The sequence below is a fragment of the Ursidibacter maritimus genome (assembly GCF_009761395.1).
Lineage (GTDB): Bacteria > Pseudomonadota > Gammaproteobacteria > Enterobacterales > Pasteurellaceae > Ursidibacter > Ursidibacter maritimus.
The window spans coordinates 57,672-115,342 of sequence record NZ_LEKN01000035.1 but is presented as its reverse complement, the minus strand read 5'-3'; the positions used below and the strand labels follow the sequence as shown (position 1 = coordinate 115,342).

At 38.2% G+C, this 57,671-nt stretch carries 57 protein-coding genes, 1 pseudogene and 2 riboswitches (2 of these 60 cut by a window edge); of the genes and pseudogenes, 13 read left to right on the top strand and 45 right to left on the bottom strand.

What is annotated here, in order from left to right:
• Both zapB and A1D26_RS07790 read left to right on the top strand, forming a co-directional pair.
• Positions 1–118, top strand: partial view of a cell division protein ZapB gene (gene zapB, locus A1D26_RS07795; RefSeq protein WP_157403486.1) — the 3' portion only. 101 nt of this gene lie to the left of the window's left edge; the window shows 118 of its 219 coding nt (coding positions 102–219); the start codon falls outside the window, past its left edge; it ends in the stop codon at positions 116–118.
• Positions 119–171: 53 nt separating this feature from the next.
• Positions 172–750, top strand: coding sequence for a thymidine kinase (locus A1D26_RS07790; RefSeq protein ID WP_157403485.1), 579 nt, complete (start codon positions 172–174; stop codon positions 748–750).
• 175 nt (positions 751–925) lie between these two features.
• Here the strand turns inward: A1D26_RS07790 and tyrA are convergent, their stop codons facing one another.
• From tyrA to A1D26_RS07730, 12 genes are all read right to left on the bottom strand, one after another.
• Positions 926–2,047, bottom strand: coding sequence for a bifunctional chorismate mutase/prephenate dehydrogenase (tyrA, locus tag A1D26_RS07785; protein ID WP_157403484.1), 1,122 nt, complete (start codon positions 2,045–2,047; stop codon positions 926–928).
• Between the two features lie 2 nt (positions 2,048–2,049).
• The gene (locus tag A1D26_RS07780; RefSeq protein WP_157403483.1) at positions 2,050–3,111 is read right to left on the bottom strand and encodes a 3-deoxy-7-phosphoheptulonate synthase; all 1,062 of its coding nucleotides are present in this window, start codon (positions 3,109–3,111) and stop codon (positions 2,050–2,052) included.
• 39 nt (positions 3,112–3,150) lie between these two features.
• A complete protein-coding gene (locus tag A1D26_RS07775; protein ID WP_157403482.1) occupies positions 3,151–4,185 on the bottom strand; it encodes a glycosyltransferase family 9 protein in 1,035 nt (344 codons plus the stop codon).
• Between the two features lie 26 nt (positions 4,186–4,211).
• A complete protein-coding gene (locus A1D26_RS07770) occupies positions 4,212–4,550 on the bottom strand; it encodes a TusE/DsrC/DsvC family sulfur relay protein (RefSeq protein ID WP_157403481.1) in 339 nt (112 codons plus the stop codon).
• Positions 4,551–4,609: 59 nt separating this feature from the next.
• Entirely contained in the window at positions 4,610–5,272 is a 663-nt protein-coding gene (locus A1D26_RS07765; protein WP_157403480.1) for a Bax inhibitor-1 family protein, read from the bottom strand.
• 309 nt (positions 5,273–5,581) lie between these two features.
• Complete coding sequence (locus A1D26_RS07760) at positions 5,582–6,388, bottom strand: ABC transporter ATP-binding protein (RefSeq protein WP_157403479.1); 807 nt, start codon at positions 6,386–6,388, stop codon at positions 5,582–5,584.
• Complete coding sequence (locus A1D26_RS07755; protein WP_157403478.1) at positions 6,388–8,346, bottom strand: dipeptide/oligopeptide/nickel ABC transporter permease/ATP-binding protein; 1,959 nt, start codon at positions 8,344–8,346, stop codon at positions 6,388–6,390. Before A1D26_RS07755 ends, A1D26_RS07760 begins: the two co-directional genes overlap by 1 nt.
• Positions 8,346–9,299, bottom strand: coding sequence for an ABC transporter permease (locus A1D26_RS07750; RefSeq protein WP_157403477.1), 954 nt, complete (start codon positions 9,297–9,299; stop codon positions 8,346–8,348). The genes A1D26_RS07755 and A1D26_RS07750 overlap by 1 nt, the downstream gene beginning before the upstream one ends.
• 166 nt (positions 9,300–9,465) lie before the next feature.
• Entirely contained in the window at positions 9,466–11,055 is a 1,590-nt protein-coding gene (locus A1D26_RS07745; RefSeq protein WP_157403476.1) for an ABC transporter substrate-binding protein, read from the bottom strand.
• Between the two features lie 230 nt (positions 11,056–11,285).
• Complete coding sequence (gene rnhA / locus A1D26_RS07740; RefSeq protein WP_157403475.1) at positions 11,286–11,747, bottom strand: ribonuclease HI; 462 nt, start codon at positions 11,745–11,747, stop codon at positions 11,286–11,288.
• A gap of 68 nt (positions 11,748–11,815) precedes the next feature.
• Positions 11,816–12,652 (bottom strand): formyltetrahydrofolate deformylase, encoded by an 837-nt coding sequence (gene purU, locus A1D26_RS07735; protein WP_157403474.1) that lies wholly within the window; start codon positions 12,650–12,652, stop codon positions 11,816–11,818.
• 81 nt (positions 12,653–12,733) lie between these two features.
• The gene (locus A1D26_RS07730; protein WP_157403473.1) at positions 12,734–13,138 is read right to left on the bottom strand and encodes an H-NS family histone-like protein; all 405 of its coding nucleotides are present in this window, start codon (positions 13,136–13,138) and stop codon (positions 12,734–12,736) included.
• Between the two features lie 208 nt (positions 13,139–13,346).
• A riboswitch (Lysine riboswitch) is annotated at positions 13,347–13,528 on the top strand.
• 134 nt (positions 13,529–13,662) lie between these two features.
• Here A1D26_RS07730 and A1D26_RS07725 point away from each other — a divergent pair.
• On the top strand, positions 13,663–15,168 hold the full coding sequence (locus tag A1D26_RS07725) for a Na+/H+ antiporter NhaC family protein (protein WP_157403472.1): 1,506 nt from the start codon (positions 13,663–13,665) through the stop codon (positions 15,166–15,168).
• Positions 15,169–15,263: 95 nt separating this feature from the next.
• Here A1D26_RS07725 and A1D26_RS07720 read toward each other — a convergent pair whose 3' ends face one another.
• From A1D26_RS07720 to A1D26_RS07680, 9 genes and pseudogenes are all read right to left on the bottom strand, one after another.
• Positions 15,264–15,482, bottom strand: a complete 219-nt coding sequence (locus A1D26_RS07720) for a sulfurtransferase TusA family protein (protein ID WP_157403471.1) — start codon at positions 15,480–15,482, stop codon at positions 15,264–15,266.
• On the bottom strand, positions 15,482–15,994 hold the full coding sequence (locus A1D26_RS07715) for a hemerythrin domain-containing protein (protein ID WP_157403470.1): 513 nt from the start codon (positions 15,992–15,994) through the stop codon (positions 15,482–15,484). Before A1D26_RS07715 ends, A1D26_RS07720 begins: the two co-directional genes overlap by 1 nt.
• Positions 15,987–17,144 (bottom strand): tRNA guanosine(34) transglycosylase Tgt, encoded by a 1,158-nt coding sequence (gene tgt, locus A1D26_RS07710; protein ID WP_157403469.1) that lies wholly within the window; start codon positions 17,142–17,144, stop codon positions 15,987–15,989. The genes A1D26_RS07715 and tgt overlap by 8 nt, the downstream gene beginning before the upstream one ends.
• Before the next feature lie 420 nt (positions 17,145–17,564).
• Positions 17,565–18,029, bottom strand: a complete 465-nt coding sequence (locus tag A1D26_RS07705) for a hypothetical protein (RefSeq protein WP_157403468.1) — start codon at positions 18,027–18,029, stop codon at positions 17,565–17,567.
• Between the two features lie 71 nt (positions 18,030–18,100).
• Positions 18,101–18,940 carry a DUF72 domain-containing protein gene (locus A1D26_RS07700; protein WP_157403467.1) on the bottom strand — a complete coding sequence of 280 codons (840 nt, stop codon included), beginning with the start codon at positions 18,938–18,940 and terminating at the stop codon, positions 18,101–18,103.
• Between the two features lie 148 nt (positions 18,941–19,088).
• Positions 19,089–20,150 carry a Fic family protein gene (locus tag A1D26_RS07695; protein WP_157403466.1) on the bottom strand — a complete coding sequence of 354 codons (1,062 nt, stop codon included), beginning with the start codon at positions 20,148–20,150 and terminating at the stop codon, positions 19,089–19,091.
• 202 nt (positions 20,151–20,352) lie between these two features.
• A complete protein-coding gene (dcm, locus tag A1D26_RS07690) occupies positions 20,353–21,615 on the bottom strand; it encodes a DNA (cytosine-5-)-methyltransferase (RefSeq protein WP_157403465.1) in 1,263 nt (420 codons plus the stop codon).
• A gap of 1 nt (position 21,616) precedes the next feature.
• Complete coding sequence (locus A1D26_RS07685; protein ID WP_157403464.1) at positions 21,617–22,639, bottom strand: hypothetical protein; 1,023 nt, start codon at positions 22,637–22,639, stop codon at positions 21,617–21,619.
• Positions 22,640–22,681: 42 nt separating this feature from the next.
• Positions 22,682–23,241: pseudogene (locus A1D26_RS07680) on the bottom strand (vitamin B12 dependent-methionine synthase activation domain-containing protein); the annotation flags it as partial.
• 176 nt (positions 23,242–23,417) lie between these two features.
• Between A1D26_RS07680 and udk the strand changes: the two are divergent.
• On the top strand, positions 23,418–24,071 hold the full coding sequence (udk, locus tag A1D26_RS07675; RefSeq protein ID WP_157403463.1) for a uridine kinase: 654 nt from the start codon (positions 23,418–23,420) through the stop codon (positions 24,069–24,071).
• 9 nt (positions 24,072–24,080) lie between these two features.
• Positions 24,081–24,665, top strand: coding sequence for a dCTP deaminase (gene dcd, locus A1D26_RS07670; protein ID WP_157403462.1), 585 nt, complete (start codon positions 24,081–24,083; stop codon positions 24,663–24,665).
• Between the two features lie 62 nt (positions 24,666–24,727).
• On the opposite strand, the gene pyrH is transcribed toward dcd, so the two are convergent.
• Entirely contained in the window at positions 24,728–25,441 is a 714-nt protein-coding gene (gene pyrH / locus A1D26_RS07665) for a UMP kinase (protein WP_157403461.1), read from the bottom strand.
• 143 nt (positions 25,442–25,584) lie between these two features.
• Here pyrH and A1D26_RS07660 point away from each other — a divergent pair, with 143 nt between their 5' ends.
• Complete coding sequence (locus A1D26_RS07660; RefSeq protein WP_198303146.1) at positions 25,585–27,135, top strand: phosphoethanolamine transferase; 1,551 nt, start codon at positions 25,585–25,587, stop codon at positions 27,133–27,135.
• A gap of 63 nt (positions 27,136–27,198) precedes the next feature.
• On the opposite strand, the gene iscX is transcribed toward A1D26_RS07660, so the two are convergent.
• The 10 genes from iscX to A1D26_RS07610 all read right to left on the bottom strand — a co-directional run bounded on the left by iscX (position 27,199) and on the right by A1D26_RS07610 (position 33,938).
• A complete protein-coding gene (gene iscX, locus A1D26_RS07655; protein WP_006248391.1) occupies positions 27,199–27,393 on the bottom strand; it encodes a Fe-S cluster assembly protein IscX in 195 nt (64 codons plus the stop codon).
• Complete coding sequence (gene fdx, locus A1D26_RS07650; protein WP_157403460.1) at positions 27,393–27,734, bottom strand: ISC system 2Fe-2S type ferredoxin; 342 nt, start codon at positions 27,732–27,734, stop codon at positions 27,393–27,395. The genes iscX and fdx overlap by 1 nt, the downstream gene beginning before the upstream one ends.
• A gap of 9 nt (positions 27,735–27,743) precedes the next feature.
• Positions 27,744–29,600, bottom strand: a complete 1,857-nt coding sequence (gene hscA / locus A1D26_RS07645) for a Fe-S protein assembly chaperone HscA (protein ID WP_157403459.1) — start codon at positions 29,598–29,600, stop codon at positions 27,744–27,746.
• 81 nt (positions 29,601–29,681) lie between these two features.
• The gene (locus A1D26_RS07640; RefSeq protein ID WP_157403458.1) at positions 29,682–30,314 is read right to left on the bottom strand and encodes a DUF2625 family protein; all 633 of its coding nucleotides are present in this window, start codon (positions 30,312–30,314) and stop codon (positions 29,682–29,684) included.
• A 35-nt stretch (positions 30,315–30,349) separates the two neighbouring features.
• Positions 30,350–30,871, bottom strand: a complete 522-nt coding sequence (hscB, locus tag A1D26_RS07635; protein WP_157403457.1) for a Fe-S protein assembly co-chaperone HscB — start codon at positions 30,869–30,871, stop codon at positions 30,350–30,352.
• 9 nt (positions 30,872–30,880) lie between these two features.
• Positions 30,881–31,204, bottom strand: coding sequence for an iron-sulfur cluster assembly protein IscA (gene iscA, locus A1D26_RS07630; protein ID WP_157394566.1), 324 nt, complete (start codon positions 31,202–31,204; stop codon positions 30,881–30,883).
• Between the two features lie 159 nt (positions 31,205–31,363).
• Positions 31,364–31,744 (bottom strand): Fe-S cluster assembly scaffold IscU, encoded by a 381-nt coding sequence (gene iscU, locus A1D26_RS07625; RefSeq protein ID WP_157403456.1) that lies wholly within the window; start codon positions 31,742–31,744, stop codon positions 31,364–31,366.
• 58 nt (positions 31,745–31,802) lie between these two features.
• Complete coding sequence (locus A1D26_RS07620) at positions 31,803–33,023, bottom strand: IscS subfamily cysteine desulfurase (protein WP_157403455.1); 1,221 nt, start codon at positions 33,021–33,023, stop codon at positions 31,803–31,805.
• A gap of 35 nt (positions 33,024–33,058) precedes the next feature.
• The gene (locus A1D26_RS07615) at positions 33,059–33,508 is read right to left on the bottom strand and encodes an Rrf2 family transcriptional regulator (protein ID WP_157403454.1); all 450 of its coding nucleotides are present in this window, start codon (positions 33,506–33,508) and stop codon (positions 33,059–33,061) included.
• Between the two features lie 145 nt (positions 33,509–33,653).
• Positions 33,654–33,938 carry a YfcZ/YiiS family protein gene (locus tag A1D26_RS07610; protein ID WP_157403453.1) on the bottom strand — a complete coding sequence of 95 codons (285 nt, stop codon included), beginning with the start codon at positions 33,936–33,938 and terminating at the stop codon, positions 33,654–33,656.
• 252 nt (positions 33,939–34,190) lie between these two features.
• On the opposite strand from A1D26_RS07610, the gene A1D26_RS07605 reads away from it, so the two are divergent.
• The 3 genes from A1D26_RS07605 (at position 34,191) to metC (ending at position 37,555) form a co-directional block, all read left to right on the top strand.
• Positions 34,191–35,681 (top strand): outer membrane protein transport protein, encoded by a 1,491-nt coding sequence (locus A1D26_RS07605; RefSeq protein ID WP_157403452.1) that lies wholly within the window; start codon positions 34,191–34,193, stop codon positions 35,679–35,681.
• A gap of 66 nt (positions 35,682–35,747) precedes the next feature.
• On the top strand, positions 35,748–36,308 hold the full coding sequence (locus A1D26_RS07600) for a methylated-DNA--[protein]-cysteine S-methyltransferase (RefSeq protein ID WP_157403451.1): 561 nt from the start codon (positions 35,748–35,750) through the stop codon (positions 36,306–36,308).
• A gap of 56 nt (positions 36,309–36,364) precedes the next feature.
• Positions 36,365–37,555 carry a cystathionine beta-lyase gene (gene metC, locus A1D26_RS07595; protein ID WP_157403450.1) on the top strand — a complete coding sequence of 397 codons (1,191 nt, stop codon included), beginning with the start codon at positions 36,365–36,367 and terminating at the stop codon, positions 37,553–37,555.
• Positions 37,556–37,588: 33 nt separating this feature from the next.
• Here metC and murQ read toward each other — a convergent pair whose 3' ends face one another.
• From murQ to smrB, 5 genes are all read right to left on the bottom strand, one after another.
• Entirely contained in the window at positions 37,589–38,506 is a 918-nt protein-coding gene (gene murQ, locus A1D26_RS07590; protein ID WP_157403449.1) for an N-acetylmuramic acid 6-phosphate etherase, read from the bottom strand.
• A gap of 24 nt (positions 38,507–38,530) precedes the next feature.
• Complete coding sequence (locus tag A1D26_RS07585) at positions 38,531–39,658, bottom strand: anhydro-N-acetylmuramic acid kinase (RefSeq protein WP_157403448.1); 1,128 nt, start codon at positions 39,656–39,658, stop codon at positions 38,531–38,533.
• Positions 39,659–39,683: 25 nt separating this feature from the next.
• Positions 39,684–41,912 (bottom strand): ATP-binding protein, encoded by a 2,229-nt coding sequence (locus A1D26_RS07580; RefSeq protein ID WP_157403447.1) that lies wholly within the window; start codon positions 41,910–41,912, stop codon positions 39,684–39,686.
• A gap of 31 nt (positions 41,913–41,943) precedes the next feature.
• Entirely contained in the window at positions 41,944–42,807 is an 864-nt protein-coding gene (locus A1D26_RS07575) for an EamA family transporter (protein ID WP_157403446.1), read from the bottom strand.
• Positions 42,808–42,916: 109 nt separating this feature from the next.
• Positions 42,917–43,444 carry an endonuclease SmrB gene (gene smrB / locus A1D26_RS07570; protein WP_218958693.1) on the bottom strand — a complete coding sequence of 176 codons (528 nt, stop codon included), beginning with the start codon at positions 43,442–43,444 and terminating at the stop codon, positions 42,917–42,919.
• A gap of 89 nt (positions 43,445–43,533) precedes the next feature.
• On the opposite strand from smrB, the gene prmB reads away from it, so the two are divergent.
• From prmB to parC, 3 genes are all read left to right on the top strand, one after another.
• A complete protein-coding gene (prmB, locus tag A1D26_RS07565) occupies positions 43,534–44,484 on the top strand; it encodes a 50S ribosomal protein L3 N(5)-glutamine methyltransferase (protein ID WP_157403445.1) in 951 nt (316 codons plus the stop codon).
• A gap of 230 nt (positions 44,485–44,714) precedes the next feature.
• Positions 44,715–47,354, top strand: coding sequence for a phosphoenolpyruvate carboxylase (gene ppc / locus A1D26_RS07560; RefSeq protein ID WP_157403444.1), 2,640 nt, complete (start codon positions 44,715–44,717; stop codon positions 47,352–47,354).
• A 143-nt stretch (positions 47,355–47,497) separates the two neighbouring features.
• Positions 47,498–49,744 carry a DNA topoisomerase IV subunit A gene (gene parC / locus A1D26_RS07555; RefSeq protein ID WP_157403443.1) on the top strand — a complete coding sequence of 749 codons (2,247 nt, stop codon included), beginning with the start codon at positions 47,498–47,500 and terminating at the stop codon, positions 49,742–49,744.
• A 96-nt stretch (positions 49,745–49,840) separates the two neighbouring features.
• Here parC and A1D26_RS07550 read toward each other — a convergent pair whose 3' ends face one another.
• From A1D26_RS07550 to A1D26_RS07515, 8 genes are read right to left on the bottom strand one after another with little or no spacing between them, the layout of a single operon-like run.
• Positions 49,841–51,139 carry an MFS transporter gene (locus tag A1D26_RS07550; protein ID WP_157403442.1) on the bottom strand — a complete coding sequence of 433 codons (1,299 nt, stop codon included), beginning with the start codon at positions 51,137–51,139 and terminating at the stop codon, positions 49,841–49,843.
• A complete protein-coding gene (thiE, locus tag A1D26_RS07545; RefSeq protein ID WP_157403441.1) occupies positions 51,126–51,818 on the bottom strand; it encodes a thiamine phosphate synthase in 693 nt (230 codons plus the stop codon). Before thiE ends, A1D26_RS07550 begins: the two co-directional genes overlap by 14 nt.
• Before the next feature lies 1 nt (position 51,819).
• A complete protein-coding gene (thiD, locus tag A1D26_RS07540; RefSeq protein WP_157403440.1) occupies positions 51,820–52,647 on the bottom strand; it encodes a bifunctional hydroxymethylpyrimidine kinase/phosphomethylpyrimidine kinase in 828 nt (275 codons plus the stop codon).
• Entirely contained in the window at positions 52,640–53,440 is an 801-nt protein-coding gene (thiM, locus tag A1D26_RS07535; protein ID WP_157403439.1) for a hydroxyethylthiazole kinase, read from the bottom strand. The genes thiD and thiM overlap by 8 nt, the downstream gene beginning before the upstream one ends.
• A 9-nt stretch (positions 53,441–53,449) precedes the next feature.
• Complete coding sequence (locus A1D26_RS07530) at positions 53,450–54,394, bottom strand: ABC transporter substrate-binding protein (protein ID WP_157403438.1); 945 nt, start codon at positions 54,392–54,394, stop codon at positions 53,450–53,452.
• Between the two features lie 22 nt (positions 54,395–54,416).
• Positions 54,417–55,070 carry a thiaminase II gene (gene tenA, locus A1D26_RS07525; RefSeq protein ID WP_157403437.1) on the bottom strand — a complete coding sequence of 218 codons (654 nt, stop codon included), beginning with the start codon at positions 55,068–55,070 and terminating at the stop codon, positions 54,417–54,419.
• A 42-nt stretch (positions 55,071–55,112) separates the two neighbouring features.
• Positions 55,113–55,877: an ABC transporter permease gene (locus A1D26_RS07520; protein ID WP_157403436.1), complete on the bottom strand. Its 765-nt coding sequence runs from the start codon at positions 55,875–55,877 to the stop codon at positions 55,113–55,115.
• Positions 55,874–56,584 (bottom strand): ABC transporter ATP-binding protein, encoded by a 711-nt coding sequence (locus A1D26_RS07515; protein WP_157403435.1) that lies wholly within the window; start codon positions 56,582–56,584, stop codon positions 55,874–55,876. Before A1D26_RS07515 ends, A1D26_RS07520 begins: the two co-directional genes overlap by 4 nt.
• Before the next feature lie 81 nt (positions 56,585–56,665).
• Positions 56,666–56,756: riboswitch (TPP riboswitch) on the bottom strand.
• Positions 56,757–57,006: 250 nt separating this feature from the next.
• On the opposite strand from A1D26_RS07515, the gene sucA reads away from it, so the two are divergent.
• A protein-coding gene (gene sucA / locus A1D26_RS07510; RefSeq protein WP_157403434.1) for a 2-oxoglutarate dehydrogenase E1 component crosses the window boundary here: on the top strand, positions 57,007–57,671 show its beginning. 2,143 nt of this gene lie beyond the right edge of the window; only the first 665 of its 2,808 coding nucleotides appear in the window; its start codon is at positions 57,007–57,009; its stop codon lies beyond the right edge, outside the window.

The window sequence follows — 57,671 nt, the reverse complement described above, 5'->3', positions numbered from 1 at the left end:
TGATGAAGCTAATCTTGCGAATGAAACACTACGTCAAGAACACGAACAATTAAAAGCAGAGCATCAAGGTTTCCAAGACCGCTTACGTTCCCTTTTAGGTCAAATTGATAACGTTTAATTTCACAAATTATCAAAACGGCTAATATTGATTAGCCGTTTTTCTTTATAACTATGGCAAAACTCTATTTTTACTATTCTTCTATGAATGCAGGGAAATCAACAACCCTGCTCCAGTCTTCTTATAACTACCAAGAACGTGGTATGAATACACTTGTTTACACTGCTGCTATTGATGACCGATATGGCGTAGGGAAAGTTGCATCTCGTATTGGTATATCTCAAGAAGCTGCCTTATTTCATACTACAACGGATCTATTCAGTGAAGTTTCAGCCCACATTCAAAAGCAGACATTACACTGTATTTTAATTGATGAAGCACAATTTCTAACGAAAGAACAAGTTTATCAACTCAGTGAAATTGTTGATAAATTCAACATTCCTGTTCTATGCTATGGACTAAGAACAGACTTTCGAGCAGAATTATTTGAGGGTAGCCAATATCTTCTTGCTTGGGCAGACCAACTCGAAGAGTTAAAAACAATCTGTTATTGTGGTAGAAAAGCGAACTTTGTTATTCGCCTTAATGAGCAAGGCGAAGCCATTGCAGATGGTGAACAAATTCAAATTGGGGGGAATGATACTTATCTCTCTGTTTGTCGCCGTCATTACAAAGAAAAACTCATTAAATAAAAATCTACCTTAGAGACACAGTATTTCTCACGAATTATCTAAAACTTGTTTTGGTGGTGTAATAAAAAACAGAGATAAAAATTGTTCACACCACCAATATTCCAATTTTCAGAGACTTGGAAAGCACAATACTATTCAATGTTACAAATTGTAGTATCACTAGCTGTATCTAAAGCTAGCCCCTTAAATCATTCGCTTGTTGTAATAAATTACGACTTTCTTTGAGGAATTGTTCTGAATATTCCCCAAACCATTGATGCACTTTTTCAAAAGTTTCTATAAAACCCTGTTTATTGTGCTGCTGGAAGAATGCTAGGCTTTCAGCAAAACTTTGCTGAAGAGATTCAATAACCGCTAAATTTTCTGGCTTATCTGAAATAATATCAGCATATAATGCCCCATCTTGAGCAAACAAGCGTCCAATCATTGCTAATTCTAAGCGATAAATTGGCGAAGATAATGCCAATAATTGCGAGAGTTTGATAGGTTGCTGTGAAAGATGTAAACCATACGTAAAGGTTGAGAAATGGCGTAATGCTTGAATGTAAGTCATTGCGTGATCGTGCTCTTTCGCATCAATATATTCGATTTTCCCACCCCAAATCTGAATCTGCTCTAATAGCCATTGGTATTTTTCGGAAGAACGTCCATGACAACAAGCGGTCACTTGTTTTGCAAAACTTGCAATATCAGGCCCAAACATTGGGTGAAGACCAACTACTGCTCCTTGATGAATTTCAAGCATTTTTGCCAACGGTTGAGCTTTAACAGACGTCAGGTCAGCCAAGATCATATTCTCTGTCAGATAAGGTTTTAATGCTTCAAGCGTCGGTAAAGTGTGATCAATCGGCACAGAAACCAAAACCAAATCAGCCTTATGTAAAATCTCTGTAGCATTATGCCAATCATCTTTATCTAAAACAGCAACAGGATAGCCTGAATTTACAAAATAGCGAGCGAATAGACCACCAAGTTTCCCTTTCCCCCCCACTACCACAATTTTTTGAATAGATGGATTAACCGTTTTAAAGCCATGTTTATTCTCGCTTGCATAAGATTCTCGCATAACTCGGCGTAAAATATCCTCAATTAAATCAGCTGGAATACCACGCTTTTCAGCCTCTTCTCTACGAGCATTGATCATAAAGGCTTCTCGTTCTGGTGCATAAATAGGTAAACCATACTGATGTTTAATTTTTCCCACTTCTGCCACTAGAGCTAAACGCTTTGCAAGTAATTCGATAAGCTGTTGATCTAATTTATCTATTTGTTCTCTAATCGGTTCTAATGGATTCATACTTATTTTCTTAACTGCTCTGCAAAATGGGTTAATAATGTCTCTGTTGTTTGCCAATCAATACATGCATCTGTTATGGATACGCCATATTTCATCTGCTCAAAAGGTTGTTCCGATGATTGATTACCCGCAAAGAGATGGCTCTCTAACATTAAGCCTATAATTGATTTATTGCCATTAAGCAATTGTTGTAAAACATCTTCGGCCACTATCGCTTGTCGATAGTAATCTTTGTTTGAGTTTCCGTGGCTACAATCAATCATGATTGCTTCTGGTAAATTTGCTTTACGCAAGGCTTGCTCACATTCTTGCACATACTGATTTTCAAAATTCGGGGTTTTACCGCCTCGTAAAATAACGTGCCCATCTGGATTTCCTTTCGTCTGTAAAATAGTAACCTGCCCTGTTTGACTAATACCAAGAAAGCTATGGCCCTGTGCTGATGCTTGCATCGCATTGATGGCAACAGTTAAATTTCCATCTGTTCCGTTTTTAAAACCAACCGCCATTGATAGCCCAGATGCCATTTCTCTGTGCGTTTGTGACTCCGTTGTTCTTGCACCAATAGCCGACCAACTAAATAAATCTGCAAGATATTGTGGTGTGATAGGGTCAAGTGCTTCTGTAGCAAGAGGTAAACCGAGCTCAGCAATCTCTAACAATAATTTGCGAGCAACACGCAGCCCTTTTTCAATATCAAAAGTGCCATTAAGATTAGGGTCGTTGATTAAACCTTTCCAACCTACTGTTGTTCTAGGTTTTTCAAAATAAACTCGCATTACAATGTAAAGTTTATCTGACACTTCATCAGATAAAACTTTAAGTTTTTTAGCATATTCCAAAGCCGATATAGGATCGTGAATAGAACAAGGTCCTATCACAATAAGCTGACGAGTGTCACGTTTATGAATAATATCTGAAACTATTTTTCTTGATTTTTCAATCTGTTGCTTTATTTTTTCTGACAATGGAAATTCTTCCTTTAACATTTTTGGAGTTAACAGCAATTTCTCATTAACAATATTTACATTGTGTACACTATCTTTATTAAATACAGTGTTCATTTTAATTTCCCCTTTGTAAATTTTATATTACACACTAATTTACAAGGTTATATTAAAAGTTTCAACTATTTTTTGTTTAACTTGTTCTACGCTAATACGACTCATTAAATCTTTTCCCTTTGCTCTTGTCGCCCAAGGTAAATCTTGCCAAGATTTTCCATATTCTTGCAAAATAGCTTCATCGTAAACAGAAACAACTTTGTCTAAATCGTTGTAAGGCCCTGTTCTTAACGGGTTATGAATAGCATAAAGCCCAATAATCGGTGTATGCTGTGTGGTCGCAATATGTGCAGGTCCAGAGTCAGATGAAATGACCAAATCTGCTTGCTGAATAACTGATGCAAGCTGTTTTAGTGATGTTATTCCTGCTATATTAAGTGTTTTAGGCGCAAGTTGATGAATTTTAGTAGCACTTTCTATTTCATAAGTGGAAGATGAACCGCAAATAATCACGTTAATATTGTGCTCTAACAAAAAATTAGCAATCTCAGCATAGCGTTCTGGTAACCAATCTTTCTCTTTTTTACTAGAACAAGGTGCAATCACCACATTTTTCTTCTGTGGTTCAATAAATTGCTGGCTGTATTGTCTATCCTGTTCACTTATCGGCAAGTACCATTGCGTACTTAAATCTGTTACACCAATTGCTTTTGCGAACATCATTTGTCCGTCTAAAACGTGTGGTGATGCAGTCTGTTCTACTTTTAAGTTAGTAAAAAGCCACTGTCCTTCCCTTGCACGATCACGATTAAACCCGATTTTAACATTCGCTTTAATACCTAAAGAGAGCATTGATGCTCTAAATGCGGTTTGCAAATTTAATAGATAATCAAACCGCTTGCGGCGTAATTGTCGCCACAATGCCCAAATACCCTTCCAACCTGTTTTTTTATCATAAGTAACTAAAGTTACATTTGGAATGCCTGCCATTAAAGTGGCTTCTGCCTTACCTAAAATCCACGTTATTTCAGCATGAGGGTATTGACGTTGAATGGCTTGTACAACAGCAAGTGTATGGCATACATCACCAATTGCCGATAAGCGTAAAACACAGATTGATTTAACAGTTCGCATTAGAATTTCCTAATAAAAATATGATGTTACAAACACTTTGCTGGTTTGGGCAAACCTGCAATTTTAGTAGCTTGTTTAGCTGGACCTTCAGGAAATAAACGCTGTAAATAGCGACTATTACCTTTTTCTTCACCAAATTTCTGTGAAAGTGCCTTAACTAACATTCTAATTGCTGGGGAGGTTTTATATTCTTGATAAAACTCTCTAACAAAAAAGATAATTTCCCAATGGTCTTCAGTTAATTCAAGATGGTCTTTTTTAGCAATCTCTACTGCGAGTAATTCAGACCAATCATCTAAATTTCTTAAATAGCCAAACTCATCCGTTTCAAATTTTTGCTGATTTAATTCAATAAAATAAGTCATAGTCAATGTTATAGAAATAAAAAATGCCACATTTCTGTGGCATATTATTTAAGGGTTAATTAGTCGTCGTTACCTAATACACCGAAGATATTTAAGAAACTGACGAATAAATTATAAAGTGAAACATAAAGATCAACAGTTGCACGAATGTAGTTGGTTTCACCACCGTGAATAATATTGCTTGTTGCCAGTAAAATCGCACCGCTTGAGAACACAATAAATAATGCACTAATTGCTAAATTTAATGCTGGGATTTCTAAGAAAATATTTGCCACTACACCAACTAGTAAAACCACAAATAATGCAATCATCATTCCCGATAAGAAAGACATATCTTTCTTAGTCGTTAATACATAAGCTGAACAAGCAAAGAAAACTAATGCTGTTGCACCAAATGCTAATGCAACCACATCACCTAAACCATTGCTTAAATACGCATTTAAAATCGGTCCTAAGCTATAACCTAAGAATCCTGTCAATGCAAACACGCTAGCGATACCTGCTGCACTATTCGCTGTTGCGTGAGTTAAAAAGAGTAAGCCATAAAAACCAACCAACATTCCCCACCAAGGTAAACGAGGTAGATTTAATACCATCGCAGCGACTGCGACAACAGATGAAAATGCGAGTGTCAGTGCTAATAAAAAGTAAGTATTACGTAACACTTTATGAGTGCTAACTAATGATTCACTTCTGGCACTTGTCACTAAACGTTCTTGCATAAAAACTCCTGTAAATTAAAAGTAATTACTTGGTTAAAAATAAGCTTTAAAGTAGCGATTATTAAGCAGAATGTCAATCTTCCGACGAGAGAAAACACATTATTTTAGAAAATAACGCTTTAGATTATCGTGGTTACATAAATATCACCATTCTCAATGGGAGGAAAAATCTAACCATATGCGTACCGATAATTACAACCAGACTTAAATCCCGAATTTAAGCCAAAAACTTATCAAAATCTGATAAAAAAGCGGTAAGATTTTGCAAAAAATTTGCACGATCTTACCGCTTGTTAGCACTTATATCTATTAGAGAAGCGATGGAGCTGCGTCTAATAGAATGCGGGTGTAATCTTTTTGTGGGAAGTCGAAGACTTCAGCTGCTTCGCCTTGTTCAACGATAAGCCCACCATTCATTACAACAATACGATCAGATACTTGGCGTACTGTTTGTAAATCGTGTGAGATGAACACCATTGCAAGATTTAACTCTTTTTTCAAATCTGCAAGTAAGTTAAGCACCTGTGCTCGAACGGATACGTCTAATGCTGATGTTGGTTCGTCTGCCACGATCAATTTCGGGTTTAACGCTAACGCACGTGCAATCGCAACACGCTGTTTTTGCCCGCCAGACAAACGAGTTGGTTCAACTAATGCCGCTGAGCGTGGTAAGCCAACACGAGAAAGCAATTCATACACACGTTTTTCACGTTCGTGAGGTTGTAAGACGTTATGAATATCCATCGGATCTTTCAAAATATCTAGCACTCGCATTCTTGGGTTTAATGCAGTTGCTGGATCTTGGAAGATTACAGATACCTGGCGTCCAAACTGTTTACGTGCTTCGGTGCTACCGTATTTCATTTGTAAGCCATTAAACTTAACTGAGCCTGAGGTCGGTTTTTGTAAACCGATAATTACGCTCGCAAGGGTTGATTTTCCGCAACCTGACTGCCCCACCAAGCCAACAGTTTCACCTGCACTAACACTTAAGCTTACTCCACCTACGGCGGTAAATTTCTTTGGATTGAACAGCGTGCCATCACGAGAAGGGAACTGTACAACAATGTCCTCCAATTCAATAATTGGCTGTTCTTTTAATGGTTTCATACTCATTATTTAGCCTCCAAATGTGATGCCCATAGATGTTTCGGATGATCGCCTGCAGGAACAAGTTTCAAGCGTTGTTTTGGATTTGCATCTGGTCGTAATGAACGACTTGCAAAACGGTCACCATCAGCAAAATCAAATGGCGATGGAACACTACCTGGAATTTGATATAAACGCTCTGCACGACACTCTGTTGAAAGCACTGAACCTAATAATCCACGTGTATATTCGTGTGTTGGGTTAGTGAGTAAAGGTGTTGTCGGTGCAGCTTCAACCACTTGACCTGCATACATTACGGTAATGTGGTGAGCAATTTGTGCAACAAGTGCAAGGTCGTGGCTTACGAATACCATTGCAAAGCCAAGTTTTTCACGCAATTCGTTGAGCAATTTAATAACTTCAGCTTGAACAGTTACGTCTAATGCGGTTGTTGGCTCATCTGCGATCAAGAGTTTTGGCTCACGAGCAAGTGCCATTGCAATTAACACACGTTGTCTTTGACCACCCGATAATTCGTGTGGATAACGGTTTAAAGTTTTTTCTGGGTCAAGTTTTACCCATTGCAATAGGGTTTCTGCTGATTGTTTACCGCCACGACTAATAAGTTGTTGCATTTGGTCTTTAATACGCATTGATGGGTTTAAAGCACTTAACGCATCTTGATAAATCATTGAAATTTCGTGACCACGCAATTCATTTAATTTATCTGTTTTGAGCAAGTCGTGTTGCTGACCGCTACGGTCGGTAAAGAGAATTTCCCCTGTAATTTTAGCTGTTTTTGGTAATAAGCCCATAATTGAGAAGGCTGAAATAGATTTACCGCAACCAGACTCACCTACTAAGCCCATTGTTTCGCCTTCGTGAACGGTGAAACTAATGTTATCAACAAGTGGAGTTTCGCCATAACGATTAGGGAAACGGATAGAAAGATTTTTCACTTGTAAAATCGGTTTTGCATTTGGATTGACTTGCATACGATCGGTACGAGTAACTTCTTTCTCTTGTAATTTTAATAAGTAGCGTTTTAATGCTAAACCTTCTGCCATCGCTTCTTGTACATCAGTTGAAAGCGGTTTTGACACGTCTTCTTTTGCTGCTGTTGGGCTACGTTTAAGTTTTGGATTAACCAAAGCATCTGTTAAACCTTCAGATAAAATGTTTAACGATAATACAGTTAAAAGAATCATTAAGCCTGCAAAGGTTGTCGCCCACCAGAAACCACTTAACACTAAGTTACGACCTTCTGATAACACGTTACCCCAAGATGGATGTGGCGGTTGTACACCCGCGCCTAAGAATGAAAGCGAAGCTTCCAATACGATAGCATCAGCAACCATTACTGTTGCGAATACAAGTACTGGTGCAGCGGTATTACGCACAACGTGTTTTAAAAGAATATAAGTACGGCTACCACCAATAACGCGTTCAGCACGAATATAGTCTTCTTCCCATTGCGACACCACGTTAGCACGCACAACACGAGCAAGCTGTGGTGTATAAACTACCGCAATGGTTAAGATAATGACAGGTACGCTGTTACCAAAAGTAGCAAGTAATACTGCAGCTAATGCGATACCTGGGAATGCCATTAAAATATCCATTAAACGCATAATCACTTCATTACCGAATTTATCTGCGGTTGCGGCTGTTGCCCCTAAGATACTCCCAAACACAATCGCCATCCCTACCGCACCTAAGCCGATAAAGAGCGAGGTTTGTGCACCGTAAACTAAGCGAGAGAAAATATCTCGTCCTAAGCGGTCTGTTCCGAATAAATATTCGCCACTTGGTGCTTGCACAGGGCGTAATGTTTGGAGCGGGTCATAAGGTGCCACCCATGGCGCAAAAATTGCAACGGCTGCAACAACCAGTAAGAAAATCAATGCAATTTTGGAGGCGGTTGATAATGCTTTGAATCTTGCACCGCCAGAAGCAAGTCGATCTGCTAATCCTTGACGAAACATTATAAACTCCGAATTTTTGGATTGATGATAAGATACAGAATATCAACAATGATATTTACTAATACGAAGGTAAATGCAATCGTTAATACTACGCCTTGTACTAAGTGTAAATCGTGATTGACGATACCGTTGAAGATTAATTTACCCATTCCAGGCAAGTCAAAAATCTGTTCGATAACTACTGCACCACCAAGTAAATAACCCACACGTAAACCGAGTACAGTTACAGGCGTAATTAACGCGTTGCGTAATACATTACGGCGAATAACCGTTGCATAAGGTACGCCATTACCAATTGCTGTACGCACATAATCTTTATCCATTTCTTCTACCATTGTGGTACGCACAACACGAATCAATGATGCACAAACAGGAACGGCTAACGCTAATGAAGGAAGTACCATTGAGCGAATATATTCTGCCGGATCTTCACTAAATTCCACAAATCCACCAGATGGTAACCAATCTAATTCAAGTGCAAACCACTGAATCAATAAAATCCCCAACCAGAAAGATGGTGTTGCAACTGCTGCAACAGAAAGTAAACGAATAATTTGGTCCACCCAGCTATCACGATGTAATGCAGCTAACACGCCTAATGTGAAAGATACAACCGCAGCTAAAAATACCCCAATAAATGTTAATTGTAAGGTAATTGGGAAAGCTTTTGCGATAAGAGAAGTAATAGGCTGTTCTGGCGGAGTTGTCATTCCAAAATCAAATTGTAATGCGTTTCCGATAAAACGAATGTATTGAACAACAAGCGGATCATTCAAGCCGTGTTGTTGACGATATAACTCTTTTGCTGCTTCACTAGCACTTTCGCCCAATGCGACAGTAGCAGGATCACCCGGTGTGAATTGCAAAATAATGAACACTAATGCACTTACGCCAAGCATCATTATTGGTAATGCCATTAAACGACGTAATAACAGACGAAGTACGATTTCCATTTTTTTCTCCGACTACAGGAAAGGTTCGTTGGATAGGTTAATGTTTATCAAAGAAAAAGCGGTTACATTTTTAAAATAATTTGCAAAATTTGTTATCAATCTAACCGCTTAAATATTCAAATGAAAGAGCTTATTCCCACTCTCGAAAGAGTGGGAAATGAGGTCATTATTTACGACCTACACCAATAAATGATAGACCAGTGGTTGGAATTGGTTGGAAACCATCTAATGATTTATCATTCCAAGCCGTTGGTAATTTACGGTGAACGATTGGATAAAGCGGAACTTGTTCTGCAATAATGTTAATTGCTTTTTCCCAAGCTGCTTTAGCTTCTGCAGGCTCTTTAGCTTTAACTGCAATATCAAGTAAACCTTGTAACTCAGCATACTCTTTAGTTTCTGACCAACCGAAACGTTTTTTCGGCCATACATCACCACGATACCACCAGCTTAAGAGTAAGTCTAAGTCGTTACTGAATACTGATGGGTCACCCGGTGCCATTACAACTTCGTACGCACCTTTATCAACGTGTCCGCCATATAATGCACCTGATTGTAAATGTTGTAAGGTTACTTTAACACCTGGGATTTTATTCCAAGACTCAAGCACTAACGGTGCACATTCTTTCACCCAAGAGTGGTCTGTTGAAAGTAATTGGAATTCTAATTTATCCACGCCCGCTTCTTTTAATAATTCCGCTGCTTTTTTCGCATCGTAATCATATTGGCTAGATGCTTTCACATAATCTGGGTGAGTGTCTTGTACATAAGAAGTTGCTGCTTTCGCATTGCCTAAGAACACAACATCAATAAGTTTTTGTGTATCTAAACCATAGTGTAATGCTTGACGTACTTTTGGATTGTCAAATGGTGCTTTCTTACAGTTAAACATTAAGAAGAGTAAACCAAATGATTGTACAGATTCTACTTTACCTTTACGTTTTAAGCGTTCTGCATCTAAATACGGTACGCTTTCCATCGCTTGTGTACGACCTGATTCTTGTGCTGTCACACGAGCAGCATCATCAGATAATAAGAACCAGCTCATTTTCTCTACTTTAGCTGGGTATGGGCCGTTATAAGCTTCGTGAGCTGCAAAGACGATACGGTCATCTTTTACTGCTGATACGAATTTATATGGGCCAGAACCTACTGGGTTAGCATCAAATGCGGTTTGACCAACTGATTCCACAACGTGTTTCGGTACAATTTTCACAATACCTAAACGTAATTTGAAGATAGCAAATGGATATTTAAGTTTAAACTCAACCACTTTATCATCAACTGCTTTAACAGAATCAATAAATGGTACAAATTGAGCAAATAGTGATTTTTTCTCAGGGTCTAAAACACGTTGGTAAGAATAAACAACGTCTTCAGTCGTTACAGGTTTACCATCGTGGAAGGTTGCGCCTTCACGTAAAGTTACACGCCAAGTCGTTTCATCAACTTGCTCAGGCTCTTTTGCTGCAAGTGCAAGATATGGTTGGCGAGTTGCTGGGTGTAAATCAACTAAACCTTCAAAGAAGTGCATATTTGCTGCAAAAGAAGATGCACCACTTGCTGTTGCTGGGTCAAAACCTGTTGAAAGTGGATAAGCAATACCCGCTTCAATAGTTGAACCTGCTGCTGGTGCAGCATATGCTTTTGATGAAAGAGAACCAAGGGTACCGCTGAATGCGATACCAGCACCTACGCCAGCAACTAACTTCATAAAGCCACGGCGAGATTCATTATGTTCAAAGTGATTAGCCATAATAGACTCCTTAACGGTGTTGTGTTTAAACAAAAATGTTCAAGTTCATAAACTCAAGAACTATCACAGAGCTTGATTTCCAGTTTTAAATTTTGGAGTGAATTAACCAAAATCCAAAAGAAAAATGGATTAAAAACATCATAACATTGTCAAAGAGTATGTCAATAAATTGTCTAATTGAGAGTTTACATTTGTGATCTACATCACGAAATTAAACATAAAAGTAACAATTAGTCTGGCTGATATCCGCTGTCGTCTAAAGTCGGCTTGCTTGCTGCCTCTCGAGCAAGCTGATCACAAATTTCATTTTCACGATGCCCTGAATGTCCTTTTACCCAAAGCCATTCTAATTGGTGAACTTGAATTTTTTGATCGAGCAACATCCACAAATCTTGGTTCTTAACTGGCTTTTTGTTACTCGTTTTCCAGTCGTTTTTTTTCCAATTTACTATCCACTTTTGGATACCATTTTTCATATATTGACTATCGCTAGAGAGCCTTATATAACAAGGCTCTTTCAACATTGATAAGGCTTCAATAACCGCTAATAACTCCATTCGGTTATTCGTGGTCAGGTGATAGCCTTTACTCAAGGTCTTCTCGTGATTTTTATAGCGTAATAGCACACCTATGCCCCCTTTTCCAGGGTTACCTAAGCAAGAGCCATCAGTAAAAATTTCAATGGTTTTCATTATGTAATAAATCGTATTTCAAAAGTGAATAAGCGGTAAGATTTGCCCTATTTTTTGCAAAAATAGTATTACATCACAATCGTTTTGTTTTGATACACAAACACACGATCTGCTAATACCAATTCTAATGCTCGGCTAAGTACTGTTTTCTCCACATCACGTCCTGCTCGCATCATTGCATCTGCAGTATAGGTATGATCGACATTGATCACATTTTGCATAATGATTGGGCCTTGATCCAGTTCGTTATTGATAAAATGAGCTGTAGCACCAATAATTTTTACACCACGTTCATAAGCTTGTTGATAAGGTTTGGCACCAATGAAAGCTGGTAAAAATGAATGGTGAATATTGATCACACGATTAGGATAACGTTCAACAAATTCGGGGTTTAGCACACGCATATATTTTGCAAGTACAATATAATCTGGTGCATATTCATCAATTTTGTCGCTTAATAATTTATCGTGTTCTACTCGGGTTAAGCCCACATGGCTTACTAAGTGGAAAGGCACATCAAAACGCTCTGCCAAACTTCTTAACGTATCGTGATTACCAATTACTGCGGCAATTTCTACATTTAAACCACCGTAATAGGTTTTCATTAAAATATCACCTAAACAGTGTGCTTCTTTCGTTACTAAAATTACGATTCGCTTCTGTTTTTGCGGCACTAATTTATAGCTAGAACCTTTTGGTAAGGTAAATTGCAGATCAGCGAGTAACGTTTGGTCATTGAAAATACCTTCTAATTCTGTTCGCATAAAAAAACGGCGAGTATCGCTATCTACAAATTCGCTATTTTTAACAATATTTAATTGGTGCTTATAACAAATATTCGTTATTTTTGCGACTAATCCAGTATCATCAGGACATTCTGTTAATAAAATTTTATTTTCAATCATTGTGTTAATTTTATCTATGTATAAATGGAAAAAGAGAACTCATTTTGTATGAATTCTCTTTTATATTCAATCTAAGAATAATTAGATTTCAAAATCTTTTAATGATTTACCTGCATCTAATGCTTTTTGAATCACACTTGGTGTTCTACCTTGACCAGTCCAAGTCTTTTCTACGCCATTATCAACATATTTATATTTTGCTGGACGTGGTGTACGAGGTTCACGTTTTTTAGATTCTGTTGATGAACCTAATAATAATGCTAATTCTTCTGCAGAAATACCATCTTGAGCTAATAATTCACGATATTTATTTAAACTCTCTAAACGTTTTGCTACTTCTGCTTCTTCTGCTTTTACCACTTCACGTTTTTCTTCAACAACGATTGTGAGTTTTCCAAGTAAGCCTTCTAACTGCTCAAGCGTTACTTCACGAGCAAGAACGCGTAAACTACGAATATTAGATAATGTTTTTAAAACTTCAGACATTTATTATCTCCTAAATAAATTTGATTTAACATTATTAAGAATAAAATTTCTATAATGTTTTTATCTTAACCTAAGATTATTTAAAGGTAAATATCTAATAAATAAATTTCTAATAATTATGAAACATAATAAAGCAGTTTCTTGCTAAATAAATTTAACATTTAACTATTGGCAAAGCGCTATTCTTCAGGTAATCTATTACCGTCCTGCAAATTGTAGAGGTGCAAATACAATAAGTACTTTTTCTGAGTGGAAAACGGTGAAGAAAAATGAAAGGGGTATTTGCCGAAATCAATTATGTGTCAATGTAATTGGTTGGGGTCGTTACCGAAAGGAACGACACTGTCGTGATAATTTAAAGATAAGTTATTACGGAGCGCTACTGTTAGGGTCGGTTCATTATTTATGGTCTTTCATATTACCGCCTTTTCTTTCTATACCATTTAGATAATGGTGTTCAGTAGTTTCTCTTCTATTTTGTTTGACGATAACATTTATTACTAAGTCATCTTTTTAGAGGTTTTATGAATTTAATTGATTATTCAAGCTCGATATGGTCTGTTGTCCCTGCGGCATTAGCCCTTATTTTAGCTATTGTAACACGCAAAGTATTACTATCCTTAGGGGTTGGTATTATTGTTGGTGCATTTATGCTCTCTTCCGATATTCCTGGCGGATTTAGTTATTTAAAAGATATTGCCGTTGCTTTAGTTTATGCTGATGGAGAATTTTCTTTCGGCAAAGTTCAGATCCTAATTTTCTTACTTTTATTAGGTATTTTCACTTCTCTACTCACCTATTCAGGCAGTAATCAAGCTTTTGCTAACTGGGCAAAAAAACATATTAAAGATCGTCGTGGAGCAAAATTACTCACGGCTTGTTTAGTATTTGTAACTTTTATTGACGACTATTTCCACAGTTTAGCCGTTGGTGCTATTGCACGCCCTGTTACTGATAAATTTAAGGTATCTCGAGCAAAACTTGCTTATATTTTAGACTCAACCGCAGCACCAATGTGTGTGCTAATGCCTGTTTCAAGTTGGGGGGCATCTATTATTGCAACTATCGGTGGGCTGCTTGCAACTTATAGCATTACCGAATACACCGCAATGAGTGCATTTATCTCAATGAGTGCAATGAACTTCTACGCTATTTTTGCCTTAATTTTAGTCTTTATTGTTTCTTACACTTCTTTAGATATTGGCTCAATGGCTCGTTTTGAACGTGCTGCATTAAATGCTGAGCCACAAAGTGAAAACAAGGAAGTGGAAACAAAAGGACGTGTTTATGCGTTAATCTTACCTATTTTAGTGTTAATCATCACAACAGTGACTTCAATGATCTATACAGGTGCAGAGGCTTTAGAAACCTTCTCACTATTAGGTGCATTTGAAAATACTAATGTAAATTTATCTTTAGTTATTGGTGGCTCTGCGGGGGTCATTGCAGTAATTCTCTGTACATTAGGTTTAATTAAAGCAGAAGACTATCCAAAAGCAATTTGGTTAGGCTGTAAATCAATGTTTGGTGCTATTGCAATTTTAGTTTTAGCGTGGTTAATCAGTAGTGTTGTTAAAGATATGCACACTGGAGATTATCTCTCAACATTGGTTGCTGGCACAATCGATCCTGCATTTTTACCTGCAATCTTATTTGCACTTGCAACAGTAATGGCATTTGCAACAGGAACAAGCTGGGGAACATTCGGTATTATGTTACCAATCGCTGCAGGAATGGCAGTAAATGTAGATGCTACCCTACTCATTCCTTGTATGTCTGCGGTAATGGCTGGTGCGGTATGTGGCGATCACTGCTCACCAATCTCAGATACTACCATTTTATCTTCTACAGGGGCACAATGTAACCATATGGATCACGTAACATCACAGCTCCCTTATGCAATATTAGTTGCCGTTGCTTCTGCTATCGGCTACTTAGTATTAGGTTTCACAAAATCAGCACTAACTGGTTTTGTTGCAACCGCTGTGATTATGGCAATCCTGCTTATTGTATTAAAAGCGAAGAAATAACCTAAATTCTACATAAAATAAGCGGTCAGTTTTGCATTTTCTTTTACAAGACATATGACAAAACTGACCGATTTTATTTTCTCAATAACCCTTACCTAATTTTTATTAATTAGCCATTCATATTTATTGTTAGCTTTCTGAGTAATAGACAAATCGCCTTGTTGCTGGCAAAGTAATTCAAAATCAGAAAAAATAATGTAAGGGGAAACTTTCAATAATAAACAATCCCCTTTATTCAATTGCTGAATAGCCCTTTTAGTTATCAATAACGGCAAAGGGCAAGAGTAGGCGGTAAGATCGAGTTGATAATCCATCAGGTTTTACGGCGTTCAGCCATTATTTTACCCATTGCATCAAGTTCATCTTGTGCTAAATGCATACGACCAAGCTCAAATAATGGTTCTTCAATCGCAATATGTTGATCGTAACCTGCAACGAAACGAGCAATTAATTCGCGATCTACATTTTTACGTTGCCCTAGTAATAGCTCGTTTAACTGAAGTGACAATAAATCCCAATTATGATGCAGATCGTGATGTTGTTCCTCTAACGTATCCACTGCTTGCTGAGTTTCAGGTAATTGCTTAATTAAAGCGGGGAAGAAATCCTTTTCTTCATCATCGTGATGCAAAGGTGCAGATTGATTAAAATAATTTAAGATCTGCTTTACATCATTCTGTACCGCCTGATTACATCCGTTTTGTTCAATATAATCTGGTAATATTTGTAGCTGTCGGCAAAAACTTTTCACTTTACTATGACAAGCATAAAGCATATCAATCGGTTGCTCCCAGCTAGCAAACTGTTGCGGTGATAAATTAAGCATTTTCATTTTCCTGATTGATTTGTAATGGTGGGACTTCTTTACCAATTTTTTGGTAAAACTCTACCACAAACTGCTCAAAACGATCATCTTCAATCGCTTGTCGAATTTGCTCCATTAAGCGTTGGTAATAGCGTAAATTATGAATAGTATTCAACCTCGCCCCTAAAATCTCGCCACACTTATCTAAATGGTAAAGATAAGCTTTAGTGTAGTTTTTGCAGGTGTAGCAATCACATTCAGGATCAAGAGCGGTTGTATCATTACGATATTTTGCATTGCGAATTTTTACAATACCATTGCTGACAAAGAGATGTCCGTTACGAGCATTACGGGTTGGCATTACGCAATCGAACATATCAATTCCACGTCGAACACCCTCTACTAAATCTTCTGGTTTACCTACGCCCATTAAATAGCGAGGTTTATCTGCAGGAATTTGTGGACAAACATACTCTAAAATACGGTGCATATCTTCTTTAGGTTCGCCAACCGCTAAACCTCCAACAGCATAACCATCAAAACCAATATTAACTAAGCCTTCTACGGAAATCTTACGCAATTCTTCATAAACGCCCCCCTGAATAATGCCAAAAAGTGCATTTGGATTTTCAAGTTCATCAAAGCGATCTCGGCTACGTTTCGCCCAACGTAATGACATTTCCATTGATTGCTTAGCATAATCAAAAGTAGCAGGATAAGGTGTACATTCATCAAAAATCATCACAATATCTGATCCAAGATCGTACTGAATTTCCATTGATTTTTCTGGTGATAAGAAAACTTTTTCGCCACTAATCGGATTTTGGAAACAAACCCCTTCTTCCTTAATCTTACGCAATTTCCCTAAGCTAAATACTTGGAAACCACCTGAATCCGTTAAAATAGGGGCGTGCCATTGCATAAAATCGTGTAAATCACCGTGCTGACGCATAATCTCTTGCCCAGGGCGTAGCCAAAGATGGAAAGTATTCCCCAATAAAATTTGTGCCCCTGTTGCAGCCACTTCTTCAGGTGTCATACCTTTTACTGTGCCATACGTCCCTACAGGCATAAAAGCTGGAGTTTCAACGTGAAATTCGCCTTTAGGGCGAGAAAATGTCAAACGCCCACGACGAGCATTTCCACTGGTTGTTTTTAATTCGTACTTCATTTTTCCTACAAATAAACAGTTTGTAAAATAAAACGCAGTAAGAGCAAATGGCTCTACTGCGACCGTTAGTTTCGTAGTATAGCTTAATTACCACTAAAATTCAGCTTGAAATCATAAGCGGTAAGTTTTAAGTTATTTTTTGCAAAAGATTCGGAAAAACTTACCGCTTGCATTATCTTGAGTTAATTGACATCGAAAAACTGCTGGTTATGAGGTTAGTTTATTCGGCAAATACTCAATTCTCGAAAACTGAAAGCCGAAGGGTTTATCAAGTAATTTATAAGGTGAAAATTGTGCGATAGCATTCAATATCAAAGCTGAAATTGCTCACGAAAGAAATTGTTATTTTGAAGAAAATACAGGAATAAACAGTCTCAAATGAAACGTTAATTCCCCATAATAACGTTATGGGGAATTAAATTAGCTCTCTCGACAGTCTAACCATTGTGTTCTTACGCCTTGATGGTTTTTATAGTAGATAGATTTATATTCACTCGCCACCAAATCTACATATGCCCCTTCAATCGCACGATATGAACGATAAATCACTTCAAAACGAGAACCTCGAGCATTAAGTGCCCTATTTTCAATGTGATCGAAAGGTTCTGCCTTACCGCCATCTAATTGGAAATAGATACCAAAATTTTCCTTCATTCTGCTTTCTCTCGATAGCGGAAAATAAGTCGATAAATAAGAGCTTGAACCAGTTTGAAAATTACGGCAAGTATAAGAATAACGCTTATAGAGCGTAGGATTTGCTAATTCAGATTGACTAATATTCGCTTTCAAATAGCCTGTTTTAGCTGTTTTGGTAGGGGAAGTATCCGTACAAGCAAATAAGCTTGCTAGCGTTGAAGTAAATAAAATAAGTTTAATTTTGTTCATTATAAAATTCCGAGAAAATCATCACCGATTAGCACGCTATCATAGCGGAAATAAATAAGATAATCATCTCATTAAAACAAACTCTGTTGCCCCATTAAACATTCAGGCGTAGGCTTTACCACAAAGCCATATTCTGCCAAATACACTTTCAATTTAGCGATATTGTAGAACGAATGACTATTGGTGGTGTTTTGAAAATAGAGATAAAGCTGATCAAACTCCGCTTTGTGTTGATGAAGCAATGCTGCTAAATGTTGTAATTCTATGTCGTTATAACGATAATCGTGGCGTTCTTGGGCGGATTGAGCCTTCCACCAGTTCGGATTTCGACCATGTAAGCGTAAATAAGCGGTACGCTGGTTGGCATAAAATTGAAAGGCAGGTAAACCAATATTTTGTGGATAATCCACATTACACCAAATGAGGTTTTGCTTACCTTGGAAATAGTCCAATACCGACTGAATATGCCAACTCCGATGACGAAATTCTATCGCCAGCGGATAATCATTAAACCACCCTACTAATTCCGCCAGATAATAACGATTAGCAAGATGCCGTTCAAAACTAGACGGAAACTGGATAAATAAATTCGCCAAACAATTTTGCTCCACCAAAGGTTGTAAGGCTTTCAAAAAAGCAGGAGCTTGTTCTTTTGTCGCCGTTCGCTTATGACTAAAATCTTGATGCAGTTTAATCGAAAATTGCAACCGCCCTTCCGCCTTTTCCACCATTCCTTGTAACGCCTTAGCCCCTATCGGTGCGTGAAAAGTGCTATTGATTTCAATAGTGTCATAATGCTGGCTGTAAATGGACAAAAAGTCTGTTTTATCGGTACCAAACGGATAAAGCGTCCCGACTAAATCCGTATCGCTATAACCACCTGTGCCGATGTAAATGTGGGATGAGTGCATTTTTAATATCTTGTTTTTAATTTGCAAAATGTTGAGTAAATGTAACCGCTTGTGGGGGAGATTGTCGAATGGAAAGATGAAGTTTTCAAGTGGGATCGCAAAATACTTGGTGCTTACAAGCGGTCAGATTTATTCCATATTTTGCGATTTATCGAAATCGATATTTCCCTTTGCCTTGCCCTGCGACTTTTTCAATGACTTTAATTTCTAACATTTTCTTTATCAATTCCGATGACGCAGATGCGGAAAGATGAAGTGTATTAACTACATCTATTCGTGAAAAAATACGATTAGCTAAAACCTGAGAAAGTGCGGTGATATGTTTCTGTGTTTTCTCTGAATGTCTTGTTTTTTCGTCAGGATTTTGCTCAATGTCCTGTTTTTTAAGAAATTGATCGCTATTGATATGCAACTGGCGATTGCTTAGTAGATTGTTTTCGCCTAATAACAAATTACGCAGAAATAAAAGCAAGTATTCATTGGTTTCATAAATTCCTTTGGCAAGATTATTATAATTTGCTCGTACCAACGCATTACGGAAATACCACGCATTTTCAGCAAAAATCGCATTAGTTGCATTAAAACCTAATGTTTTTAAATACTTAATAAAAAACACCGCTGTGGTGCGAGTATTGCCCTCCTCAAAGACGTGAATTTGCCATAAACGTGCAATAAATGTAGCTAAATGCATCATAATTTCTTCAAGAGAAAGCCCACGATAGCTAAAATTTTTCTCCTGTGATAAATCATATTCCAAGGTATTTCTCAATTCAGACGCCATACCATATACCACCGTTTCGCCCTCTAACACCCATTCTTTTTTGGTAATGTTATAAGTACGGATTTGCCCCGCGTGAGAGTAAATATCTTTAAACAGATATGTATGAATGGCTAAATATTGATTGGCATTAAACGAAAAAGCAGGCTCCGACAGCAGTTTCGCAATACGCACTGAAACTTTGTCCGCTTCTTCTGTGCGATTTTCGCTGGTTAATGACGGATTTTCTTCATAATATTGGCTAATCCATTGTTCTGCCGTATCAATGGAAATCTCACCTTCAATATTTTTAATCGCTGTACTAATCAAATACTGAGACGGCTTTAACCCATCAACCTGCTGCAACCCGATTGCCGTTTGCCAAGCATAGCTCTTTTCCTTTTTATCCGCTTCAATATGGCGGATATATTCTTCAAAAGGATCTTTAGTCATTCTGTATTTCCGTTGTGCAATATTTTGGGTAAATTTAACCGCTTGTTGAACGCTTGTCGAATAGAAAATGAAACTTTACAGATTGTGAAGAAAAAGTACCCATCAGGAGACGGGCGCTATCGGGTGCATTTGTGTAACTAGAGTTTAGCACTCGTCAAAGACGAGTGCCATCGGTGTTTGTGTTTACAACCAAATAAATTCCTTAATAGAAAACTTTTTCATTTTGGGACATAAAATCTTTTATCAGAGCTTTAACAACAGGAACACTTACAGCATTTCCTAATTGCTTATATGCAAAATTATCCTGTAAAGGTAAAACATAGGAATCTGGGTATCCCTGTAGTCTTGCACATTCCCTAGGTGTTAAACGGCGTATTCTATTTTTATGATATATACCTAGTCTATTAGAGTCAGAAGCTGTTAAGGTAATAGAAATACTTTCAGGATCAAGGAATTTAAATACTTCAAAAGACATATTTCCTGTAACTAAGTTATATAGCCCATTATTTTCTTTTAAATAACGTTTATTTAATAATGACTGAATAACTTCGTCTATATCATCTTTAAAATAAAATGTTTTAATTTGTTCCTTAGCCAATGCTTTTCCATCTTGATGAGTACCAAAAATTTTTTTTCTTCTATTCGCCACTAAAAGATTAAGAAATTCAATCTCATTAGTAGTACACTCTCCTTTCAACCCTAAATCCCAAGAGTGTAAAGAATTTCCATTTCTACTATCGATTAAACGTAATCCATGAATTTTACTCTCATCATATTTTAATGCTTTTAATAAACTACCTGAAAATGAATCAGAACAATTATATTTCTCTTCAGGGTTATCTTCTAAAATATCTTTAACTAATAGATAATTATCTTCTTTAAAAAGATTACTTTGAATATTATCCTTGAATGAATGTGAGTCTACTGCTCCAACATCAGATTGGATTGTTAATTTTGGTTTTTCGGCTTTAGTGGCAATAATATATATCCTTACTCTATTTTGAGGAACACCAAAATTACTTGAATTAAGTAATCTATATTCAACAAAATATCCTAATTCTTTTAACGTATTCAAAATTATATTAAATGTTCTTCCTTTATCATGAGAAACCAGGCCTCTGACATTTTCTAAAAAACACATTTTAGGTTGATATTTTTTTATCAACCTAGCAACATCAAAGAACAGTGTTCCTCTAGTATCTTGAAACCCTAACTGTTTGCCTGCTGAAGAAAAAGCCTGACACGGAAACCCTGCTAATAAAACATCAAATGGTTCAATATCATCTAATGTTGTTACATCACAATAAGGATCTTCATTAAAATTAAGTTGGTAAGTTTGGCAAGCTGCTTTATCAATTTCAGCACTTTTAACGCATTTAGTTTTGATCCCTAGCTCATTTAATCCTTGCTCGAAACCTAATCGGATTCCCCCTGTTCCTGCAAATAAATCTATAAATTTAACCATATTAAATATTTTCTATAATAAATTTTGCTAATTTTTTCAAGCCACTATCTGAGAAATTTACAGTGCAATCACTATATTTTAGAATTGTGTTTATTGCGTTTCTTCTCTGAAAATTACCTGAACCGTCAATGATGTAAGCTACCTTATGACCATATTTATGAGCTAAAGTTTGACGATTTTGAGCGTTTTGTGCCTTACGTTCAACAACTGAGTTAGTTGTAACTTGAAAGCTAATTTCAATACCAATTGATTTGTTGTTTTGCTCATTCTTAATCACTAAATCAAACTTAGTCAGATTTTGTTTATTTTGACTCACATTTGCTAATGTATGACCATCAAAATTAAAATGTTTTGGTAGTAAGCCTTGTAATTTCTTTTTCACAAATCTTTCACAGGCATAGCCTAAATCATTTGCAGTTGAGCCTCCAGTTTGTTTACTCACATACAAATAACGTTCTTTTACAAACTTTTCTAATAATTCAGAATTACCAATTAAACTTCCTATAACACACTTTTCTAAAATTTCATCTGGTAATGTTTCAGTATTAGTCACACTTGCACCCCATAGTAGTAACATCACAACATCAAACATTTCTTCTGAAAAGTCTTTATTATTTTCTAGTAATAAGGATTTTTCTACTCGCAGTTTTTTATTAGTCCAAACAGTATTACCATTTTTGCAGCTTTTAAAATCGTAACTGTATTGCTGATTGTTAAATTGAAATTCTAATTTTTTATTAGGGAATAATGTTTCAAAGTCCTTACTAAATCTTTGTAATCTTTCTCCACCAATATCAGATAAAACCATTAAATGTTTTAAAAACAGATTGCTAGATAATTGAGTATTAAACTTAATCATCTCTTTCCACGCATAAGGATCAATATTTGCAGTTTTTAATATATTAAGGAAAGCATCTTGTGTTTCCAATAATGGCATTAGAGTGCTTTCTTTAGCTGCTTCCATTGATAATTCTGTAGACCAATAATTACAAGCATTTGATGATAATTCTTCTATAGTACTCATATAATTTCCTTAAATTTAATCATAAAATTTGTATAAAGTAAGCTACCCCATCGCCACACTCAACCACTTCACCATTTCTCTCTCATCCCACCCTTACGTTTTGCATAATCCACCGCTTGATCTTCATCAATGCGTCCTAGGGTGAAATAGTTACTTGCAGGGTGGGTGAAGTACCAACCACACACAGAAGCAGCTGGCCACATTGCGTAGCTTTCGGTGAGTTTCATTCCGATTCGTTGTTCTACTTCAAGTAAGTCCCAGATGATCTGTTTTTCAGTGTGTTCTAGGCAGCTTGGGGAGCCGGGGGCTGGGCGGATGCCGATGTATTCTTCACGAATTAAGCGGTCGTTGTCTAAACTTTCGTTGGTGTAGCCCCACACTTTTGTACGCAGTTCAAAGTGCAGATATTCCGCCATTGCTTCGGCTAAACGGTCGCCGACAGTTTGGAGTAGGATGGCGTTGTAGTCATCCCCTGCGGCTTTGTAGCCTTCCACTAAGTCTTGTTCTTCAATTCCTACACAAACGACGAACATTCCGAACCAGTCTTGTTGTCCGCTTTCTCTGTCGGCGATAAACTTGCTTAAGTGGAAATTATACGGACTTTAACTGTTTTTGTCTTAGCTATATTATGACGTAGTTTGAGTACTTTTGCCAATGGCTAAGGTGCAGTTGGAATTTTGATAGATTGCAAAATAAAGCGTGAAGGATCTGCTTAGGATTACGTAATATTAGCAATATAGAGTATAATGAGCAAAATTCTCATTCATTAAGGTGTTTTATGTCGATTTTAACTGAAAATAAATCTTGTATTGTGATTGCGATTGCTGGTGCATCTGCTTCAGGTAAGAGTTTAATTGCTTCCACTATTTATAAAGAACTCAAAGAGGAATTAGGGCAAGATGATATTGGTATTATTTCAGAAGATGCTTATTATAAAGATCAAAGCCATTTGGCAATGGAAGAACGAGTAAAAACCAATTATGACCACCCTAATTCAATGGATCACGACTTACTAGTCTCTCACCTACAAGCCCTAAAACAAGGGAAATCTGTTGAAATACCTGAATATGATTATACCGAACACAACCGTAAAACTACTGTAACCCACTTTTCTCCTAAGCGAATCATTATTTTAGAAGGAATCTTACTGCTTACTGATGAACATATTCGTAACGAAATTGATGTTTCTATCTTTGTTGATGCTCCCCTTGATATTTGCTTTATTCGCCGTTTACAACGTGATATGCAAGAGCGTGGACGTACAATGGAGTCAGTAGTCAGCCAATACCGCACGACTGTTCGCCCGATGTTTTTACAATTTGTTGAACCATCTAAGCAATATGCCGATATTATTATCCCTAAAGGCGGGAAAAATCGTATTGCGATAAACATTTTAAAAGCACAAATTAAGCAATTATTAAAACAAAAATAGAGGTAGATTATGCGTCTTTGCGATAGCGATATTGAACGTTATTTAGATGATGAGATTATCAGTTTAACCCCACGTCCATCAAATGACAAAATTAGCGGGGCAACTATTGATGTCCGTTTAGGTAATTCATTTCGTGTATTTCGTGAACATTCGACACCCTATATCGACCTTAGTGGTCCAAAGGAAGAAATGGCTGCACAGTTAGAGCGAGTAATGAGTGATGAAATCATTATTACTGATAATGAAGCATTTTTCTTACACCCTGGGGAATTAGCCCTAGCCACTACTTTAGAGTCCGTTAAACTACCTGCAAATATTGTTGGGTGGCTAGATGGACGTTCTTCTTTAGCACGTTTGGGTTTAATGGTACACGTTACGGCTCACCGTATTGATCCAGGTTGGGAAGGTAAAATCGTATTGGAATTTTTTAATGCGGGTAAACTGCCTTTGGCACTAAGACCTAATATGGCAATTGGTGCGTTAAGTTTTGAAGTATTAAGTGGTGAGGCTAAACGCCCTTATAACGCTCGTAAAGATGCTAAATATAAAAATCAACAAAGTGCCATTTCGAGCCGTATTAATCAAGATGAGTAGCAAAGAATCAAGATAAATAGTAGATAGAAGAAAACTCACTTCTATCTACTTTTATACTGAGATTAAGAAATCGTTGTTCCTTCTTCAGTACCTGTAACCACTTGGCGTAAAGCACCCGCTTTACCCATATTAAAGACACGAATTGGCATGCCGTGATCACGAGCAAGCGTAAAAGCAGCTAAATCCATTACTTGTAATTCTTTATCGATCACTTGCTCATAGCTTAATGTTTTATAAAGTACGGCATCTGGATTTTTAGCAGGATCTTTATTATAAACACCATCAACTTTAGTCGCCTTTAATACCACATCAGCTTCAATTTCAATACCACGCAAACAAGCGGCTGAATCTGTTGTAAAGAATGGACTACCTGTTCCAGCAGAGAAAATAACTACGCGTTTTTCGCGTAACATTTTGATGGCTTCAGACCAGTTATATGTATCACAGATACCATTTAATTGGAATGCAGACATTAACTTCGCATTCACATCTGCACGATGTAAAGCATCACGCATTGCTAAACCATTCATTACGGTCGCTAACATTCCCATATGATCGCCTACAACTCGGTTCATACCCGCTTTCGCTAATTTTGCACCACGGAATAAATTACCACCACCAAGAACAACACCGACTTCAACGCCCATTTCTAATAATTCTTTAATCTCAATTGCCATTCTATCTAAAATAGATGGATCAATTCCAAATCCTTCATCACCTTGTAATGCTTCACCACTCAGTTTTAGTAAAATTCGTTTATAGATTGGATTGCTCATTCTTGACCTCTTTATAACAGTTGTAGGAAAAAATCGTGCCATTATATTACATTGTTACATTAGATAAAATAGACAAAGCAAATAGAACTTCGCTAACATTTTAGGTAAAATCAGCCATCTGATTTATAATATAAAATAATACAATGGCAAAGTTAAAATTCTCCCAACTATTCAGCATCGTCACTGTTTTTCTATTAGCTTACTTCACCGGCTATTTAATGCTACTCGGTTCGGGCTTTTTTACTACATTTGATTTCTTCGCTACCTTATTGCTTAGCTTTTTTATTCTACTTTTAAATTCATCAACAAAACGGTTCTATTTGATATTACTTCCATTAGTAATCTTATACGGCTTTTACACCCCGATAGGATTAACGTTTGGTTCGCCATCATATCAATATGTTGCGTCTGTATTCGCCACAGATTTACAAGAAAGCAAAGAGTTTTTTGCCCAAGTTCCACTGAAAAACCTACTTATTTGTATAACTATTTTTGCCAGTTTATTCTTAGGGCGATTCATCAGCCGAAAATATCAAATTAACTTTCATCGCAATAAAACTTTTGTCGCAACAAGCCTATTCTTACTTTTTTTAACATCTCCACCTGCACTTTTTATTCGTGAGAGTTTTGATTCTATTCATACAGTTTATAGCGAGCTTAAACGCTTAAACTCACTGAGTGTTGACAGCGAATGGGGGAAATCAAGCCTAACTGCCAATTCTCGCTACGATGATTATATTTTAGTGATTGGTGAAAGTGCTCGAAAAGATTACCATCACGCTTATGGCTACCCGATTGAAAATACCCCTTTTATGAGTAAAGCGAAAGGAACTTTAATTGATGGGCTAACAGCAGGTGGCACGAATACTATCGCCTCACTCAAACTGATGCTGACCAAACCCAATAGCGAAAAATGGGAAGGGAATTATTCATTGGGCTTAGTCGATTTGATTAAATCTGCAAATATAAAAACCTATTGGCTCTCCAACCAAGGTTACCTTGGTACTTTTGATACGCCAATATCATCGCTAGCAAATAAAAGTGATGAGAAAATCTTCTTAAAATCAGGGGATTCCTTTAATCAGAATATCAGTGATTTTGCTCTACTACCTAAATTTAAGGCTATTCTTGAAAAAGAACATCAAGGTAAACGCTTTATTGTGGTACATCTATATGGTTCTCACCCGATCAGTTGTGATCGCTTAACGGATTATCCGAAAATATTCAGCGATGAAATGATTGATAAACGATATGCCAATGTAAACTGCTATATTTCAACGATTAAAAAGACCGATCATTTATTAGAAAAACTATATCAGACTTTAAATGATAATGCTGAAAAAAACAAACGTTCATTCTCTATGATCTATTTTGCTGATCACGGGCTTGCACATCACATCACAGAAAAAAGTATTGATATTCATAATAGTAGTGGTAAAAGCAAGCTTCATTTTGATATTCCACTCTTTAAAATCTCAAGTGATGATACAGAACGTAAAAGTTATAAGGCTTTTAAATCCGGCCTAAATTTTACTGATGGCATAGCAAACTGGATTGGTATCACTAATGCTAAGGTAAATCCTGACATTGATTTATTTAGCCCAGTGAGTGATAAAAGTGATTATGGCTTAAAAAAAATGATTGAGAAATTTGAAGGGAATGTTGATCCTGCTATCGTCATTCCAACTCAATAAGAGCATATAAAATACCCCTAAATAGCTTTGGCATTTAGGGGTAGAATCACATATTAATTGCTTCTATTCGTACTCTTCTAACCAAATGGTTAAAATCGCTTCAAGAATGTGTTCATTTGATGCCTCTGGATCGTCATCAAAATCTTCCATTTCACAAATCCATTTATGCATATCAGTAAAACGTACGGTGGTTGGATCTAAATCTGGATTCATATCATACAGATTTTCAGCAATCATTCGAGTATCGGTCCATTTCATTAGTGTGCAGCCTCATTCGCGTGGTTTAAGTTATATTTTGGAATTTCAACAACAAGGTCTTCTTTCCCAACAACACATTGACAAGAAAGACGACTATCCATTTCCAAGCCCCAAGCCTTGTCTAACATGTCTTCTTCTTGCTCGCTTGTGTCATTTAATGAATCATAGCCTTCACGAATCACAACGTGGCAAGTTGTACAAGCACAAGAGCAATCACAAGCGTGATGAATTTCAACTCCCGCGTTATGTGCAACTTCTAACAAGTTTTCACCCTCTTGAGCTTCAACAACCATACCCTCTGGGCAAAATTCTTCATTAGGAAGAAAAACAATTTTTGGCATAATATCCTCTTATTTAATAATTTCATCAACAGTTTTACCTGCTAATGCTTTCTGAATAGATAAATTCATTCGTCTTGCAGCAAACTCTTGAGTAGCAAGGTCGACATCTTTAATTCCTTGTTGAATTGCTTGACGATCTGTTTGCTGTTTGGCAGCAATCAGTTTCGCTAGTTCCTGTTCAATTGCTTTAAACTCTTCAACAGAGAGCAATGCTGCACCATCTTCTTGTAAAGCAACCACAACTTGATCGATTACTCGATCAGCATCTACTCGGACTTCAGCAAGCTGGCGAGCTTCTATATCTTCTTTGGCATTTGCCATTGATGAGCGGATCATTTCTGTCACTTCATCATCAGTTAATCCATAAGAAGGCTTAATCTGGATAGATGCTTGCACTTTAGTTGATTTTTCCATTGCGGTTACACTTAATAAACCATCGGCATCAACTTGATAAGTCACTCGAATATGTGCTGCACCTGCCACCATCGGCGGAATACCACGCAAGGTAAAACGTCCTAAAGAGCGACAATCATCAACCAACTCACGTTCACCTTGTACAACGTGAACCGTCATTGCAGTTTGCCCATCTTTAAATGTGGTAAATTCTTGGGCTTTTGCTACAGGAATAGTAGTATTGCGTGGAATAATTTTCTCCACTAAACCACCCATTGTTTCAATACCTAAAGATAATGGCACAACATCAAGTAGCAACATTTCAGAATCAGGTTTATTCCCCACTAATATATCCGCTTGAATTGCTGCACCTAATGCAACCACTTTATCAGGGTCGATAGATGTTAATGGCGTGCGTCCAAAAAACTCGCCCACTTGCTCTCGTACAAATGGCACTCGCGTTGAGCCACCAACCATTACGACTTCACGCACTTCACTCGCTTCAACTCCTGCATCTTTTAAAGCTCTACGACACGTCATCAAAGAACGTTTAACAAGCGGTTGGATGAGCTCATTAAATTGCAAGCGGTTGATTTCTCCACTCCAATTTGCAAAATTTACAGAGAAACTCTCCGCTTGTGAAAGAGCCACTTTCACTTGAGTTGCAAGGGTTAAAAGTTCACGTTGTTGGCTGGCATTTTCAGGTTTAAATCCTGCTTTTTCAGCAATCCAATTTGCTAATAAATGGTCAAAATCATCGCCGCCAAGAGCAGTATCTCCGCCTGTGGCTAACACTTCAAACACACCACGACTTAGACGTAAAATTGAAATATCAAATGTACCGCCACCTAAATCATAAACAGCAATAACACCTTCTTGCGCACTATCTAAACCATAAGCAATCGCTGCTGCAGTTGGTTCATTCAGTAAACGTAAAACATTTAGCCCTGCTAAACGTGCTGCATCTTTAGTGCTTTGGCGTTGAGCATCATCAAAATAAGCAGGTACGGTGATGACAACACCTGACAATTCGCCCGCTAAGCGCTGTTCTGCAAATTGATTTAAATGACTTAAAATATCTGCCGACACTTCCACAGGGCTTTTATTCCCTTGTGGTGTTTGAATCAGCGGTAAGCCATTTTCACTCGCTACAAACTGATAAGGTAAATTATGATAACGCTGCTCAACATCTGCTAAAGAACGACCAATTAGGCGTTTTACCGATACAATCGTATTTTGTGGCTCACTGGTTGCTTTCTCAAAAGCCTCTACTCCAACTAACTTATCTTCAGGGGCATAGTAAACGACTGATGGAACTAACGCTCGCTCTTTTTGATCTAGCAACACTTGTGCTTGACCACTACGCACACTTGCAACTAATGAGTTAGTCGTTCCCAAATCAATTCCCACCGCTAATTTATGCTGATGCGGTGCTGCCATTTGTCCTGGTTCTGCAATTTGAAGTAATGCCATTTTTATCTCTTTTATCTATCTTTCTCTATGTACAATCTATAAATTATTCTCTCGTGTTTGCTAGAGAGAATATTGAAATGCCTAATTCACCGCATAGCCCATATCATCAGGGGCGAAAGTTGCTTGATAGTGGCGTTCAATCGGTTGAATTTGTTTGGTCTCAATGTTAATGACTTGATTACCAGTTATTTTTTCAAGCTCTTTTTGCCAATTTTCCCAGCGTAAATCGTGGTAAAAACTTGCAATATCTGCCGTTAAAGCCCAGCCAAGAAATTGGGAATAGTTTAAACCGATACTTTCCCATTTCTGTTTTTTCGGGTGGAAATAATGCACTAAACCAACTTTATCGCCTAGCCCACCACCATTGATCGCAAAATAACCGCCGACAACATCATCTGCAATCAATAAATGGAATGGTCTTTCACCCGATTTTTCAAAGGTTTTACCAAAATTCCATTCAAAAAAACCGCGAGATAATTTTGCATTACCCGAACCTAGAATGCGTAACCAGCCGTGGTCAATAAGTAATCCACCTGTATAAAAAATCATTGAGCCAAGTGGTGTTGCCGTTGAAAGTTGCATGCCTACTAGTTCTTTACCTGCGTTTTCAACATCTGGGTCTAGCACTTCATAATGATTATTCGCTGAATCAAACCACGTTTTTACAATATTCCAAGCAGGATTTTTATCGACTAATTCTTCTAATGATTTCATTTGTAAAAATTCCTATCAATCCAACCGCTTACAAATTAAAAATCAAACAAATTTTCTTCCACTCGCTCAATTTCAACCAATAGTTTCTTAATAAAACGAAGTTTATCGCTAACTATTAGTGCATTTTCCCATTGTTGTTGAGCTAACAAATTAGTTAATTGTTCGATTATTTTTTTCTGTTCTAGCTCAATTTCCTGAGTGAAAGCGGTGAGTTTCGTTTCATTTTTTGCACTTTCAATATTCTCTAGAGTTTCACGCCACTCTAGTTGTTGCATTAAAAAAGCCATATCTCGCTGACTTTTTTGTTCAATATCTCGATTTTCACCGGTGTGAATTTGAATAATGCTTTCTGCTCGTAAAATAGGATCTTTTAAAATATGTAGTGCATCATTCACTTCAGCAGATTTTTGCATTGCTAAACGTTGTTCTGTACTGGAACTTGCTGAGAAATTGTCAGGGTGAAGTGACTTCTGTAAGGCTAAATAACGTTCTGATAGCTGAGCGGAATCAATTTCAAATTGCACAGGTAAATTAAATAATTCAAATGGATTTGCCATTTTTAACTCCTATACATTAAAACTTTCGCCACAACCACATTCATTCTTGACGTTCGGATTGTTATATTTAAACCCTTCGTTTAAACCTTCTTTTACATAATCCAATTCAGTACCACTCAGGTAAACAAGGCTTTTTTCATCAACAATAACTTTTACACCATATTGTTCAAACACTTGATCGTCTTCGTTTAAGACATCAACAAATTCAAGTACATACGCCAATCCTGAACAGCCAGATGTCTTAACACCTAATCGTAATCCAATGCCTTTTCCACGATTTTCTAAAAAGGTACGTACTCGATTTGCTGCTGCTTCAGTTAGGGTAATACTCATTTTTTCTCCTTGCTTGAATATAATCAATTTTAAAACTAGCTCATTTTACTCTATATAACTTATCGCTGAAATAACTTTAAAATTGACTATAAACTTAAAATGCAAGCGGCCAGTTCTCGCAAATTTTTTGCAAGAACCAACCGCTTATTGAAGCATTACTTATGCTTGTTTCTCTTTATAATCTGCAATTGCTGCCTTAATTGCATCTTCTGCAAGAATTGAGCAGTGTACTTTTACAGGCGGTAATTCAAGCTCTTCTGCAATATCCGTGTTTTTAATTTGCGCAGCTTCATCTAATGATTTACCTTTCACCCATTCAGTGATCAATGAACTCGATGCGATTGCTGAACCACAACCATATGCTTTAAAGCGTGCATCTTCAATAATCCCAGACTCATTTACTTTAATTTGTAAACGTAGAATATCACCACAAGCTGGTGCACCTACCATACCTGTACCAATATCTGTTGCTTCTTTATCAAAAGTACCAACATTACGTGGGTTTTCGTAGTGATCAATAACTTTATCGCTGTATGCCATTTTGTATTCCTTTTGGTTTAGGACGTGTAAACACGCCCAATATAATTAAATTTGCAAATTAGTGGTGATTCCACTCGATAGCATCTAAATCAACGCCATCTTTGAACATTTCCCAAAGTGGTGAAAGTTCACGTAATTTGTTTACTGCTTTTTTCACGATTTCGATCGTATGGTCGATCTCTTCTTCAGTTGTCCAACGACCAACAGAGAAACGAATAGAACTATGTGCTAATTCATCATTTAAGCCTAACGCACGGAGTACATAAGAAGGTTCTAAACTTGCTGAAGTACAAGCTGAACCTGATGATACTGCGATGTCTTTTAATGACATCATCATTGACTCACCTTCTACGAAGTTAAAGCTGATGTTTAAGTTACTGTCAATACGTTTACCTTCTTCCATCGTACCGTTTACATAAACTTCTTCCATACCTTCAAAGCCTTTGTATAAACGATCACGTAATGCCTTAATGCGTGGCATTTCTGTTGCCATTTCTTCTTTGGCAATACGATATGCTTCACCCATACCAACAATTTGGTGCACTGGCAATGTACCTGAACGCATACCACGCTCATGACCACCACCATGAATGATTGCTTCTAAACGCACACGTGGTTTACGGCATACATATAAGCCACCGATACCTTTTGGTCCGTATAATTTGTGGCTAGAGAAAGACATTAAATCAACATTTAACTCTTGTACATTAACCTCAATTTTACCCACAGATTGGGTTGCATCAACGTGGAAAATGATTTTCTTCGCACGGCAGATTTTTCCAATTTCTGCAATTGGTTGAATCACACCAATTTCGTTATTAACGTGCATTACAGAAACTAAAATGGTATCTGGGCGAATTGCTGCTTCTAATTTAGCCACATCAACTAAGCCGTTTGTTTCAGGTTCTAAATAAGTCACTTCAAAACCTTCACGCTCTAATTGGCGGCAAGTATCTAACACTGCTTTATGCTCAGTTTTGATAGTAATAATATGCTTACCTTTTGTTTGGTAGAAATGTGCAGCACCTTTAATAGCAAGGTTATCAGATTCTGTTGCACCTGATGTGAACACGATTTCACGAGCATCCGCACCGATTAAATCTGCGATTTGGTTACGAGCAATATCAACCGCTTCTTCCGCTTCCCAGCCAAATTTATGTGAACGAGACGCAGGGTTTCCGAAGATACCGTCTTTTGTCATATATTCCATCATTTTTTTTGCAACACGTTCATCCATCGGGGTGGTTGCTGCATAATCCAAATAAATTGGTAATTTCATTGTTACTCCTAAGTTAAGCAAATGCTTTATTCTGTTTAATCACGATGATGTTCATGGCAATGTGCTTTTTCACAATCGTGATCACGATGCTCTTCCACTAGCTCCGCTAATGTAATCGTATGTAAAAATTGTTCAATTTGAACTTCTAATCTTTCCCATAATGAATGGGTCAAGCATTGACTATTATTACTGCAATTACCACTGCCTTTACATTTTGATAAATCAACGCTTTCATTTACTGCTTCGATAATCATTCCCACACTGATTTCATCTGCAGTTTTACCTAATTGATAGCCACCACCTGGACCTCTGACACTATGAACAATATCTTCGCGGCGTAATTGTGCAAAAAGCTGTTCTAAATAAGAAAGCGAAATTGCTTGGCGTTCAGCTATATCAGCAAGGCTTACAGGCAATGATTTACCATGTAAAGCAATATCTAAAATCGCCGTTACCGCATAGCGACCTCTTGATGTCAATTTCATACATTTAGCCTTATTTATGAATGACCATTTAGTAGGACGAATTCTGATATATCCTACTAATTTAGTCAAGTTTTTTGACCGATAATATTGAAAGGTTTTATTTATAGATAAAATAGCTTTCATTGCTGAAAGCTATTTATAATAGTTACCTTGTTGATAACTGGAAGATCATTGTTTCCGCTTGACAGCTAAAATCAAAACGAGCAACTAACTCATAGCCATCTGCTGCTGGCTTAATTTCACTCGTGATTTGGCAAGGTTCAGACTCTGCGGCTCTCGCTTTGCTTGTTAAATATGCTAACGCATCTTCCGCTTCTGATTGGGTTGCATAAACTTGTGAGAAATCAACAGCACAATCGCTGTTATCAATAATAGTGCCAACATCAACACAACAACACATTGGACTTTCATTTGCTTTACATTCAGCCATTTTCCACCTCATTTCAGTCGATAAATAATTGTAGAATAACTAGGGTTATTTTACTCTCGTTAATATCCAATCGCAAACATTACCTATCTTTCATTCCCATAAGTTCAATCCAACTGGTCGGAACTCTTTACAAAATGGTTAAATTACATTGCTTGATAACATCTAGCTCCGTAGAATCATAACGTTTTATTTTACAAACGGTTAGCAAAATAATTTGACAATCTAACCGCTTATTTTATGGAGAATTACCCAATGACTAAATTTACAAAAACGGCATTAGCAAGTCTTTTCACTTTTTCAGCAGCAGGTGCCTCTGCAGCTGCATTCCAACTTGCAGAAGTCTCTACTTCAGGTTTAGGTATGGCATACGCAGGTAATGCAGCCGTTGCGAATGATGCTTCTGTTGTCGCCACCAACCCAGCGTTAATGACTAAATTTAAACAAATTGAAATTTCTGCTGGTGGGATTTATGTAGATTCAGCTATTGACGTATCAGGTAAATTTACACCTTCAGGCATTGATGCTTCCCATAAAAATATTGTTCCAAATGCAATCGTTCCAAATGCTTATATCGTTGCGCCAATTAACGAACGTTTTTCTGTAGGTGGCGGCGTAAATGTAAACTACGGTTTGAAATCAGAGTTTAATTCAAATTATAGTGCAGGTTTCTTTGGTGGCAGAACCGATCTTTCCGCTGTAAATGTTAATTTAAGCGGTGCCTATAATTTAGGTTATGGTTTTAGTATTGGTGTTGGCATAAACGCTGTTCACGCTAAAGCAACATTGGAACGTTATTTAGGTTCTGCGGCATTACGTTTACAAAGCGTATTAGCAGCTAACAAAACTACACTAGATACTGCAACCGCTGGGTTACAACAGTTAGAAGCAGGAATTGCTCAAGCCCAAGCAGCACAAAATAATCAAGTTGTTGCTGCTCTTACACAGAGAAAAGATCAAGTACTATCAAGCTTAAACGCTCGTCTAGCTCAAGCAGGAATCAATCGTCAGATTACAAGTTCCGCACAATTAAATGCTTTGGTTACAGGTGTAAGCTCACTAAAAGCACAAGATACAATCCATAAACTTAAAGGCGACAAATGGGGCTTTGGTTGGAATGTTGGCTTACTTTATGAAATCAATGAGAATAACCGCTTAGGTATTGCATACCATTCTCCAGTTAAATTGAATTTCAAAGGTAAATATTCAAATACCGTTGCTTTACCAATTCCAAATATGGTTGATACAGTAACAGGTGGAGCAACTATTCCTGGCTCGCTTTCATTAACATTACCATCATTCTGGGAAGTGTCAGGTTACCATAAACTCACTGAAAAATTAGCAATGCAATATAGCTATAAACGCACTGACTGGAGTTCATTTAAGAGTTTAGATGCTTATGGAGCAAATGGTAATAAACTTTTCCACAAAACAGAAAACTTCAACGATGCATCACGTATTGCATTAGGTTTCTCTTATGATGTGAATGAAGCATTAACATTACGTACTGGTGTGGCTTATGACGAGAGTGCTAGCGTCACTAACCCATCAATTTCAATTCCTGATACAGATCGTACTTGGTACTCATTCGGTGCAACTTACCGCTTTACCCCAAATCTTTCTGCTGATTTAGGCTATTCACATCTTCGTGGTAGCAAAAATCAGTTTAATGAAGAAGGACGTGCGGATTTCAAAGTTAAAGCGAAAGCAAATCTTTACGGTTTAAATGTGAATTATAAATTCTAAAATATTCTAGAATAATCCTCTAAGGCGTGTACACTATGGTGACACGCCTTTCTTTTAGGATAATAAATGCAAACCTATTACCAATTCTATTCATCATCAGTTGGCAAATTATTGCTCATTGCTCAGCAACAAGGACTTATTGGTATTGAATTTGAACAAGAACAACACCCTTATTCCATTGAAAACTGGCTAGAAGTGACTGAAACAAGCGGTAAGATTAGCCATATTTTTTGCAAAACTGCCAAGATATTAGACCGCTATTTTGCAGGCGAGCATATTGAATTTTCGCAGTTAGATTTTCTTGCCCCTATCGGTACGCCTTTTCAACAATCTGTTTGGCAATTACTTTCAGCAATTCCCTATGGAAAAACCACTAGCTACGGCGAGTTAGCCAAACAACTGGGCAAACCCAATGCAATGCGAGCAGTAGGTGGGGCTGTTGGGCGTAACCCAATTTCTATTTTAATTCCTTGTCATCGTGTGCTCGGTAAAAATCAAGCCTTAACAGGATTTGGTGGTGGCTTACCGACTAAACGTTATTTGTTACAACTTGAAGGCATTACTTATCAAGATAAAGGGATTGAATTTGTCAAAGCAAAAAATAAAAATTGGAACAGTGCAAAATAATATTGGTAAAACTTTGCTAGAATCTTACCGCTTTACAATGATTATAAGGAAACACAATGGCACACACGCATAAACTCGCAACAAAATTTGTCCACGTTGGACGTAAACAACGTTACACTCAAGGTTCTGTAAATAGTGTTATTCAACGAGCCTCTTCACTTATTTTTAATTCAGTGGCAGAGAAAAAAGAGGCGACTCGTCATCGCTATAAAGGTGCACTATTTTATGGTCGTCGTGGTACATTAACTCACTTTGCCCTACAAGATGCAATGTGTGAATTAGAAGGTGGAGCAGGTTGCTATCTTTACCCTTGCGGTGCAGCGGCAGTAAGCAATAGTATTCTAGCCTTTGTACAACAAGGCGATCATATTCTAATGACTGGAGCAGCCTACGAGCCAACCCAAGATTTTTGTAATATTATTTTAAAGAAAATGGGGATTGCTACGACTTATTACGATCCTCTTATTGGCGAAAAAATTGCCGCTCTTATTCAACCCAATACTAAGGTTTTATTCCTAGAATCGCCAAGTTCGCTCACAATGGAAGTTCCCGATATTCCAACATTGGTCAAAACAGCTCGAGCAATTAACCCTGAAATTGTCATTATGATTGATAATACTTGGTCAGCGGGTGTACTCTTCCCTGCTCTTGAACACGATATTGATATTTCCATTCAAGCAGGTACAAAATACCTAGTCGGGCATTCCGATGTAATGATTGGCACGGCAGTTGCAAATGCCCGTTGTTGGGATCAACTTCGTGAGAACTCCTACTTGATGGGGCAAATGGTTGATGCAGACTCTGCCTATACAACTGCTCGTGGGCTACGCACTCTTGGTATTCGCTTAAAACAGCACCAAGAAAGTAGTATCGCGATCGCAAACTGGTTGGCACAACGCCCTGAAGTTAAAGCTGTCTATCACCCTGCTTTGCCAAGCTGCCCAGGTCATCAATTTTTCCAACGGGATTTTGCAGGTGCAAGCGGGTTGTTTTCGTTTGAACTTTGCAAAAAATTATCGGATGAAGAACTCGCCCAATTTTTAAATCATTTTGAGTTATTCACAATGGCTTATTCGTGGGGTGGGTTTGAATCACTTATTCTCGCTAACCAGCCGCAAGAGATTGCAAAAATCCGCCCAGCTATTGAACGAAAACTAACAGGTACACTTATTCGTGTTCATATCGGTTTAGAAGATGTACAAGATCTTATTGCAGATTTGGAAAAAGGGTTCGAAAGAATTAAATAGTATCTTATCCCCCATTTTATAATGGGGGAGTTTTTACTCACTTTTCAAAGCCTGACGTAAATGTCCTTTTTGTTGTGCTAATAACTGCTCTGCTGTGTCTTTATCTACATTTGCTAAAATCATCATTATGGCTAACTTAGCATTATTACTAGCCAATTCTAATGTTGTTTCAGCTTGCTCTTTGGTACAGTCAGTCGCTTGCATCACGATACGAATTGCTCTAGCGACTAATTTTTGATTACTCGCTTGCACATCAACCATTAAGTTTTGATAACATTTCCCAATTAAAATCATACTTGCAGTCGTCAGCATATTTAACACTAATTTTTGTGCTGTCCCTGACTTTAAACGGCTAGATCCTGTTAGCACTTCTTCGCCAACAATGGTATCAATTGCAATATCAGCAATCTGTGCCATGGCAGAATTTGGGTTACTTGCCACCGAAACCGTTGTCGCACCCAATGCCTTCGCATACTGTAATGCCCCGATAACATAAGGTGTTCTACCACTTGCGGCAATACCAACCAGAATATCTTTATCACAAAATTGGATTTGTTTGAGATCTTCCGCACCAGATTGAGCATTATCTTCAGCCCCTTCAATCGGACAACGTAATGCTCTTTCACCACCTGCAATAATGCCTTTTACCATTTCACTCGATACGCCAAAAGTTGGTGGGCATTCTGAAGCGTCAAGCACACCTAAACGTCCGCTTGTTCCCGCCCCGATATAAACCAATCGCCCACCTTGCTGAAATACCGAAACAATTTTCTCTACCGCTAACGCCACTTGCGGTAGAACCTTTTTAATGGCTAAGGGAACAGCCTGATCTTCCTTATTCATTAGCTGTACAATTTCTAATGCGGAGAGTTGATCAATATGACTTGAATTAGGATTACGCTGTTCGGTAATTAATTGAGTTAATGTTTGAAGAAGATCTTTTTCTGCCATTATGTTGCTCATTTTTTCGGAATTTTAATTGGTAAAAATTGCCCCTAAACTCACCGCTTGTGTTGCACCTGTTACACTCGGCAGATTAGAAGGCAAATGGTGAATGCGTTGATAAGCCAACCACGCAAAAGCGGCGGCTTCCACATAATCAATATCCAAACCATATTCTGTAGTAGTACTTACTTGCCAATGAGGCAGTAATGCGGTAATTCGCTCCATCAGTAGAACATTCCTTGCTCCACCACCACAAATTAACAATATGCAAGGTAGATGTTGTGGATTATTGATTTTTTGCAAGGCATCTGCAATCGTCTGAGCGGTAAATTCAAGTAAGGTTCGCTGTACATTCTCTGCAGAAATACTCGGCAATATTGCGTGATATTGTGCCAATTTTTTTTGTAACCACTGAAGATTAAACAGCTCACGCCCTGTGCTTTTGGGCGGTGGTTGTTGAAAAAAGGGTTCATCGAGTAGTATATCTAATAACTGTTGGTCAATCTGTCCTGTTCTTGCCCATTCGCCATTTTGATCAAACCGCTTACCTTGTCGGGTTTCGATCCAAAGATCTAATAACGTATTACCTGCTCCAATATCGTAGCCAATAGTTTCTTGATCGGGAACTAATAGCGATACATTACTAATTCCACCTATATTTAGTACCGCAGTAATCCGCTGTTCATCTGCAAAAAATGCTTGATGAAAGGCAGGTACTAAAGGTGCACCTTGCCCACCATAAGCCATATCTTTACGGCGAAAATCCCCCACCGTTGTAATACCTGTTTTTACTGCAACTAAGGACATATCGCCAATTTGAGTAGTAAAAGGAAAAGGAGATTGTGGCGAATGCCAGATAGTTTGCCCGTGGCAACCAATTGCTTCAATTTGAGATGCTTTTAATCCCTGTTTGGTTAAAAAGTGGTTGATACAATCTGCATAAAGCAACCCCAGTTGATGATCAACTTCACCAAGTTGTTGTAAGGTAACTTCACCTTTCTTTACTATTTCTCCAATAGCAAAACGAAGTGGCTCAGGCATTGATGTAAAATCTGATGCGATCAATTTTGGTGGAGTTTGAGCAAAATCCATTAACGCCAAATCGACCCCATCTAAACTAGTACCTGACATTACGCCAATATAATATGCTGTTGCCATTATTGTTCCTTCGCTTGTGTATTCGTTATGCAATATTTTCGACCCATTCCACCGCTTCCGCTAAATCAGCTTGCCAATTTTGTTGCAGTTGCATTACCCATTCAGCAATGTGCCGTTGCCATTCTTCACCATTATCGGTTTGAGCAAGCTGTGCTACTTTTTGCAGTTTAATCAAACCAACCGATGCTAATGCACCTTTAATTTTATGAGCTTCATCCGCAGCGGCTTTGCGTTGCTTTTCATCGTTCGTTTGTTGCCATTGCTGTAAATACTGGTTTAGATGATGAAGATAATCGGGCATCAATTTTGCAAAAAGCTCAAAATTAGCCAATACCGCTTTTTTACCCATTACTTCGACTAATTCGCCCAAAATACGACAATCAAAGGCTTGATTATCTGTACTCTGAGTTGCTACAAGCGGGCGGTTTTCACTCGAATTTTCCAAAAATCCTTCATCGAAATGACGGTTCAGACAATCGGCTAAGGCTTCTAATGAAAGCGGTTTACGCAGAATATCGTCCATTCCTTGTTGCTGGTATTCTGTTTTAGTCTGCATAATATTGGCGGTTAAAGCCACCAATAGTGGTAAATAATCTACATCGCCATTTTCGTAACGTTCACGTAATTTTTGTGCAATTTCAAACCCTGTCATATCAGGCAATTGAATATCTAGTAAGAGTAAGTCATAACTATTTTTATCAAATAGTTCAAAGGCTTCAGCCCCTGTCATTGCGACATCGACATCACAACCAAATTTATTCAACATCGCTTTTGCGACGACAATATTGACTTCAATATCTTCAACTAACAACACTTGTAAAGCGTGTTTGTTTATAGACATTTCCTGTTTCGCTGAAACTTCATTTGCTTGAATGGTTAAGGTAAAAGTTGCCCCTTCATTTGGTTTACTTTCAACCGTTAAATCGCCCCCCATTAACTTCGCAATGCGTTTTGAAATCGCCAACCCGATACCGCTACCAATCGCTTTTTTGCCATCTTCACTCTCAACTTGGTAGAACATTGCAAAAATTTTTCGTTGCTCGTTCTTTTTAATGCCGATCCCTGTATCTCGTAAGATAAAGCCAAAATGATCCTGATCATAGCGAACAACTTTTAGATAAATATCGCCACCTGCGGGGGTAAATTTCACTGCATTGCTAACCAAATTCCATAAAATTTGGCTAAGACGGGCATTATCTACATAAATGAAAGGGGGTAAATCGTGATCATACTCAATGTGGAATTTAATTTTTTTCTGCTCAGCCATCAAATTAGCAAAGTGGCTAATGTTACTGATAAGCTGTGAAAACTCGATTTCGCTACGAAATAGCTCAATACGGCGACTATCAATTTTTTCTAGATCGATAATATCACTAAAGATATGCCCCAATGATACCGCACTAACGTTGATCGTTTTTAAATACTCTCGCTGTTGATCCGACAATTCCCCTTCTAATAAAATACGACTTAACCCAATAATTCCATTCAGTGGGGTGCGTAGCTCGTGGCTAATCGTCGCCATCAATGTCGTTTTATCTCGGCTATTTTTTTCGATAACTTCTTGATAACGCTTGCGTTCGGTAATGTCTCGACCAAATCCCATAATACAGTGGCGATCTTGTACTCGGTCATAATAAGGTACTTTACGAATTTCAAAACAGGCTAATTTATTATTCGGGTACCTGATCCACTGTTCATAAGTTACCCCCATATTTGTATCAAGGGTTTCTTTATCTGTGGACATGATCAACTTAGCCGTTTCATCCGAATACACATCAGCTGGCATTAAATTGATCAGCTCTTTTTCTGTTTTACCCGTCAGTAATTCCATTGCTTTATTGCTGCCTAAAAAATGCCCCTGTTCATCACGATAAAAAACTAAATCTGGCGAGGCATCAAAGAAAGAACGTAAAAATTCCGCTTTCTGTTCTAATTCCACATTTAAACGAGCGTCTTGTTCTCGTAGTAATGAAAGATCTTTTAATGACTGCTCTAAACGCATTCGAGAGCGTTCCAGTTTTTCTACAATTAAATTGTAAAAATAGAGTACAAAAGGGGCAGAAATTAAGCCAAAAGCAATGGAACGAAAAATATCATTTGCTTGAATATCGCCTGTGAAAATCAAACTTAACAAAATCTGAACCACTATTGCAAAAACCGCCAATACGACTAGTCCAAGTAATGCAGCCTTGATTTTTCCTAAACGTAAAACCCAGTTTACATAGTCTTGTGCATACTGTTTCAGATTTTTCATCTTGTATCCTTTATCGCTCAATCAAAGCTTTTTAACGCCAGTAAAATAAACAAACAATGGCAATTACTGCGACTAATACGCCTAAATAGTTAATTTTATTGATTTTTTCTTTAAAGAAGAAAGCACCAATCAATGTACCTAAACAAATTACCCCTAAGTTCATTCCAGTGAAGACAAGAGTTGGATCATCTTTCATTGCTTGGTGGGCTTTAATATAAAATAAAATGTTACCAAAGTTTAATACGCCTAATAATAAGCCCGTCAATACACTTGGGATATTCCATTGTGTGCGTTTAAGTAATAAATAGATAAACATTACGCAACCTGCACCAATAAAAGAAATGAGCAGGGTCAATGGGAAAGCCGAGCCCGATTTTGCCATCTGTTTAAACAGAATATCAATGACACCAAAACCAATCCACACTAACGCAAGACTGACTATCGCTGTTTTACCGCCTTTATTCATCCCTTCGTGGCTTTTCCATAATAAACAGCCTAACGCAGAAAATGCCAACAATAAGGCAATAAGTTTGTTACTCGTTACCGCTTCACCAAATAAGGTAAACGCAGCCAAAATAGGTAAAAAGAGAGAAAGTCGTTGTGCCGCATCTGTACGGATAATTCCAGCAAACTCTAGGGATTTAGCTTGGATTAAAAAAACCGTTGGTAATAAAATACCCAATGCAAAAAAGAGGTAGGCTGATGGATTAGTTTGTACAATTTCAACAATGCTCTGCCCTTTGAAATCAGGTTTAAGTAAAAAATAACAAAGTGCAGTAGCAACGACATAGTTCATTGCGATACTTTGGGCAATAACCACACCTTTACTGCGTGCTATTTTAATTAACACACCGACAAACACACTACATAAAACAGCTAAAGAGAGTTCTAACATTTTGTTTCCTTTTTTAAAGATAGAATTGATAAACTTAGTATGCTCACTTCTTAATGAAGAATAGTTGCAAACTTTTGGGTAAATCTTACCGCTTGTTAATGCGATTAACCTATCGCATTATTAAATCACGATCTGTTTGCTCAATCAAAATCAGAATGGCAGCATCGCCCCCCCACTCTCTTGGTGCTTGATGTAACGCAATTACTTTAGGATGCTGTACTAACCAACGTGGGATTTGATATTTTAAAGCTCTTGTGCCATAGCCTGTCATAATACTTGCACAGTAAACACGTTCTTTCTCACACGCTAAAATTAAACTGGCTAACTCTTTTTTCGCTTGTTCCCGAGTTAGTCCGTGTAAATCTAAAAAAAGCTCGGGTGAAAAATCCCCACGACGAAGTTGTTTCAAAATATACGGGTCAATATCTTCACGACGATAACGTACTTTTTCATTCTCTTCCGTTAAAAGTGGTTCATATTCATCTGAAAAATAAAATAATGTATCCGCTTTTTCTTTTAATTCCCTGATTTCACTTACTTTTTTACGTGGTTGAACAGTTGGTACAAAAGTATCTTGTTTTATTTTCTTTGTTCCTTTTATCGCATCTCTAAACAGAGATAAATCATCTTCTTGCATTATTCTTCCTCTTAAAATTGCTCTCGCCATTCTAACATAAACGGAAATATGGTATAACACCGCAAATTTTAGATAAATAGGTAAATTTTATGTTTGAACCACATTATAACCTTGATTTATTAGCCGAGATCGACTCTTCCCCCGTAGAAAATGACCTCGAAACTATTGTAGATATGATGCGTTGGGCGTACAGTTATTTTAATGCATCCGATCTCTATTACGGGCATGGACACGATAATGCGTGGGACGAAGCAAATCAATTAGTCCTGAGTGCATTAGCTCTACCGATTGATGTACCAGAAACGTTATACGCCTCTCGCTTAACCTATGTAGAAAAAAATCGTATTGTTGAAATGGTAAAAGCTCGCTTAGGCTTACGTAAACCTGTTGCCTATTTAACCAATTCTGCCTGGTTCTCTGGGTTAGAATTTTATGTTGATGAGCGTGTAATTATTCCTCGTTCGCCGATTGCTGAATTGATCCAACAAGGGCTAACTGGCATTTTACGCACCCAACCACAACGTATTTTAGATTTATGTACAGGAAGTGGTTGCATTGCTATTGCTTGTGCAGAACGTTTCCCTAATGCGGAAATTGATGCGGTCGATCTCTCTGTCGATGCTTTAAACGTAGCAGAAATTAACATTGAACGTCATCAAGTTGCTCATAAAGTGTTCCCATTACAATCCGATCTCTTTACTCAATTACCACGCAATCATTATGATTTAATTGTGACAAATCCGCCTTATGTTGATGAAGAAGATCTTGCCGATATGCCTGAAGAATTTCATCACGAGCCTGAAATGGCATTAGGTTCTGGTACAGATGGTTTAGATATTACTCGCCGAATCCTTGCTCAAGCTGCAGATTACCTTTCTCACGATGGCGTTCTGGTCTGTGAAGTAGGCAATAGTATGGTACATTTAATTGAACAATTCCCAAGTGTGCCATTTAACTGGTTAGAATTTAAAAATGGTGGGCTAGGTGTGTTTAGTTTAACCAGAGATCAACTGGTTTCTTATAAACATTTATTCGAGTAAACTTGTACTCTATTGATTAAATCTACATAATTTGATATCACCATAGCCCTGATAGTTTCGACATAGCAATCAGGGCTGTTTTTTAGCACTTCTCTAAATATCGTTGTAACTTTGAGAAATAATAAGTTTTTCTTATTTATTTAATTAAAAAAAGTAAATCCATATTGCTATCTTCTCACTTTTTAGGTATATCTATCACTACAAAATTTACCTAAAGGAGAACAATTTTTATGAGCCAACTTTATGAATCAATGCGTAATAATATTCATATGTTAGGGGATTTCTTGGGCGAAACCATTCGCGATGCTCAAGGCAACGAAATTTTAGAACTTATTGAAAATATTAGACAACTTTCTCGTGCTTCTCGTGGTGGCGATGAAAAAGCCAGAGAAGAGTTACTTAATATTCTTGCCAACATCTCCACAGACAATGTCATTCCTGTGGCTCGAGCCTTTAGCCAATTTTTAAATCTAACCAATATTGCTGAACAATATCAAACCATTTCTCGCCATGGCCAAGATGCTTCTTTAGGTGAACGTTCATTAGGTGCATTATTTGAGCGTTTAAAAGCACAAAACGTACCCGCAGCAAAAGTGATCGAAACCGTAGAAAAACTGTTAATTGATTTAGTGTTAACCGCTCACCCGACAGAAGTAACCCGCCGTTCACTTGTCAATAAGCACGTTGAAATTAACCGCTGTTTAAACCGCTTAGAACACGATGATTTAACGGAAAAAGAAACAACTAAGCTCAAACGCCGTTTAATGCAACTGATTGCTCTTGCGTGGCATACCAATGAAATTCGTACTCAACGACCAACCCCTGTTGATGAAGCAAAATGGGGAATGGCAGTCATAGAAAATAGTCTGTGGAAAGCAGTGCCTGATTTCTGTCGCCAAATTAACCTTCACTTAGAAAAAAACTTTGGGGTACAACACCCAGTTGGTTTAGCTCCTGTACGCTTTTCTTCTTGGATGGGCGGCGACCGAGATGGAAACCCATTTGTTACTGCAGAAACAACCCGTCAAGTGTTAAGAATGAATCGTTGGAAAGCGGCAGAACTCTTTTTAGAAGATGTTAAATCTTTAGCCGATGAACTCTCAGTAATTAACTGTACCGAGGAGTTTCGTGCCAAATATGGTGACCATTTAGAGCCATATCGTGTTTTAATGAAAGCATTACGTGCTAAATTAACTAAAACCGTCACTTACTACGGTGAATTATTGGAAGGAAAAACACTTACGGTTGATCCTTCGGAAATCCTAACGCAAGATGAACAATTATGGGAACCGCTTTACGACTGCTATCAATCGCTACATCAATGTGGAATGCGAATTATTGCAAATGGTGGTTTGCTTGATTGCTTACGCCGCATACGTTGCTTTGGTTTAGGCTTATCTCGCTTAGATATTCGTCAAGAAAGTACTCGTCACGCAATGGCAATTGCTGAAATTACCCGTTATATCGGTTTAGGTGACTATTCACAATGGACAGAAGATGACAAACAAGCATTCTTAGTGCGTGAATTAAGCTCTCGCCGCCCACTTATTCCAACTAACTGGACACCAAGCCCTGAAACACAAGAAATTTTGTCGACTTGTAAAGTTGTCGCAGAACAACCAGAAGGAGTGATTTCAGCCTATGTTATCTCAATGGCTCGTGAAGCCTCAGATGTGTTAGCGGTACATCTATTATTGAAAGAAGCAGGTTGTAAAACAACCATTCCTGTCGCACCGCTTTTTGAAACATTAGATGATTTAGATCGTTGTGAAAAAGTAATGACTAGCCTATTTAATATCGGTTGGTATCGTGGTGTAATCAACAATAAGCAAATGGTAATGATCGGCTATTCCGATTCCGCTAAAGATGCAGGTATGTTAGCGGCATCTTGGGCACAATATCGTGCACAAGAATCCCTAGTCAATCTCTGTGAAAAATTCAATATTGAACTGACTTTATTCCACGGACGTGGCGGTACAATCGGGCGTGGTGGTGCACCAGCACACGCAGCACTCCTTTCACAACCACCAAGATCACTTAAAAATGGTTTGCGTGTAACCGAGCAAGGCGAAATGATCCGTTTCAAATTAGGCTTACCTGCTGTTGCCGTAGAAAGTTTGGATCTTTATGCTAGTGCGATTTTAGAAGCTAATATCTTCCCACCGCCAGAACCACAACAAACGTGGCGAAATGTAATGGATCAAGGCTCTGCAATCTCGTGTGAAATCTATCGTAATATTGTGCGTGGCGAGCCTGATTTCGTCCCTTATTTCCGTGCTGCAACACCTGAATTAGAGCTTTCAAAATTACCGTTGGGTTCTCGCCCTGCAAAACGTAATCCAAATGGTGGTGTGGAAAGTTTGCGTGCTATTCCTTGGATTTTTGCGTGGATGCAAAACCGCTTAATGCTCCCTGCTTGGTTAGGTGCTGGTGCAGCACTGCGTCAGCTGATTGAACAAGGTAATGACTCTTTATTAAAAGAGATGTGTGAGCAATGGCCGTTTTTCTCAACTCGTATCGGTATGCTTGAGATGGTATTTAGTAAAACGGATTTATGGCTAGCAGAACATTACGATCAACGTTTAGTACCTGAGAAACTACATCATCTAGGGCAATCACTGCGTAGCCAACTACAAGCAGATATTAAAACTGTCCTGTCCCTTGCACACGAAGGACAGCTAATGGCAGATCTTCCTTGGGTTGCAGAATCTATCGCTCTACGCAATGTATATACTGACCCACTTAACTTACTGCAAGTGGAATTGCTACATCGTTTACGCAGTCAAGGCGATAACCCAACACCTGCACTTGAGCAAGCTTTAATGATCACCATCACTGGTATTGCAGCAGGTATGCGTAATACAGGATAAAGTCATAAAGACAAAATGGGTTAAATTTCGGTATTATGGTATGATGTAGTCAATGTACAAGCCGAGCATAATAAACTCAGTATAGTAAAACGGTATGGACGCAATTTTGCGTCCATTTTTCTGAACATTTATCTAGTAATACTATGAGCAACGAAATTAACTATGAAGGCATAGAACAAATGCCGATTAAGCGTTTTACCGAAGATGCTTATCTCAACTATTCAATGTATGTCATTATGGATCGTGCCCTTCCCTTTATTGGAGATGGGCTAAAACCCGTACAACGCCGTATTATTTATGCAATGTCCGAACTTGGACTTAATGCCTCAGCAAAATATAAAAAATCAGCACGCACAGTTGGTGATGTATTAGGTAAGTTCCACCCACACGGCGACAGTGCTTGTTATGAAGCAATGGTGCTAATGGCACAGCCTTTCTCTTACCGCTACCCACTCATTGACGGGCAAGGTAACTGGGGTGCTCCTGATGATCCGAAGTCTTTCGCAGCCATGCGTTATACTGAGTCTAAACTTTCTAAAATGGCAGAGATTTTACTCTCTGAACTTGGACAAGGCACAGTCGATTACCAACCTAACTTTGATGGTTCATTAGAAGAACCTAAATATCTCCCTTCTCGTTTGCCACATATTTTACTGAATGGCACAACAGGTATTGCAGTGGGAATGGCAACGGATATTCCACCACACAATATCAATGAACTTGCCGATGCAACAGTAAAATTATTAGATAATCCCACCGCTTGTTTAGCCGATTTATTGGCTTGCGTACAAGGCCCCGACTACCCAACAGAAGCCGAAATTATTACACCTAAAGCAGAAATTGCGAAAATTTATGAGCAAGGCAAAGGGTCAATTAAAGCAAGAGCAGTTTGGACAAAAGAAGATGGCAAGATTGTAATTAAAGCCTTACCACATCAAGCATCACCATCTAAAGTAATTGAACAGATCGCGACACAGATGCGTAATAAAAAATTACCGATGGTTGATGATTTGCGTGATGAATCTGATCACGAAAACCCAATTCGAATTGTATTAGAACCACGTTCTAATCGTATTGATTTCGATGAGTTAATGAACCATTTATTCGCCACAACGGATCTCGAAAAAAGCTATCGGGTCAATATGAATATGCTTGGTTTAGACGGTAAACCTGCGGTAAAAAATCTGCTTACCATTCTAACTGAGTGGCTAGAATTCCGCCGTAATACCGTTACTCGCCGTTTAAATTATCGTTTGGATAAAATTTTAAACCGCTTACATATTTTAGACGGTTTAATGATTGCTTATCTTAATATCGATGAAGTCATTCACATTATCCGCAATGAAGATGAACCAAAACCTGTGTTAATGGCACGCTTTAATTTAACCGATATTCAAGCAGAAGCGATTTTAAACTTGCGTTTACGTCATCTTGCAAAATTAGAAGAGCATCAACTCAATGCGGAAAAGCAGAAATTAGAAGAAGAAAAAGAGTATCTACAAGGTATTCTTGGATCAGAGCGTAAATTAAATAATCTGATTAAAAAAGAAATTCAAGCCGACGCCAAAACTTATGCCAGCCCACGTCGTTCTCCATTAGTAGAACGAGCTGAGGCTAAAGCCATTGCTGAAAGTGATTTAACGCCGACTGAACCCGTTACTATTATTCTATCTGAAAAAGGTTGGGTGCGTTGTGCTAAAGGACACGATATTGATGTGCAATCACTAAGCTATAAAGCTGGCGATGGTTATTTGGCTCACGCTTATGGTAAAAGTAATCAACCTGCGGTATTCATTGATAGTACAGGGCGAAGCTATACCCTTGATCCAACATCATTGCCGTCCGCACGTTCACAAGGCGAACCGATCACCAGTAAAATCAGTTTACCAGAAGGGGCAAATGTAGAATATGTGTTAATGGCTGAAGATAATCGTCAATTATTGATGGCTTCAGATTCTGGCTATGGTTTTATTTGCCAATTTAGTGATTTAGTGTCACGCAATAAAGCAGGTAAAGCGGTAATTTCCTTAACGGAAAATGCAAAAGTACTGCCACCGCAATTCATTGACGATTCGGAAGAAAACTTATTAGTTGCAATGAGTAATGTAGGCAGAATGTTGGTCTTCCCAACGTCAGAATTACCTACTCTTTCAAAAGGTAAAGGAAATAAAATTATCAATATTTCTGCAACTGCTGCGAAAGAGCGAACAGAATTACTTGCACGTTTATTAGTGATACGCCCAACACAATCTATCGTCTTTGTTTCAGGAAAACGTAAAATTACCCTAAAACCAAGTGATATTGAAAATTATCGTGGGGAACGAGCAAGAAAAGGTTCACAACTAGTCCGAGGATTAAATGTGAATACAGAAGTGGAAATTATTGAGTAATTTTTACAATTTGTTTGCTGTATTTACTAAGGGACACACAGTGTGTCCCTAAAAAAGTGAAAAATAATCTTTCTTTTTCTGTTACAACTTGATTAACTATAAATCCACATCTTTAGTTTCTTTCACTCGCCATAATGCAACTAAGCTAATCAAGCCATTAACCGCTAAATAAAGCCCAACAGCTTTTAAACCGTAATTCGCATTTAGTTTTAAGGTAATAAGTGTCGCAACACTTGCCCCTAAAATACCCGCACAGTTATACGCTAACGATGCCCCTGAATAACGGGCAGAGGTTGGAAATAATTCGGGAAGAAAACTTGCCAATGGCCCATAGCCCATTCCAATTAACCCCATTCCGATGATTAAGAAGAAAAACAGGCTTGTGGCTGTTCCATTTTCCAAAAAGAATGGTAACGTAACACCCAATAGCACCACGCCCCAAGTGGTTAAAATAAGCCAAATTCTCCGTCCGATTTTATCAATGTAAATCCCAGATAATGCGATAGTTATTGCAAGAGAAAACGCACTGCACATTAACAAAGTCGTAAATGTTTTAGGAGAAATGCCTAGCCCCATTGCATAACCAGCTTCGGATAATACAGGTGCTGATTTAGCATAAATTTGGCTAAAAGCGATCATAATGTAAAACAGCACATAGCCTGCCACCGAAATCATCATTCCTAAGAAGAAGGGTTTAAAATAGGTAGTAAATACCGAAATCATCGGAATTTTATGCGGTTGTTTCGTTTCCATTGCATTTAAGAAAACGGGAGTTTCAGTCAGTTTTAAACGAACATAAATGCCGATAACAATCAGCACAACTGAACTTAAAAATGGAATACGCCACGCCCATTCCAACAATGCTTGCTCGCCCAATAGTGCTGTTATCAACAGAAAAATACCGTTGGCGGCTAATAAACCAATAGGTGCACCTAATTGTGGAAAAATCCCATACCAACCTCGTTTACCTTGCGGAGCATTCTCAATAGCGACTAAGGCTGCACCACCCCATTCTCCACCTAAGCCGATACCTTGACCGACACGACACAAGCAAAGCCCTATCGTAGCCCAAATCCCAATACTTTCGTAGGTTGGGAGCAAACCAATGATGACAGTTGAGAGCCCCATTAACAATAGCGACATCATAAAGGTTTTTTTACGCCCAATACGATCACCAAAATGCCCGAAAATAGCAGCACCTAATGGTCTGGCAATAAAGGTTAATGCGAGAGTTGAAAGTGCGGCTAACTGCCCTGTCATCGGATCATCACTACTGAAAAATTGTTGGTTAAACACCAATACTGCAGCCATTGCATAAATATAATTATCAAAGTATTCAATTGCTGTCCCAACCATTGTTGCCGCAGCGACTTTTTGGGGACTATTTTGTTGCATTGCTTGTTCCTTTTGCTACCTGCTTTAAAAAGCCTTCCACCGTCGTAGCAATATCTTTAGCGTGAGTAATCGCGGTAATAACCGCAACGCCATCAGCACCATAAGCGATAAGCTGCTCAACGCTATCTTCCTTCACGCCACCAATCGCCACCAATGGCTTAGTAATGCCTGCTTGGCGTAATTTTTGGATAAACGCCATTCCGACAACAGGTTTAGGATCTTCTTTAGACTGAGTAGGAAAAATCGGTCCAATACCAAAGTAATCAATTTCATCAACCACATTGCTAAATTCAGCTTCTTCCATTTTATTTACCGACAAGCCGATAATCAGCGGCTTATCCGTTTTAGCTCGAATAGCTTTGGGGCTCATATCGCTCTGCCCAACGTGAATACCGTCTGCCTCTATGGCTAAGGCTAATTCAACATTGTCATTGATAATAAAAGGCACATTATATTGACGACAAAGATCTCGACATTTGATAGCTAAAGCGGTTTGTTGCTCGGGAAATTGCTCCAAAGATGATTTCCCTTTATCACGAAATTGAAAGCAGGTAATGCCTGCTTTTAAGGTTTCTTCCAACACAGCAACTAAATTATCCGCTGCATTGCCTGGCAAATGGTTGCAATCTTGGCTACCTGCGACAAAGTAAAGCGGTAAGATTTGACGAATATTTTGCATTTTATCTCTCCAAACTGACCGCTTGTTCGTCTTTATACGCCCAATGGTTTGTTGGCCCATGCCCTTGTCCAATTCCTAACGGTTGGTTTATCGCTTGAGTAATAAAGGCTTTTGCGGTATGTAATGCCTGCTTGAGAGAATGCCCTTTCGCTAATTCCGCCGTTAAGCAAGCCGAAAAAGTACAGCCTGTACCATGTGTATGAGGCGTATTAAAACGTGGCGAATCGACATAAAAGGTTTCATTTTCTGAAAAGACCCAGTCTCGACAAATTTCACTTTGAGAATTCATACTGTGTCCGCCTTTAATCACGACTGTTTTTGCCCCTTGCTGACGCAGTGATTTTGCAGCTTGTAACAGTGACTGCTCATCGTGAATTTGAATTCCTGTTAGGCTTTCTGCCTCAGGAATATTCGGGGTAATCACTGTCGCTAATGGCAATAATTTCTGGCTTAATGATTGAATGGCACTTTGTTGCAACAACGCCGATCCACCTTTCGCAATCATTACTGGATCAAGCACAAAAATCCCAAAATCATACCGCTTGATATTCTCCGCTACGCACTCAATAATCTCGCTAGTGCCTAACATTCCGACTTTAAATGCTTTGATTTGAAAATCATCGGCAATCGCTTTTAGTTGGCTTTCAATGGTATTTAACGGAATGGTGTGAATATCAAAAACACCTACCGTATTTTGAGCGGTTACCGCAGTGATGACAGAAGTTCCAAATACACCACGCATTTGAAAGGTTTTCAAATCTGCCTGAATGCCTGCCCCACCGCCACTATCCGAACCTGCAATCGTTAAAACTTGAACCACCTTAGACATAATTTACTCTCCCATTTTGTTCTACCTCTTGTGCAGAGATTTCCGCTAATTTATCTAATAACCCTGTATAAAATTGTCCATACTGAGTCTCTTTAAGGGATTTTGCAACAAGCTCACCGGCAATAGCGTAGGTGCTGCAACACTCAACCGCCGCATTGAAATAATCGCTTTTATCCGCCACTGCAAAAAATGCTCCAGAAATTGCACTTAATAGGCAACCTGACCCCGTAATTTTAGGGAACATTGGCGTACCGTTGTGCAGTGTTGCAATTCGATTGCCATCACTAACCACATCAACTTCACCGCTCATCATTGCAATGGTTTGATATTTTTGTGCCACTTGCTGACAAATGCTATTTAAGTTTGCTTCGCCTTTACCCGCATCAACGCCCTTCACTTTCCAATCGACACCCGCTAAATAAGCAAACTCCCCTGCGTTGCCACGAATACCACTAAATTGAATATGCTCAAGTAACTGTGCGACTATCCGCTTACGATATTGGGTGGCAGCTACACCCACTGGATCAAGAATAACGGGAATACCCAATTTATTCGCCGTTTTCCCTGCTAACAGCATTGCCTCTATTTCTTTGCCAACCAACGTGCCAATGTTGATAACTAGTGCTTGACTAATTGCAGGCACGTCTTCCATTTCTTCAATCGCTACCGCCATAATCGGCGATGCCCCCAAAGCCAGTAGTCCATTTGCACAGTAATTAGCTGCCACAATATTGGTAATATTGTGAATCAGTGGGTTTTGTTCACGAATTTTGGCTAAATAATAGGATCGCATTTTTACTCCTTATTGGATTTCAACCGCATAATGCTTAACTTCAGGAATGGTTTTAATTAACCCTTTTTGGTGCATAAACTCCGCCATTTTTTGATAACGATGATTGTCCATCGCTCTTGGTCTGAGAGCCAAACGCGGAAGAGTATCTCGCCACGCTAAACGATTTAATTCATTATCTAGCTCTTTCGGTTTATAACTAACAAAGAGTTTCCAAGCCTCATCTTGATGGTTAATTAAATAGGTGGTTGCTTGCTCTAAAGCGGTCAGAAATGCTGAAAGTTTTGCATTTGAAAGATTTTGTTGGTGAGCGACTAGAATAAGTTCATCATACGCTGGGACACCATGTTCTTCTGGGAAGAATGCAATACCCTGATGTTTTTCGAGTTGTAGTTGGTTAAGTTCAAAATTACGGAATGCACCGATTACCGCATCAACTTGACCAGAAAGCAAAGATGGTGAGAGCGACCAATTCACATTCACTAATTCAACATCTTGGAGAGTTAAATTGACCGAAGAGAGCATCGCCTCTAATAAACTATCTTCAAAACCACTTACCGAATAGCCAATTTTCTTGCCTTTTAAATCAGATAACTGATTAATTTTGCCATTTTTTAACGCTACTAAACTGTTCAATGGTGTTGAAACTAAGGTCCCGATTCTAACAAGCGGTAACCCTTCCGAAACGTGTTGCAAAAGCTGCGGTTGGTAGTCGATAGCAATATCAGCTTTACCACTAGCGACTAGCTTCGGTGGTAATGAAGGATCGGCAGGCTCAATAATCTCCACCTCCAAACCATTTTGAGCAAAATAGCCTTTCTGCTGTGCCACAATAATTGCCGCGTGATCGGGATTGACAAACCAATCTAGTAGTAGCGAAAGTTTCTCTTTTGCGGCAACATTATTTGCCCAACTAAAGACACAGAATACACAGAGTATGTTGATTAGCTTTTTCATTATTTTCTCCTTGGGTTGTTAATTAACTTAAATCTAGTCCCATCTGCCAAAAAGCAGATTCCATTCGAGTTGCGGTATTAAAAATTGCTTGAAGTGATTGAAGCTGTTGTGGTGAAAGCGATGCACATAACTCCTCTAAAAACAGTGCCAAATCTTGTGCAGCTTGTTGAAAAGATGGCGAAGCATAGGCATCAATCCACGCTTGATAAGGATTATTTTCTGGGCTTAATTGCTGCTCAACAATATATTTCGCAATCTCCGCATAACCGATAGCACAAGGTGCAATTGCAGTATATAACTCAGCTAATCCGCCTTTTATTCCACAATCTAAAACATAACGGGTATAAGCCACACAAGCTGATGATTCTTGCGTGCTAAACAGCTCTTTCTCTGAAATACCCCATTCGTTGCAAAATTGAATATGTAGCTCAATTTCCTTTAATAGCTCATCATTCGCTTGTTGTGCTTGACGAATTTGTGCAAAATTTTCTGCTTTATAAATGCCTAATGAAATCGCTCGGCTATATTGAAATAAGAATAAATAATCTTGTTTCAAATAATGCTGAAAAGCGTTTTTTGGCAATGTCCCTTTCGCAAGTTGTTGCACAAATTCGTGATGAGTGTAGTCTTGCCAATGTGGCCTTGCTTGTTTTATAAACTGTTGAATAATCGACATTTTTTCTCCTTTTATTGATTATCTCTAACAAATTTCATTTATTTAATGTAATTCTCTCGCCCAAGGGATTACACGCCGCAGCAATACATCCACGGAAAAATAAAGGCAGAGAGTCATAATGATTAACATAAATAAAGCCGCAAACATCAAATCCACTTGCATCCGAGCATTTGCGTGTAACATTAAATAGCCTAACCCCTCTGAAGATCCGACCCACTCCCCCACCACTGCACCAATAGGGGCAATCGAAACCGCAATACGCAAGCCCGATGCTAAAGCAGGCAAAGCGGCAGGTAATTGCACTTTTAGCAATATTCTTAATGGCGAAACGCCCAAGGTTTTAGCGAGATCTAACCAATTCTTCGGGGTATGACGTAAGCCGTCAAAACAAGCAGCCGTTACGGGAAAGAAAATAATCAAAACCGTCATCACAATTTTTGATGCCAACCCATACCCGAACCAAAGCACAAGCAATGGAGCAATTGCAAACACAGGAATAGCTTGAGAAATCACCAAAATTGGCAGTAAAACACGAGAAAGGGTTCGAGAAAAATAGAGCAATAATGCAGTAAATAGCCCAAAACTACAGCCTAGTAGTAATCCAATTAAAATCTCAAGCAATGTAATTTGTGCGTGTTGCGACAGGAGTGAAAAGTGTGAAAAAAGCTTTATGACCACACTTTCAGGCGGTGGCAAAATATAATGGGGTAATGAGAAAAGTTGAGTACATAGCCACCATAAGCCAAATAAACTCAATAAGATCATAAGCGGTCGGATTAGTGAGAAGATTTGCAAAAATTTTTTCATATCTCACCGCTTGCTAGTTCAGCTAAAAGCCGTTGTTGTAACCCTAACACTTCCGCTTGTTGTGTGGCTTTTGGAGGGAAAATAGGGGCTGATATGCTGATTGGCTGATCTTTTAAGATAAAGATTTGATCACTTAATCGAATCGCTTCAAATGGGTCATGTGTGACCAATAGCACCGTTTTATTATCGAGTAACTCTTGGGTTAAATCTTGCAGTTGATGACGAGTTACCGCGTCTAGTGCGGAAAAAGGCTCATCAAGCAAAATTAAATTTGCCTCTTGCATCAGAACCCTTGCCAACGCCACACGTTGCCGTTGCCCACCCGAAAGCTGATAACAAGGCTTGTTAAGATGCTTATCCATCTTCACCGCTACCAACATTTGATAGGCCTTATCACAAGTTTCTGATGTTTTAGTTCCCGATAAATGAGCCTTTAACTGCACATTATCCAGCAGAGATAACCAAGGTAATAAATTATCTTGTTGTGCCATCCACGCAATCTTGGTTTCAGCTTGATAAATAATCTTTCCGCCTGTAATGGCTTCATTTTCTAAGCCTGCTATGGTGCGTAATAAGGTTGATTTCCCCACGCCTGACGTGCCGAGCAACGTTGACCACTTACCTGAAGAAAGCTGCCAATTCAAATGCTCAAATAGCGTTTGCGAACCAAAGACTAAAGAGAGATCACGAATCTCCACACACCACATACCAACACCTATCAGGATTTAAGCAGTGAATAAGGGAAATAACGAAAGATTAAAAATGGAATATTGAGAAAGGGATATTGTGGTTTTCATCGCTTAGTTTCCTACGGCAGCATTAACTGAATCAGGTTCACGGGTATCATCTCAGCTACAAGTAGCACCCCGACTAAATTGAAAACGAGTATAAGGGATATTAATGAGAATGCAAATGTTTTTACATTTATAGGCTACAACAATGTTACAAATTTGTGAAAATAAGACTTACATCACAGTTTTTTGATTAGATTTAAGGCATAATGCACTCCAAATAACTAGTGCTTTATAAATAGGCAGTTATCTCAAGGTTTTACCACTTTTTTTGGCATTACTCGCTATAATGGCGAGAGCTATAATCAATAAACGCATTTCAATAAGGTTAGGTATGTATGCAACATAAAAACTTTGATGACTGGGTAGCCTCGACCGCTTTCGGTGGAGCCAATCAATCTTATGTTGAAGAAATCTATGAACAGTATCTTGATGATCCTGAAAGTGTTGATGAAAGTTGGCAAGCAATTTTCGCTCAACTCCCGAAAACCAATGCGGTTGAACAACCGCACTCTACTGTAAAAGACTATTTCCGCCGTTTAGCTCGTGAAAATAGAGCTGAAGCAGTAACAGTGATTGACCCTGAAGCCAGTGCAAAATTGGTCAAAATTTTACAATTTATTAACGCTTACCGTTTTCGTGGACACCTTGAAGCGAAACTTGACCCACTCAATTACTACCGTTGGAAAACCTCTCAAGTTCCTGAATTAGATTACAGCCATCACGGTTTTACCGAAAAAGATCTTGATGAAACCTTTACTGTTGGACGTTATGTTTATAATAAAGAAACCATTACGCTCAAAGAGTTAGCCGAAGCCTTAAAAGAAACCTATTGTGGCAGCATTGGTCTTGAATTTATGCATATTCAAGATATGGAGCAGAAAAATTGGTTACAAACGAAAATGGAAAGTGTTTTAAATAAACCACTTTTCACCAAAGAAGAAAAAATCAATTTATTACAAGAATTAACTGCAGCCGACGGTTTGGAGCGTTATTTGGGTGC

What these genes read in the sequence shown, in the direction of transcription:
- A1D26_RS07585 (WP_157403448.1), bottom strand. Translation starts at nt 39,658, where the DNA reads ATGGCAACAGCATATTATATTGGCGTAATGTCAGGTACTAGTTTAGAT.
- prmB (WP_157403445.1), top strand. Translation starts at nt 43,534, where the DNA reads ATGTTTGAACCACATTATAACCTTGATTTATTAGCCGAGATCGACTCT.
- A1D26_RS07515 (WP_157403435.1), bottom strand. Translation starts at nt 56,584, where the DNA reads ATGTGGTGTGTGGAGATTCGTGATCTCTCTTTAGTCTTTGGTTCGCAA.
- ppc (WP_157403444.1), top strand. Translation starts at nt 44,715, where the DNA reads ATGAGCCAACTTTATGAATCAATGCGTAATAATATTCATATGTTAGGG.
- A1D26_RS07715 (WP_157403470.1), bottom strand. Translation starts at nt 15,994, where the DNA reads ATGCTTAATTTATCACCGCAACAGTTTGCTAGCTGGGAGCAACCGATT.
- iscA (WP_157394566.1), bottom strand. Translation starts at nt 31,204, where the DNA reads ATGAGTATTACCCTAACTGAAGCAGCAGCAAATCGAGTACGTACCTTT.
- A1D26_RS07600 (WP_157403451.1), top strand. Translation starts at nt 35,748, where the DNA reads ATGCAAACCTATTACCAATTCTATTCATCATCAGTTGGCAAATTATTG.
- A1D26_RS07615 (WP_157403454.1), bottom strand. Translation starts at nt 33,508, where the DNA reads ATGAAATTGACATCAAGAGGTCGCTATGCGGTAACGGCGATTTTAGAT.
- A1D26_RS07780 (WP_157403483.1), bottom strand. Translation starts at nt 3,111, where the DNA reads ATGAACACTGTATTTAATAAAGATAGTGTACACAATGTAAATATTGTT.
- A1D26_RS07640 (WP_157403458.1), bottom strand. Translation starts at nt 30,314, where the DNA reads ATGAAATCATTAGAAGAATTAGTCGATAAAAATCCTGCTTGGAATATT.
- A1D26_RS07660 (WP_198303146.1), top strand. Translation starts at nt 25,585, where the DNA reads ATGGCAAAGTTAAAATTCTCCCAACTATTCAGCATCGTCACTGTTTTT.
- thiE (WP_157403441.1), bottom strand. Translation starts at nt 51,818, where the DNA reads ATGCAAAATATTCGTCAAATCTTACCGCTTTACTTTGTCGCAGGTAGC.
- dcd (WP_157403462.1), top strand. Translation starts at nt 24,081, where the DNA reads ATGCGTCTTTGCGATAGCGATATTGAACGTTATTTAGATGATGAGATT.
- tgt (WP_157403469.1), bottom strand. Translation starts at nt 17,144, where the DNA reads ATGAAGTACGAATTAAAAACAACCAGTGGAAATGCTCGTCGTGGGCGT.
- iscX (WP_006248391.1), bottom strand. Translation starts at nt 27,393, where the DNA reads ATGAAATGGACCGATACTCGAATGATTGCTGAAAATCTGTATGATATG.
- A1D26_RS07765 (WP_157403480.1), bottom strand. Translation starts at nt 5,272, where the DNA reads ATGCAAGAACGTTTAGTGACAAGTGCCAGAAGTGAATCATTAGTTAGC.
- A1D26_RS07620 (WP_157403455.1), bottom strand. Translation starts at nt 33,023, where the DNA reads ATGAAATTACCAATTTATTTGGATTATGCAGCAACCACCCCGATGGAT.
- A1D26_RS07705 (WP_157403468.1), bottom strand. Translation starts at nt 18,029, where the DNA reads ATGAACAAAATTAAACTTATTTTATTTACTTCAACGCTAGCAAGCTTA.
- tyrA (WP_157403484.1), bottom strand. Translation starts at nt 2,047, where the DNA reads ATGAATCCATTAGAACCGATTAGAGAACAAATAGATAAATTAGATCAA.
- A1D26_RS07730 (WP_157403473.1), bottom strand. Translation starts at nt 13,138, where the DNA reads ATGTCTGAAGTTTTAAAAACATTATCTAATATTCGTAGTTTACGCGTT.
- A1D26_RS07770 (WP_157403481.1), bottom strand. Translation starts at nt 4,550, where the DNA reads ATGACTTATTTTATTGAATTAAATCAGCAAAAATTTGAAACGGATGAG.
- A1D26_RS07720 (WP_157403471.1), bottom strand. Translation starts at nt 15,482, where the DNA reads ATGGATTATCAACTCGATCTTACCGCCTACTCTTGCCCTTTGCCGTTA.
- A1D26_RS07760 (WP_157403479.1), bottom strand. Translation starts at nt 6,388, where the DNA reads ATGAGTATGAAACCATTAAAAGAACAGCCAATTATTGAATTGGAGGAC.
- fdx (WP_157403460.1), bottom strand. Translation starts at nt 27,734, where the DNA reads ATGCCAAAAATTGTTTTTCTTCCTAATGAAGAATTTTGCCCAGAGGGT.
- A1D26_RS07520 (WP_157403436.1), bottom strand. Translation starts at nt 55,877, where the DNA reads ATGAAAAAATTTTTGCAAATCTTCTCACTAATCCGACCGCTTATGATC.
- A1D26_RS07725 (WP_157403472.1), top strand. Translation starts at nt 13,663, where the DNA reads ATGAATTTAATTGATTATTCAAGCTCGATATGGTCTGTTGTCCCTGCG.
- A1D26_RS07575 (WP_157403446.1), bottom strand. Translation starts at nt 42,807, where the DNA reads ATGTTAGAACTCTCTTTAGCTGTTTTATGTAGTGTGTTTGTCGGTGTG.
- metC (WP_157403450.1), top strand. Translation starts at nt 36,365, where the DNA reads ATGGCACACACGCATAAACTCGCAACAAAATTTGTCCACGTTGGACGT.
- smrB (WP_218958693.1), bottom strand. Translation starts at nt 43,444, where the DNA reads ATGCAAGAAGATGATTTATCTCTGTTTAGAGATGCGATAAAAGGAACA.
- thiD (WP_157403440.1), bottom strand. Translation starts at nt 52,647, where the DNA reads ATGTCTAAGGTGGTTCAAGTTTTAACGATTGCAGGTTCGGATAGTGGC.
- A1D26_RS07755 (WP_157403478.1), bottom strand. Translation starts at nt 8,346, where the DNA reads ATGTTTCGTCAAGGATTAGCAGATCGACTTGCTTCTGGCGGTGCAAGA.
- A1D26_RS07750 (WP_157403477.1), bottom strand. Translation starts at nt 9,299, where the DNA reads ATGGAAATCGTACTTCGTCTGTTATTACGTCGTTTAATGGCATTACCA.
- udk (WP_157403463.1), top strand. Translation starts at nt 23,418, where the DNA reads ATGTCGATTTTAACTGAAAATAAATCTTGTATTGTGATTGCGATTGCT.
- A1D26_RS07745 (WP_157403476.1), bottom strand. Translation starts at nt 11,055, where the DNA reads ATGGCTAATCACTTTGAACATAATGAATCTCGCCGTGGCTTTATGAAG.
- A1D26_RS07700 (WP_157403467.1), bottom strand. Translation starts at nt 18,940, where the DNA reads ATGCACTCATCCCACATTTACATCGGCACAGGTGGTTATAGCGATACG.
- hscA (WP_157403459.1), bottom strand. Translation starts at nt 29,600, where the DNA reads ATGGCATTACTTCAAATTGCAGAACCAGGACAAATGGCAGCACCGCAT.
- A1D26_RS07610 (WP_157403453.1), bottom strand. Translation starts at nt 33,938, where the DNA reads ATGGCTGAATGTAAAGCAAATGAAAGTCCAATGTGTTGTTGTGTTGAT.
- hscB (WP_157403457.1), bottom strand. Translation starts at nt 30,871, where the DNA reads ATGGCAAATCCATTTGAATTATTTAATTTACCTGTGCAATTTGAAATT.
- rnhA (WP_157403475.1), bottom strand. Translation starts at nt 11,747, where the DNA reads ATGAAAACCATTGAAATTTTTACTGATGGCTCTTGCTTAGGTAACCCT.
- purU (WP_157403474.1), bottom strand. Translation starts at nt 12,652, where the DNA reads ATGATTGAAAATAAAATTTTATTAACAGAATGTCCTGATGATACTGGA.
- A1D26_RS07790 (WP_157403485.1), top strand. Translation starts at nt 172, where the DNA reads ATGGCAAAACTCTATTTTTACTATTCTTCTATGAATGCAGGGAAATCA.
- A1D26_RS07685 (WP_157403464.1), bottom strand. Translation starts at nt 22,639, where the DNA reads ATGAGTACTATAGAAGAATTATCATCAAATGCTTGTAATTATTGGTCT.
- A1D26_RS07530 (WP_157403438.1), bottom strand. Translation starts at nt 54,394, where the DNA reads ATGAAAAAGCTAATCAACATACTCTGTGTATTCTGTGTCTTTAGTTGG.
- A1D26_RS07775 (WP_157403482.1), bottom strand. Translation starts at nt 4,185, where the DNA reads ATGCGAACTGTTAAATCAATCTGTGTTTTACGCTTATCGGCAATTGGT.
- A1D26_RS07580 (WP_157403447.1), bottom strand. Translation starts at nt 41,912, where the DNA reads ATGAAAAATCTGAAACAGTATGCACAAGACTATGTAAACTGGGTTTTA.
- A1D26_RS07550 (WP_157403442.1), bottom strand. Translation starts at nt 51,139, where the DNA reads ATGCAACAAAATAGTCCCCAAAAAGTCGCTGCGGCAACAATGGTTGGG.
- thiM (WP_157403439.1), bottom strand. Translation starts at nt 53,440, where the DNA reads ATGCGATCCTATTATTTAGCCAAAATTCGTGAACAAAACCCACTGATT.
- parC (WP_157403443.1), top strand. Translation starts at nt 47,498, where the DNA reads ATGAGCAACGAAATTAACTATGAAGGCATAGAACAAATGCCGATTAAG.
- A1D26_RS07605 (WP_157403452.1), top strand. Translation starts at nt 34,191, where the DNA reads ATGACTAAATTTACAAAAACGGCATTAGCAAGTCTTTTCACTTTTTCA.
- tenA (WP_157403437.1), bottom strand. Translation starts at nt 55,070, where the DNA reads ATGTCGATTATTCAACAGTTTATAAAACAAGCAAGGCCACATTGGCAA.
- iscU (WP_157403456.1), bottom strand. Translation starts at nt 31,744, where the DNA reads ATGGCATACAGCGATAAAGTTATTGATCACTACGAAAACCCACGTAAT.
- dcm (WP_157403465.1), bottom strand. Translation starts at nt 21,615, where the DNA reads ATGGTTAAATTTATAGATTTATTTGCAGGAACAGGGGGAATCCGATTA.
- murQ (WP_157403449.1), bottom strand. Translation starts at nt 38,506, where the DNA reads ATGGCAGAAAAAGATCTTCTTCAAACATTAACTCAATTAATTACCGAA.
- pyrH (WP_157403461.1), bottom strand. Translation starts at nt 25,441, where the DNA reads ATGAGCAATCCAATCTATAAACGAATTTTACTAAAACTGAGTGGTGAA.
- A1D26_RS07695 (WP_157403466.1), bottom strand. Translation starts at nt 20,150, where the DNA reads ATGACTAAAGATCCTTTTGAAGAATATATCCGCCATATTGAAGCGGAT.